At 50.7% G+C, this 57,671-nt stretch carries 43 protein-coding genes; 25 read left to right on the top strand and 18 right to left on the bottom strand.

Translation table 11 applies throughout. From position 1 onward, the window contains the following. Window positions 1–207 precede the first annotated feature (207 nt). Window positions 208–2,112: a 1-deoxy-D-xylulose-5-phosphate synthase gene (gene dxs / locus H6F86_RS22975; RefSeq protein WP_190451608.1), complete on the bottom strand. Its 1,905-nt coding sequence runs from the start codon at window positions 2,110–2,112 to the stop codon at window positions 208–210. 178 nt (window positions 2,113–2,290) lie between these two features. On the opposite strand from dxs, the gene H6F86_RS22970 reads away from it, so the two are divergent. Continuing rightward, on the top strand, window positions 2,291–2,956 hold the full coding sequence (locus tag H6F86_RS22970; RefSeq protein ID WP_190451606.1) for a hypothetical protein: 666 nt from the start codon (window positions 2,291–2,293) through the stop codon (window positions 2,954–2,956). 251 nt (window positions 2,957–3,207) lie between these two features. Here the strand turns inward: H6F86_RS22970 and H6F86_RS22965 are convergent, their stop codons facing one another. Then, window positions 3,208–4,689: a proton extrusion protein PcxA gene (locus H6F86_RS22965; protein WP_190451604.1), complete on the bottom strand. Its 1,482-nt coding sequence runs from the start codon at window positions 4,687–4,689 to the stop codon at window positions 3,208–3,210. A gap of 153 nt (window positions 4,690–4,842) precedes the next feature. On the opposite strand from H6F86_RS22965, the gene H6F86_RS22960 reads away from it, so the two are divergent. Next, window positions 4,843–7,092: a recombinase family protein gene (locus tag H6F86_RS22960; RefSeq protein WP_190451602.1), complete on the top strand. Its 2,250-nt coding sequence runs from the start codon at window positions 4,843–4,845 to the stop codon at window positions 7,090–7,092. A gap of 159 nt (window positions 7,093–7,251) precedes the next feature. On the opposite strand, the gene H6F86_RS22955 is transcribed toward H6F86_RS22960, so the two are convergent. The 5 genes from H6F86_RS22955 to gshA all read right to left on the bottom strand — a co-directional run bounded on the left by H6F86_RS22955 (window position 7,252) and on the right by gshA (window position 13,667). After that, entirely contained in the window at window positions 7,252–8,370 is a 1,119-nt protein-coding gene (locus tag H6F86_RS22955; RefSeq protein ID WP_190451600.1) for an ABC transporter ATP-binding protein, read from the bottom strand. A gap of 143 nt (window positions 8,371–8,513) precedes the next feature. Beyond that, window positions 8,514–10,595, bottom strand: a complete 2,082-nt coding sequence (locus H6F86_RS22950; protein ID WP_190451597.1) for a peptidoglycan DD-metalloendopeptidase family protein — start codon at window positions 10,593–10,595, stop codon at window positions 8,514–8,516. Between the two features lie 115 nt (window positions 10,596–10,710). Then, window positions 10,711–10,950: a hypothetical protein gene (locus H6F86_RS22945; protein WP_190451595.1), complete on the bottom strand. Its 240-nt coding sequence runs from the start codon at window positions 10,948–10,950 to the stop codon at window positions 10,711–10,713. A 752-nt stretch (window positions 10,951–11,702) separates the two neighbouring features. Beyond that, on the bottom strand, window positions 11,703–12,176 hold the full coding sequence (locus H6F86_RS22940; protein ID WP_190451593.1) for a tRNA (cytidine(34)-2'-O)-methyltransferase: 474 nt from the start codon (window positions 12,174–12,176) through the stop codon (window positions 11,703–11,705). A 339-nt stretch (window positions 12,177–12,515) separates the two neighbouring features. Beyond that, on the bottom strand, window positions 12,516–13,667 hold the full coding sequence (gene gshA, locus H6F86_RS22935; protein WP_190451696.1) for a glutamate--cysteine ligase: 1,152 nt from the start codon (window positions 13,665–13,667) through the stop codon (window positions 12,516–12,518). Window positions 13,668–14,211: 544 nt separating this feature from the next. Between gshA and H6F86_RS22930 the strand changes: the two genes are divergently transcribed. From H6F86_RS22930 to H6F86_RS22910, 5 genes are all read left to right on the top strand, one after another. After that, entirely contained in the window at window positions 14,212–15,780 is a 1,569-nt protein-coding gene (locus tag H6F86_RS22930; RefSeq protein ID WP_190451590.1) for an ammonium transporter, read from the top strand. 123 nt (window positions 15,781–15,903) lie between these two features. After that, entirely contained in the window at window positions 15,904–16,755 is an 852-nt protein-coding gene (locus H6F86_RS22925; protein WP_190451587.1) for a GDSL-type esterase/lipase family protein, read from the top strand. Window positions 16,756–16,832: 77 nt separating this feature from the next. Further along, window positions 16,833–18,377: a SagB/ThcOx family dehydrogenase gene (locus tag H6F86_RS22920; protein ID WP_190451586.1), complete on the top strand. Its 1,545-nt coding sequence runs from the start codon at window positions 16,833–16,835 to the stop codon at window positions 18,375–18,377. 110 nt (window positions 18,378–18,487) lie between these two features. Continuing rightward, entirely contained in the window at window positions 18,488–18,976 is a 489-nt protein-coding gene (locus H6F86_RS22915) for a P pilus assembly/Cpx signaling pathway, periplasmic inhibitor/zinc-resistance associated protein (protein ID WP_190451583.1), read from the top strand. A 1,010-nt stretch (window positions 18,977–19,986) separates the two neighbouring features. After that, window positions 19,987–20,376, top strand: coding sequence for an AbrB family transcriptional regulator (locus H6F86_RS22910; RefSeq protein WP_190451695.1), 390 nt, complete (start codon window positions 19,987–19,989; stop codon window positions 20,374–20,376). A 126-nt stretch (window positions 20,377–20,502) separates the two neighbouring features. Here the strand turns inward: H6F86_RS22910 and H6F86_RS22905 are convergent, their stop codons facing one another. Next, a complete protein-coding gene (locus H6F86_RS22905; RefSeq protein ID WP_190451581.1) occupies window positions 20,503–22,452 on the bottom strand; it encodes a chloride channel protein in 1,950 nt (649 codons plus the stop codon). 16 nt (window positions 22,453–22,468) lie between these two features. Between H6F86_RS22905 and H6F86_RS32935 the strand changes: the two genes are divergently transcribed. Both H6F86_RS32935 and H6F86_RS22900 read left to right on the top strand, forming a co-directional pair. Next, window positions 22,469–22,597, top strand: a complete 129-nt coding sequence (locus H6F86_RS32935) for a hypothetical protein (RefSeq protein ID WP_277881700.1) — start codon at window positions 22,469–22,471, stop codon at window positions 22,595–22,597. Window positions 22,598–23,363: 766 nt separating this feature from the next. Beyond that, window positions 23,364–23,759, top strand: a complete 396-nt coding sequence (locus H6F86_RS22900) for a hypothetical protein (protein WP_190451579.1) — start codon at window positions 23,364–23,366, stop codon at window positions 23,757–23,759. 45 nt (window positions 23,760–23,804) lie between these two features. Here the strand turns inward: H6F86_RS22900 and H6F86_RS22895 are convergent, their stop codons facing one another. Both H6F86_RS22895 and sufR read right to left on the bottom strand, forming a co-directional pair. After that, on the bottom strand, window positions 23,805–24,182 hold the full coding sequence (locus H6F86_RS22895; RefSeq protein ID WP_190451577.1) for a hypothetical protein: 378 nt from the start codon (window positions 24,180–24,182) through the stop codon (window positions 23,805–23,807). Window positions 24,183–24,267: 85 nt separating this feature from the next. Then, the gene (gene sufR / locus H6F86_RS22890; protein ID WP_190451574.1) at window positions 24,268–24,921 is read right to left on the bottom strand and encodes an iron-sulfur cluster biosynthesis transcriptional regulator SufR; all 654 of its coding nucleotides are present in this window, start codon (window positions 24,919–24,921) and stop codon (window positions 24,268–24,270) included. A 269-nt stretch (window positions 24,922–25,190) separates the two neighbouring features. Here sufR and H6F86_RS22885 point away from each other — a divergent pair, with 269 nt between their 5' ends. The 8 genes from H6F86_RS22885 (at window position 25,191) to H6F86_RS22850 (ending at window position 32,543) form a co-directional block, all read left to right on the top strand. After that, entirely contained in the window at window positions 25,191–25,583 is a 393-nt protein-coding gene (locus H6F86_RS22885) for a ferredoxin-thioredoxin reductase catalytic domain-containing protein (protein WP_190451573.1), read from the top strand. A 74-nt stretch (window positions 25,584–25,657) separates the two neighbouring features. Continuing rightward, entirely contained in the window at window positions 25,658–27,094 is a 1,437-nt protein-coding gene (gene sufB / locus H6F86_RS22880) for a Fe-S cluster assembly protein SufB (RefSeq protein WP_190451571.1), read from the top strand. 100 nt (window positions 27,095–27,194) lie between these two features. Beyond that, window positions 27,195–27,980, top strand: coding sequence for a Fe-S cluster assembly ATPase SufC (gene sufC, locus H6F86_RS22875; RefSeq protein ID WP_190451570.1), 786 nt, complete (start codon window positions 27,195–27,197; stop codon window positions 27,978–27,980). Further along, window positions 27,977–29,320, top strand: coding sequence for a Fe-S cluster assembly protein SufD (gene sufD / locus H6F86_RS22870; protein ID WP_190451566.1), 1,344 nt, complete (start codon window positions 27,977–27,979; stop codon window positions 29,318–29,320). Before sufC ends, sufD begins: the two co-directional genes overlap by 4 nt. Window positions 29,321–29,424: 104 nt before the next feature. Beyond that, window positions 29,425–30,687, top strand: coding sequence for a SufS family cysteine desulfurase (locus tag H6F86_RS22865; RefSeq protein WP_190451564.1), 1,263 nt, complete (start codon window positions 29,425–29,427; stop codon window positions 30,685–30,687). Between the two features lie 154 nt (window positions 30,688–30,841). Then, on the top strand, window positions 30,842–31,351 hold the full coding sequence (locus H6F86_RS22860) for a hypothetical protein (RefSeq protein ID WP_190451562.1): 510 nt from the start codon (window positions 30,842–30,844) through the stop codon (window positions 31,349–31,351). Between the two features lie 128 nt (window positions 31,352–31,479). Beyond that, window positions 31,480–31,953: a TspO/MBR family protein gene (locus H6F86_RS22855; protein ID WP_190451560.1), complete on the top strand. Its 474-nt coding sequence runs from the start codon at window positions 31,480–31,482 to the stop codon at window positions 31,951–31,953. 170 nt (window positions 31,954–32,123) lie between these two features. Further along, entirely contained in the window at window positions 32,124–32,543 is a 420-nt protein-coding gene (locus H6F86_RS22850; RefSeq protein WP_190451558.1) for a peptidylprolyl isomerase, read from the top strand. Between the two features lie 54 nt (window positions 32,544–32,597). On the opposite strand, the gene H6F86_RS22845 is transcribed toward H6F86_RS22850, so the two are convergent. Together H6F86_RS22845 and H6F86_RS22840 are read right to left on the bottom strand one after the other, a co-directional pair. Beyond that, complete coding sequence (locus tag H6F86_RS22845) at window positions 32,598–33,314, bottom strand: hypothetical protein (protein ID WP_190451557.1); 717 nt, start codon at window positions 33,312–33,314, stop codon at window positions 32,598–32,600. A 14-nt stretch (window positions 33,315–33,328) separates the two neighbouring features. Further along, window positions 33,329–34,003, bottom strand: coding sequence for a hypothetical protein (locus H6F86_RS22840; protein WP_190451555.1), 675 nt, complete (start codon window positions 34,001–34,003; stop codon window positions 33,329–33,331). A gap of 318 nt (window positions 34,004–34,321) precedes the next feature. Between H6F86_RS22840 and obgE the strand changes: the two genes are divergently transcribed. Beyond that, window positions 34,322–35,407: a GTPase ObgE gene (obgE, locus tag H6F86_RS22835; RefSeq protein ID WP_190451553.1), complete on the top strand. Its 1,086-nt coding sequence runs from the start codon at window positions 34,322–34,324 to the stop codon at window positions 35,405–35,407. 52 nt (window positions 35,408–35,459) lie between these two features. Here the strand turns inward: obgE and H6F86_RS31690 are convergent, their stop codons facing one another. Both H6F86_RS31690 and H6F86_RS22825 read right to left on the bottom strand, forming a co-directional pair. Further along, complete coding sequence (locus tag H6F86_RS31690) at window positions 35,460–37,382, bottom strand: serine hydrolase (protein ID WP_199305425.1); 1,923 nt, start codon at window positions 37,380–37,382, stop codon at window positions 35,460–35,462. Between the two features lie 237 nt (window positions 37,383–37,619). After that, window positions 37,620–38,447: an RNA methyltransferase gene (locus H6F86_RS22825; RefSeq protein ID WP_190451551.1), complete on the bottom strand. Its 828-nt coding sequence runs from the start codon at window positions 38,445–38,447 to the stop codon at window positions 37,620–37,622. Between the two features lie 116 nt (window positions 38,448–38,563). On the opposite strand from H6F86_RS22825, the gene H6F86_RS22820 reads away from it, so the two are divergent. From H6F86_RS22820 to H6F86_RS22800, 5 genes are all read left to right on the top strand, one after another. Beyond that, entirely contained in the window at window positions 38,564–38,716 is a 153-nt protein-coding gene (locus H6F86_RS22820; RefSeq protein ID WP_190451549.1) for a DUF2256 domain-containing protein, read from the top strand. A 120-nt stretch (window positions 38,717–38,836) separates the two neighbouring features. Further along, window positions 38,837–39,814 carry an isoaspartyl peptidase/L-asparaginase gene (locus H6F86_RS22815; protein WP_190451547.1) on the top strand — a complete coding sequence of 326 codons (978 nt, stop codon included), beginning with the start codon at window positions 38,837–38,839 and terminating at the stop codon, window positions 39,812–39,814. A gap of 220 nt (window positions 39,815–40,034) precedes the next feature. Then, window positions 40,035–43,397 carry a non-ribosomal peptide synthetase gene (locus H6F86_RS22810; protein ID WP_190451545.1) on the top strand — a complete coding sequence of 1,121 codons (3,363 nt, stop codon included), beginning with the start codon at window positions 40,035–40,037 and terminating at the stop codon, window positions 43,395–43,397. Then, complete coding sequence (locus tag H6F86_RS22805; protein WP_190451544.1) at window positions 43,394–49,243, top strand: non-ribosomal peptide synthetase; 5,850 nt, start codon at window positions 43,394–43,396, stop codon at window positions 49,241–49,243. Before H6F86_RS22810 ends, H6F86_RS22805 begins: the two co-directional genes overlap by 4 nt. Before the next feature lie 100 nt (window positions 49,244–49,343). Continuing rightward, window positions 49,344–50,453, top strand: a complete 1,110-nt coding sequence (locus H6F86_RS22800) for an alpha/beta hydrolase (RefSeq protein ID WP_190451542.1) — start codon at window positions 49,344–49,346, stop codon at window positions 50,451–50,453. Between the two features lie 113 nt (window positions 50,454–50,566). Here H6F86_RS22800 and H6F86_RS22795 read toward each other — a convergent pair whose 3' ends face one another. The 3 genes from H6F86_RS22795 to H6F86_RS22785 form a co-directional block, all read right to left on the bottom strand. After that, entirely contained in the window at window positions 50,567–51,970 is a 1,404-nt protein-coding gene (locus H6F86_RS22795) for a folylpolyglutamate synthase/dihydrofolate synthase family protein (RefSeq protein ID WP_190451541.1), read from the bottom strand. Window positions 51,971–52,095: 125 nt separating this feature from the next. Next, on the bottom strand, window positions 52,096–53,373 hold the full coding sequence (locus tag H6F86_RS22790) for a serpin family protein (protein WP_190451539.1): 1,278 nt from the start codon (window positions 53,371–53,373) through the stop codon (window positions 52,096–52,098). 341 nt (window positions 53,374–53,714) lie between these two features. After that, window positions 53,715–54,131 (bottom strand): surface-adhesin E family protein, encoded by a 417-nt coding sequence (locus tag H6F86_RS22785; RefSeq protein WP_190451537.1) that lies wholly within the window; start codon window positions 54,129–54,131, stop codon window positions 53,715–53,717. 442 nt (window positions 54,132–54,573) lie between these two features. Here H6F86_RS22785 and yiaA point away from each other — a divergent pair, with 442 nt between their 5' ends. Both yiaA and H6F86_RS22775 read left to right on the top strand, forming a co-directional pair. Continuing rightward, window positions 54,574–54,981, top strand: a complete 408-nt coding sequence (gene yiaA / locus H6F86_RS22780; protein ID WP_190451535.1) for an inner membrane protein YiaA — start codon at window positions 54,574–54,576, stop codon at window positions 54,979–54,981. Between the two features lie 148 nt (window positions 54,982–55,129). Then, window positions 55,130–56,074 carry an alpha/beta fold hydrolase gene (locus tag H6F86_RS22775; protein WP_190451533.1) on the top strand — a complete coding sequence of 315 codons (945 nt, stop codon included), beginning with the start codon at window positions 55,130–55,132 and terminating at the stop codon, window positions 56,072–56,074. 91 nt (window positions 56,075–56,165) lie between these two features. On the opposite strand, the gene H6F86_RS22770 is transcribed toward H6F86_RS22775, so the two are convergent. Then, complete coding sequence (locus tag H6F86_RS22770) at window positions 56,166–57,494, bottom strand: DNA double-strand break repair nuclease NurA (RefSeq protein ID WP_190451532.1); 1,329 nt, start codon at window positions 57,492–57,494, stop codon at window positions 56,166–56,168. Between the last annotated feature and the right edge of the window lie 177 nt (window positions 57,495–57,671).

Raw genomic sequence — 57,671 nt, 5'->3', positions numbered from 1 at the left:
GATTGAACGGCTTGATGCATTAAGCATGGGCAAACCCTGCCCCTACAGATGACCAATCCCTTAACCTGTGTGCCATACCAGCCAAACCGCACAGTTTCCTAGCCAGTCCAAAGGGCATGAACCGTTTAAACGCCGCCAAAGCAAAGCGATCGCGACCTTAGTTTAGGCAGCGATTCAAGGAAGTTTTAGGCAGCAGTCGATCGTTGTTTACACACCAACCGTCAATGGTTGTTTGCTAAACAGCTTCAAAATGCGGTCTGCCATTTGGGGTGGCGTTAAGCCCAAGTCTGCTTTCGATTCCTCTGGCGTAGCGTGATCAACCAGTTTGTCAGGAATGCCAATGCGGGTGAGCGGTACAGCAATATCGGCATCCAACAGGGCTTCGGCGATCGCAGACCCAAAGCCTCCAGGCAAACAGCCCTCTTCAAGGGTCACAACACGACCAATGCTTTGTGCCAGGGGCAGAATCAGTTCAGTGTCCAACGGTTTGGCAAAGCGGGCGTTAATCACCGTCGCTTCAATGCCATGTTCGCTGAGAATTTCGGCAACCTGCATCGAAGGGTAAACCATCGAGCCATAGCCAACCAGCAGCACATCATCACCATTACGGATAATTTCGCCTTTGCCGATCGGCAGTGGTTCCCAGCCTTCTTCCATTAGTGGAGCGCCGTAGCCATTGCCACGTGGGTAGCGGAGGGCGATCGGTCCCGTATGGTCAATGCCTGTCACAATCATGCGCTGAAGTTCAGCTTCATCTTTAGGAGCCATCAGCACCATGTTGGGAATGCAGCGGAGATAGGCAATGTCGTACATACCTTGATGGGTAGGTCCATCCGCACCCACAATGCCTGCGCGATCAATGCAGAAAAAGACAGGCAAGTCTTGAATGCAGACATCATGAACAATCTGGTCAAACCCACGCTGCAAGAAGGTGGAGTAAATCGTCACAACAGGACGCATCCCTTCACACGCGAGTCCGGCTGCTAGCGTCACGGCGTGCTGTTCGGCAATGCCTACGTCGATGTATTGCTCAGGCAGTTGCTTCTGCAAAATATCGAGTCCCGTACCCGTTGCCATTGCAGCCGTAATGCCAATGATTTTGGGGTTGTTCTCAGCAAGTTTAGTGAGCGTGTCACCAAACACCTTTGAGTAACCAGGTGGCTTGGGCTTGCTAGAGGGAGCCGCTTTCCCAGTGGCGAGATTAAACGGCGATTGAGCATGATAGCCAACCTGATCTTTCTCGGCAATCTCGTAGCCTTTGCCCTTAGTGGTGACAACGTGGACGAGCACTGGACCCGTATGCTTATGCGCTTGCTGAAAGGTGGTAATCAGCTCTTGCAAATTGTGACCGTCGATCGGTCCCATATAGGTGAAACCCAGTTCTTCAAACACAGCACCGACTTTGGGCACTGCCAGCCGCTTCATGCTTTCTTTGACACGCTCCAGTTCCGGTGCCAGAGATTCGCCGACAAACGGTAATTGCTTGAACTGCTCTTCCAGATTTTCTGAAATGAACTGCACGGGTGCACTGAGCCGCATTTTGTTGAGGTAGCGGGGAATCGCACCAACATTGGGCGAAATGGACATCTCGTTATCATTAAGTACCACCAACAGGTTCGTCTTAGGCAAATGTCCTGCGTGGTTGATTGCCTCTAGCGCCATGCCGCCTGTCAGCGCGCCATCGCCAATGACCGCAACGACTTTATGGGTTTCGCCTTTGCGATCGCGCGCCAACGCCATACCCAGCGCTGAAGAGATGCTGGTAGACGCATGACCTGCGCCAAAATGGTCAAATTTGCTTTCAGAGCGCTTGAGATAGCCCGCAACGCCATCTTTCTGCCGCAGCGTGTGAAAGCGGGCATAGCGCCCAGTCAGGAGTTTGTGAGGGTATGCCTGGTGCCCCACGTCCCAGGTCACTTTGTCGCGATCGAGATCCAGGGTTTGATAGAGTGCCAATGTTAACTCGACTACACCTAAACCAGGACCCAAATGCCCACCACTGGCAGCAATGGTTTGCAGATGCTTCTCACGAAGCTGGCGAGCAATTTGCTGAAGCTGATAAATCGACAAACCGTGCAACTGGTTGGGGTGAGTTAATTCACTCAGGTGCATACCGGGGTATCCTTTCGACTGCTAACGGGTTCGTATACCTTTATCACTGTAGTAGATTCGGGTTAGTGAAGTTGATAACAGAATTGTAATCTTCGGTTAGTTGGCTCTTAGACAGGGGTTTGAACCAGGGCTAGAAAGCTTGTTATGATGCAAACGATCACCTTTCACCCCTGAATCTGTGAACGCTCAAATCCATCAGCCCACGCCTCAGTCTGGTGTTTCATTCGTTAGCACCCTTGCCAGCCTTAGCGTTGCAGCAGGTCTGCTCGCGATCGTGCTGCCAGCACCGGCGATCGCCGCCAACGACTACGATCGCTGCACATCAGACCTCCTCGGTGCCAAGATTACGACCGAAGAAGCTGCGTCTGCTTGTTCTAGAGCTTTTGCCCCACGCGATTTAGCGAGCTGTGTCAGCCAACTGAGCGGAAACACCTTTGCTGCCGCTGATGCCCTCAATGCCTGCCGCCAAGTCCGGCGACCGAGAGAAATGGCGACTTGCGTGGTTGATATTCGGCGTGAAGTCACCGATAGCACTGCGGCTGAGGTACTCGATAGCTGCCGACGTAGTTTGCTGCCGAAGCGCTATTCTGATTGCGTGGTCGGGGTGAACAGAGCTGCCAAAGTTCCGCCAACACAAGCCCTAGACTCTTGTGTAGATGCCAGCTATTTCCCACGCGAGGTTGACCCAACATTCTTGCCGTTTACGCCGTCAGGTGGTGTGAGCGTTACCCCACTCCAAACTGAAACGCCACTACAGACAAGTCCAGCGCCGGAAGTGACTAGCCCAGCGCCTACGGCTCCTGCAACAACGACCCCAGCCCAGCCGATCCCTCAACTGTACTAAGTCAGCTTTAAGTGCCTAATAAGCAATGGGTTTGAGACTACCTCAGACCCATTTTTGTTTAGCAGAAACGTTCTCATTCCCCAGACTCTCGCCGTTACAGAAAGGAAACTAGAAAACAAGTCTGGGATAAAAACAGGTCTGGGATAAAAGTTACAGCGATCTTCAATTAAAGAAGCCATGCTCTTTCACCCCTTCAGTCAGTGAGAAGAAATTCTGGCTTACCCATTGGGTTTTTGCTGTAAGCGTAACTTTTACTCATTCATAGTTTTGTAGGTTGACACCGCCGATGGTGAAATACGATTGAGGTAGCGGAAAATCCAGTATTTGAAAATCGTGTCTAAGACCACTGGAAACGTCGCAATAAACAAAAAGATAAAACTTTGATTTGCAGGTAAGCCCCAATGTTTCGATAAACCTTCTAGCAAAACCTCCCATCCATGTGGCGAGTGAAAACCGACAAACATATCGGTAAACAGAATGATAATGAAGGCTTTGGCGCTATCACTTAAACCGTAAACAGTGTCGTCAATAAATGACTTGAGTATGGCTACTTCACGACGATTCATGATCAGCACGATTGCAAAAGCAATCAGTGAACATAAATCAGCAAAAATGTTTTTAATCGCCTCAGAACCGCTATGGCTGTATTCCAATCTAATCTCTTCGGCGCGCTCTTTTAGCTTGGCCTCAATGCGCTCTTCCTGCTCTGCTCTTGTTAATGGTTTATTGGTTTCACCTGTTGTGTGATGCTCTTCAGCTCCATCAAGTGCTGGGCCGCCTAGCACATCACTGTGAAGGCTCGGAGCCTTACCCAACAAGAAGTCGAATTCCATCCGTTCTCTAAACATGTGCAGCTCTTTCAGGGCTGTTTCTTGAAGCTCAAAATTCAAGAAGGGATCAGCGCTCTCGGACGATCGAAAGGAATCAACAATAGGACCAACAAGAACCGTTTTTGAAATTTGCTGCACGAGCAACGGCACAGTGATAAGAATCAGCAAAAAGCGAATGGAGGTACGTGTCTTTACCTTGTTAGACCGAAAGCTTTGCACTACTTTCTGTTCAGAATTTGGGTCTAAGTCGCGCTTGATACGACCGAGCGTGCTGGCGATCGTTCGGGGTAATACACCCGACTTATCAAAAATACCCGTATCGTCATCATCATCAAAGACTGGCTCTCCTTTTTCTCCTTTATAAAGTTGGTCAATCGTTTGACCATTACTCAAGCGTTGACTACCAGTATTGCTTTTGGCTCCGATCGCTAACTGCGGTTTCCCATTTTGTGCCACCGGAACGCTGCCTGTTTGATTAACAGGTATCAGCGCCACAGATTCTGTTTCCGGCTGATATTTTTCGAGAACGGTATCAATAAACTTCAGCTTTTCTAGAATGACCGCCGCTCGCTCGCTGTTGGCTAAAGAAGCGGCACCCTGGCGTGCATTTCCGGACGTATCGGCTGTGTTAAAAATAAACCGACTGGCTTTAAATTCTGAGAGCCGGAGGGTTGCAATCTTGAGGCATTTTCTTAGCTCTTCTTGAAAAACTGCCTTTGAATTAGCACCATATTTAGCGGTTTCTGCAGAAATTGGCTTGCCGTCAAAATGCTCATCTTCGATCGCTTGGATCATCAAAGCGGCAGCATAGGCTTGATCCAGGGCTCGCTCTGGAGTTTGTTCATACCACTGTCTAGCAGCGCCGAGTGACTGCTTCAGCCTTGTCCAAAGTGTTGTTTGCATAATACGAAGGGGTGCAGAGTGGCGCTGAATCCTTAGCGCTGATAGGTAAGCTTTGGTAGCCTGAGAAGAAAGCTAAAGGACTCTGTTGCAGAAACGGAAACGCTAAAGCTAAGAGCGCTCAGTCATGGTAGCAAAATCAGTCGAGGGCAATCAGTGAACAGTGAGCCAATTTGGGTTTCAGGCGCAACACGCAGCGGCAAAACTGCCTATCTGGTCAACCAGTTTCGTAGTTGGATACAGTCTGGTTTAACACAACATGGCACACCGGGAGAGCGAAGCACTAAGGTATTAAATGAAACACCAGAAAGGGCTTCGCCACCGCTTCCCCTTACATCACTTCACTCATCCGTGCCGCCGCTCGTTTCTTTCTCCACCACACCTGAGGGTGTACCCGGAGTCCTCGTCTTGGCAGCGATCGGTGATAACAGAATTGAGCTAGTCGATCGCTTGACGGCAGCGACTCAAGGCAAGGTATCACTACACTCCACTACACCGCTAGGTTTTTTTCAGTCAGAAGTGACGCTGTTCTGGTCGTTGCTCATTCAACAGCTTGACCTAAAAGCGCAGTTCCCTGTGCGCCTGGCACCCGAAAACGAGCAAGCACTGGCAACGCAACTCTGGCGCTCAGAACTCGACCAAGCGATCGGGCAACAGACGAGTTTGACCGAGGTACGCCTAGTTCGACGACTGCTGGATTTACTACAACTCGCAGCCCTAGCTGGCATTCCGATCGCAGATATCCCTGTAATACTTGAACAGGGGCTTGCAGGGCAAAATGAGGCGCTGCCGTTCCCAGAAGCTGAGGTGGGTAAGTTATTGCAACACTGGCAAAACTGGTGTCTGTCACAAGGGCTGTTAACCTATGGCATCATTGCGGGGCTGTACTGGCAACACTTATTACCTAACCCAACCTACCAACGCTACTTGGCACAACGATATCAGGTGGTCTTAGCGGATGATGTGGACGAGTACCCAGCGATCGCGCGATCGGTCTTCGAGACTTTGCTGGATGCTGGAGCAGCCGCTATTTTTACCTATAACCCAGATGGAGCGGTACGTTTGGGCTTGGGAGCTGATCCCGCTTATCTGGCAGGTTTAGCAGACCGCTGTCGCATTGAAACGCTGACCGATCGTCCTATCCACTGCCTGGGCGATGACTTGGGCGATGCAGTTGTGGCACTTGCCACAGACCCAATTTTCTTTGCTAGCCTGCCAGACACAATCCAGGCGATTCAAACGACCTCCCGTGCCCAACTGTTGCGCCGCACGGCGGAAGTCATCATTGAAGCGGTGCAGACTCAGCAAGTGCAGCCCCGCGATATTGTCGTCATTGCACCCGGCGTAGATGCGATCGCTCGCTACAGCCTGACCGAAATGCTCGGTAAGCATCAAATTCCCGTTGAATCCCTCAACGACCAACGCCCCTTAACCAGTTCGCCGATTATTCGTGCCCTGCTGACGTTATTAACCCTGGTTTACCCCAGTTTAGGGCGACTGGTTGATCGAGAAGCGGTAGCAGAAATGCTAGTAGTGTTGAGTCAGCAGCCAGCAAACGGTCAGCAGTCAGAAGCTCCTCACCCCTCACTCCTTACCCCTCATCCCTCGTTGATCGACCCCGTTCGTGCTGGGTTACTTGCCGATTACTGCTTTGCCCCTCATCCCGATCGCCCCCGTTTGCTGCCAGTCACCACCTTTCCTCGCTGGGATCGGTTGGGCTACCAGGCAAGCAACGCCTATCAGGCGATCGTGCAGTGGATTGCCACGCAGCAGAGTCAGCTTGAACAGCGGTTAATCCCCAATGCGGTCTCGTTGCTCGATCGTGCCATTCAGCACTTCCTGTTTGGCGGCGGCGCGTTACCGTTTGAGCAACTATCGGCGTTACGCCAACTGATTGAAACGGCTCAACACTACTGGGAAGTAGATGGTAGACTCCGACGCAGCCAACGGTTTGATGCACCGGCTTATATGACCGTGAGCCGCTTTGTTCAACTTTTACAAAGTGACACTGTGACTGCGAACCCTTATCCCGTACGCCCCATCGGACCAGATAGTAATGCAGTGCTATTAGCTAATGTGTTTCAGTACCGTTCTAGTCGTCGGGTTCACCGCTGGCAATTTTGGCTGGATGCTGGTTCGCCACGCTGGTTAAGTGGGGTCGACTCACTATTTGGTGCACCGCTGTTTCTGCAAGGTTGGTCGGGGCGCGCCTGGACATCTGCGGATGCGATGGATGCAAATGAACGCCGTCTCCGTCGCATTTTGCTAGATCTGCTCGGTCGTACTGAGGAGCGAGTCTACCTTTGCCATAGTGATTTGGCAACAAACGGACAGGAGCAAACAGGCGTGCTGTTGTCGTTAGTGAATGCAGCAGTACCGCTAGATACAGGGTTGTTAATAGGCTGAAGGGCGATCGTTACTGTCAATCATCACTTTGATCATCGTGCTGCTGCCCGCCCTCTCAAGGCTGTAAAGCATTGAGAAGCTGTCAATTCCCTGGCTAAATTCTCTTAAAGCACAATTAAGATAATAAATGACGGCTAGAAACAATGTTACGGCGTGTTTCTAGAGCTGATTTAAGGGATACAGCGTTTTGCCAGTAGTGGCATCAAAGACAAAGAGCTGATTAAAATCTAGCGTTAGTGAACAGCGATCGCCTACACAGAGGCGCTGATCAGGGCGACACTGAAAAGCGAGTTCTGACGATCGAGACGATGACTCTGTCAGTAACCTAGCACGTACCAACACTTCTCGACCCAGCGGCTCTACCACACTAATTTCGACCTTGAGATCACCTGCATCAGCACAAAGCTGAAGATGCTCTGGACGAATGCCGAGATCGTAGGTTTGTCCAGTGATCGGCTGAAGTTTGGCTTGCAGTGCCTCTGGGCAAGGAAGCGCTTGTCCATTAATCTGAAATGCGGTGCCATCGTACGTAGCAGTCAGGATATTCATCGGTGGACTGCCCAAAAACGTGGCAATCATCCGGTTCGCTGGATGTGCATAAATGGTTTGAGGGTCGCCAATCTGCTGAATGCGCCCCTGGTTTAGAACAACAATCTGGTCTGCTAGAGTCATAGCTTCAACCTGATCGTGAGTGACGTAGATCGTCGTAATGCCTACTTGTTGATGAAGCCGCTTCAGTTCGGCACGAGTTTCGTCCCGCAGTTGGGCATCTAAGTTGGACAGCGGTTCGTCGAGCAAAAAGACCTGGGGCTGACGAGCGATCGCCCGACCCAACGCCACACGCTGCTGTTGCCCGCCCGATAGTTGCCCAGGCTTACGATCAAGTAAACGGTCGATCGCAAGCAGTTTTGCCACTTCTACAATCCGTTCTTGCCTTTGCTGAGCATTAACCCGACGCATCTGGAGTCCAAAAGCAAGGTTTTCTGCCACGCTCATGTGGGGATACAGCGCGTAGTTTTGAAACACCATTGCCACGTCTCGTTGGCGCGCTGGCATCTGAGTGACACGGCGATCGCCAATATAAAGCTCGCCAGCCGTTGCCACCTCTAACCCAGCGATCGTGCGAAGAACCGTAGATTTTCCACAGCCAGAAGGACCAACCAGCACCCAAAACTGACCATCAGGAACCTCAAACGTAATGTCTGCAATGCCTGTTGCTGCGGTAGCTACCGCACTGCCAAACTGTCGTGTAATGCCTTCTAACCGAACCGTTGCCATGTGCTGCTAAGTTTTTTCTGATAAGCACCCCTTACTAACAAGCGCCACTTAGTCGATGCAGGATAGATGCATCAAAAGCTGCGATCGAAAAAGGGGAGCTTAAATGCTCCCCTAATGTAGTCGTGCTTTGACTTGAAAGAGGGTTACGCCTGTCCTCTTGGCAAGTAAGCCGTTGGGTTGACAGCTCCCTGACCAGGGCGATGAACCTCGAAATGGGAGTGAGGACCAGTGCTGTAGCCCGTGCTGCCCATATCGGCGATCTGTTGACCCTGAGCAACTGTTTGCCCTTCTCGGACTATGATGCGGTTGTTGTGCGCGTATAGTGTGACACTACCATCGGGATGCTGGATCTTAACCAGATAGCCATAGCCACCAGAGTTCCAGCCAGCACTAATGACTACACCAGCCGCCGCTGCAAAGATTGGAGTCCCTACAGGAGCAGCAATGTCAATGCCTTTGTGCATACGACCCCAACGGTAGCCATACCCCGAGGTCAAAACACCTTTAGCAGGCCAGATGTAGCCATTAAACTTATCTGACTTCCCAGGTAAATACGCATCAACCGAGCCAAGAGGGGGAAGGTCTGGAGAAACCATCTGCCCAGTAGCTGATCGCACTAGCGGCTCATAGTTTTCGGCACCAATTGATGCCGTTGCTATCAACTGAGGCTTCGACGGTGCAACAGGCGTTGCAGCAGCAGGCTTCACAACAGCACGGTTACCTTGCTGGTGGCTATCTTGTAGCTGGCGAATCTGTGCCTGCAGGGCTTTAGTATAGCGGGAAGGTTGCAGCTCGGTACTGCTTGAGGCTGTAGCTTCAGCATTTGCAGGTGCCGCAACATTCAGAGATGATGCCGCCACCTTTGTACTGGGTGCAGCAGGATCAATTTGGCTCACTGAACCCTGATATTTTTCGCGCAGCTTCACAATCTCCAGTCTGAGATTCTCCACGTAGCTCTGCTGGGCGCTGGAACCAGTCTGAGCAGCCTGAGCACCCTGGTTGCCAACAAAAGACGAAGTGGCAACTTCATTGGCCCCACCAATCGCCACTGGAGCAATAGGCGAGTGGTTCAAAGACACTGCTGGAATCGTTTGATCAACAGCAGTTAACTGGCTGGACTGGCTAGGTAGAACGGCGATACCGCGCAATCGATCGCTCCCAACCTGGGCAGACGATGCAGGCTGGAATTTGCCTTGCGTGGATGGTGCAGTCTTAGCCTGGGAGAAAACTTGAGGTCGGCTAATGGAAGCTGGCAGCGTCATTTGCTCTGGACTTGCCGAAGCAATCATTACAGGAGCAGTGGCAGACGCAACGGGAGATGCACTCTCACTCGTTTGAGGAACAACCAGTACTTGACCAACGTTCAAAACATCGGGATTAACCAGGCGGTTTGCTTCGGACAACTGCTTCAAAGAAACGCCGTGTACCTTTGCGATCGCTTCTAGTGTGTCTCCCAGGACAACTTTGTAGGACGCTTCGGAGTAAGACGCTTCAGAGGATGGTGCCGCAACCTCAGCCACAGACTCTGGAGCTGTAACCGGAGCAGAAGTTTTACGTGAAGACTCGAGCTGTGCAAGGCTCAGTCGCAAACGCTCTTGCTTTTGATGCAAGGTATCAAGGGCTTCCTTGTCACTCGCTTGTGTAGCAGCAGGACGATCGCTATCCTCTGTTGCAGCACTATTAACCGAACCGTAGCCTCCAGACACACTAGCGACATCGACAGTCGGTGTTATGGGAGCGACTTGACCACTACCCTGAATTTTTAATACCTGACCAACATGCAGTACGGAGTTAACCGAAATGCCGTTTTCTAGTGCCAGCGCGGCAGCATCAACTTGGTACAGTTGAGCTAGCTGCCAAAGCGTTTGACCTTCTTGCACAGCGTGCTCAATGGCTCCCGAAGGCGAGAGATTTTGAGCTTGATCGGTTGCTTCTGTCGGAGTGGAAATTGCCGCGACATCAAACTTTGGAGGCAAGGCACTGGCGTTCGGTTCGCCTACAGCCGCTTCACCAATAACGGGTTCCGCAGCAACCGCCTCATCACTTTGACCTGGTAAGGGCAAACTACACGTCCCTACCGAGATTGCCAAGCCGATCATGGCGGCAGAAGTCCGTACCAAACGATTGACCTCCGATGGAGCCTGCCTGATTTGACTCACATTCACACCATCTTCAACTTCACAGGAAGGAACAGGCTTAACCTTCTGCGGAAATGTTCGTTCCAAAAAAACGACCTCCTAAAAATGTCCAGCGTTTAACTGTCCTTGAGTCACTCAGCTTGCCATCAGCCAATGATAGAAATCACTTAGGTAAGCGATCTGGATCACTAGCGACAAACACTTAGGCAAGATTACCCTGCTTTCTCAATTTAGACAAGTTAACATAACCCCAAAAATCTACAACTTGTGTTGAAAGAACCTTTAATTGAGCGCTATCAGTGATCGCTTGCCCCTCAAAAAGCTGATGCTCACGTGCTTGTAAAAGGCTTAGGCGTAAGCATCTTAAAGAGGCGATTGTTCGCTCAATCAAATCATGCTGACTCAGCCTATAAGCACTCAGTTTTCCCTTGAAGAAAAACATAGAAACAGCGTCCTGGAAAGGATTACAGCTAATCTTGGGCAACGGTTGAAGTTGCAATCATAACGCTCACTTGCATGACGGTAGACGGAAGGCAGGTGACTCAACAACCGTAGAATTGTGTACATTATCACAATTAATAACTGAAGGCTTTGAGTGTTAGTGAGTCTGCCTGTAGCACCTGGAACTTTTGTGAGCCGCTGCCACTACCCTGTAAAGCGCTTGAGCACAGCAACCTACAAAACCGGATCACACTCAATAGTTCAGTACTACTGTTATAGAAATTTCTTATTACACAAAAGTAGCCTGCGATCATAGCAATTAGCTGTGTTTGAAAGCTTAGTGACCGCAGGAAAAGCATGGTTCCAAGGACACAGCTAACCTTGCTTCAGTCCTATTTCTAGATAGCTATAGAGCGATTAAGCATTGTCATGAACGCAGTTCTGGCTGGCGAAGAGCGATCGCGTAAAGCTGCGATTCAAACAACGAATCAATCTCTGACCTGATTTCTAGCTCAGAAAATGAATCCATCACATGTCGTTGCTCAGTCAATCCATAAACGTTGCGATTGCCTGGAGAGTACTTGAGTAACGACGAACCATGTTTTAGAACTCGTCAATGAGGAGTTCTAAAACATGGTTCTGCATCTTTTAAGAAGGACAGGCAGGTGTTTACGTCGATCGTCTGTGTCACAGCTTTCAGCAGTACATATACAGTTGTCTAGGCAAACATACATGGTTGGTGTAGTAATCGTGCTATTCCAAGCAGCTCAGTTGTCGCTGCGCTTCAAAAAGACCAACAGCAGCGCTCACAGAGAGATTGAGGCTGCGGACATATTGGCTTGCCATCGGTATATAAACCGTCTCATCGCAGGCAGAAAGCACGTGGGCAGGAAGCCCAGTGGTTTCGCTGCCAAAGAGCAACCAGTCATGAGGTTGAAAAGCAAATTTAGTATAACTACAGCGTCCACCAGTGCTGAAACCAATGCAACGCCCTTCTTGTGACTGCTGCATAGTATGAAACGCTTCGATCGAACTGTGATAGTGCAGCTTGACATGAGGCCAGTAGTCTAAGCCTGCACGTTTGAGGTAACGATCGCTGATCTCGAAGCCGAGCGGCGCTACTAAATGAAGCTCAGTTTCAGTAGCAGCGCATGTACGAGCGATGTTGCCTGTGTTTGGCGGAATCTGCGGATGGACTAAAACAACTCTAAGTCTGTAGCTGATCATCAGCGCTTGGTGCCTTAATGCCGTAATTATGATCTTAAAAAAAGAGCGATTGATAACTTTTTTTAATCTTTATTGAGGAAAGGTTGCCTGTTCAAGTCTCTTGGTCAAAAACTGTCTTCCTCCGAAGGGATGATTAAGCAGTAAGGCGATCGCTAGCACTTTCAAGTGACTAGAGGACAATAGCGCTTGCTTTGATCTAGCCGTTCTTAAGCCATCGCGATACAGCCTTTAAAGTTGAAAACCAGGTATTGGGTACCCTTTATTTCAGTAAAAACCGTTATGAAGCGGTTTAAGCTGAAGTGAAAAGCCCCTTCTGGGAAAAGACTACAAAACTAAAGGCTACGCAACCAGCGGTTGGCAAAGGTCATCTTGCAGTGTGAGTTCGTAGTCAGCAGCGGCTTGAATTGCCTGTTGCATGATGGGTTGAACGGCAAGACCTTGCTCATATAGTTTCAACCAGCGTTGTGCTTCGTTGCCCTCTCGCAAAATTTTCTTCAAGGGCAATAGAAAACAACTAAAGCCTTCCTGCTTGGCGATCGGCCAAACCTCCTGATAAAGCTGCTCAATCCAATCTTTTGCCAGGATGGGGCTACCGTCCTTCCAGTGCCTTAGCTCAGCATCCAGACTGAGGCGAGCGGCGGCGCTCTCATTTGCGTCAGCTAAGTCAGCTAAAGCGTGCGATCGACTGGCGGCGGACAGTTGGCTGCTTTCCAGCGGATCGAGGGATGGATCAGCTAGAAGCTGTAATAAGCGAGCTTCTAACAACGCTGTGATGGCAAGTAAGGCAACCGGATCGATCACCAGATCGCAAATCCTCAGTTCTAACCGATTGAGGTTATAGGGACGGCGATCGCCATTAGGGCGTACAGACGACCAGAGGTGACGCACGTTTTGCATTGTCCCTGCTGCAAGCTGTTGCTCTGTCCACCGGATAAAATGAGCATGGCTCTCGAACAGGGGCACCTCGGCAGGCGTTTTGGGAAACAAGCCCCAACGGGTCGAGTGGTAGCCCGTTACTTCTCCACCTAGAAACGGTGACGACGCACTCAATGCTAGATAAAGCGGTGCTTCTAGCCGGATTAAACGACACGCCCGCATCAGCAAGTCTGGGTCACTAATGCCAACGTTAATGTGAATGCTGGCAGTAACGACGCTGGTGCCGTAGGTTTGCTCGATATAGGTGTGGTAAGGGTTACCTGGATCAGACCGCCAAAAGCGATCGACTGCGCCCAGAGACAGCGTACTGCCAGGAATCAGCGTGTAGTCTCCTAGGTGATGCAGATAATCACGCAGTTGCAGACGTGGGCGTACCAAATCGCACAAGAGCCGTTCGTAGCGGTAGCAGGGCGGCGTTGTATATTCCACATTGCGGCTATCTGGTTCACGTACAAAACCATCTAACGCTGCCACAATCTTGTCAGACAGCCCAACGATATCACCGTCTGGGGTGCTGGTGTAAATCTCAACTTCAAACCCTTTTGACAGCATGATACATTTTCCCTCAGTTGAGCAGTCTTCTTTCAGTATCTGGGAAAAGGTCAACAATACATCGTCTGACAGGTTGATACTGCAAGGGACGACGAGAATGGCAGCCGAACCTTGTGCGATCGCCCTCCTATAACTTAAACAAACAAAGCTTAATCACGTAAAAAGGTTACTGGGGTCAAGCCTATTGTTGAATGATCTCCTAACCCTTTACTAGAAAGCTTTACAAGCCCCAAAGTGGTGATATTACACTGCAAGCCAGTAAGCTTTCAAAGTCAAACTGTAATCGATTATACAGAATTTACCTTCTCAGACTTGGTGCAATCACTCTTATTAGTTCATCGCTTGGAAAAGGTTGTTTACTGCCTGGCTGCTTTGCTCAACGCTTGTAGCGGCACCGACCCAAAATCTCTGATGCTTTGTGCTTTGAGGGGGTCGAGTAGAGTAAGCAACTTCCAAGCCTTTTACGTAATGTCGCTTTGACTTAGCCTACCCCGGCGAGTTGCCCACTGTATTGGCTGATATTTTCACAAGGATTCTTTGGTGTCTAATGTCTAAACTAACGATTCATCAGAAGCCGAAGCATAAGCGTCGGCGGTCTTCGCACTCCTTCTCTCGATCGGTATCCTCGCTTTGGCAGCACGTTGTAAATCTGGCTGTCGGTGAGCCGAGCGAGCAGAGCAAAAAAACTCTACGCAGGTTGGTTCTAGCCTTTGGTTTGCCTTTGGTAGCAATCACGCTATTCCACCTACTGACAGGGTTGCTGATTGATCCTGCTGTGGCTCAGGATGCTGCTGCCCCTGCTGCCGCAGAACCACCCAAAATGGATACGGGTGATACAGCGTGGGTGCTTACATCTGCCGCCCTGGTGCTATTTATGACACCCGGTCTGGCATTTTTCTACGGGGGGCTGGTGCGATCGCGCAATGTGCTTAACACCATGATGATGAGCTTGGTGGCAATGGCGATCGTCGGCGTTACTTGGGTTCTATGGGGCTACAGCTTAGCGTTTGATGTAACGCTTGCAGAGGGGCAAACGTTTGCTCAGGGGATTCAGCAGTTCGTCGGTGGACTCGGTTGGCTGGGTCTCAATGGCGTTGCGGCTGATGCGCCTGATCCAATTGGTTATGCGGCAACGATTCCACACCAGGTATTTATGGTGTACCAGATGATGTTTGCCATCATCACGGTCGCACTGGTGTCTGGGGCGATCGTTGAGCGCATCTCGTTCAAAGCGTTCTTTTGGTTTATCGTTCTATGGTCTACCTTCATTTATTCGCCCCTAGCCCACATGGTTTGGGGTAGAGGTTTATTAGGTGCTATGGGAGCGTTGGACTTTGCGGGTGGCACAGTCGTTCACATTAGTTCCGGTGTGTCGGCGTTAGTCGCTGCGTGGGTACTTGGACCTCGCAAAGATTGGATGTCGAAGCCAGTGATTCCTCATAACGTCCCATTTGTTTTGTTGGGCGTTGGCATCCTCTGGATGGGCTGGTTTGGCTTTAACGGTGGCAGTGCACTGAGCGCAGGCAGTTTGGCAACAGTTGCATTTGTAGCAACAACAGTTTCCGCTTCGGCGGCAGGTCTGGCATGGCTTGTAGCAGAGTGGTTGTTGAAGGGAAAGCCAACAGCAGTTGGCATGGGTAGCGGCTTCGTTGCTGGTCTAGTCGGCATTACACCCGCAGCAGGCTTTGTTACACCATTGTCTGCGATCGCCATTGGTGCTTTGACGGGTCTAGCATGTTTCTTTGCCGTTAACTTGAAAGCAAAGCTACAGTTTGATGATTCATTAGACACTTTCCCAGTACACGGCGTTGGCGGTACAGTTGGTGCGATTTTGACTGGAGTTTTTGCAACAAAAGCTGTTAATGCAGCTGGTAACAACGGTCTCCTTTATGGCAATGCTGGTCAGTTAGTCACTCAGATCATTGCTGTGTTGATTGCAGCGATCATTGCGGCAGTTGGCACATTCATCATCCTCAAAGTGCTGGGTCTCTTTATGGAACTGCGAGTCAAGCCTGAAGTCGAAGACGAAGGTTTGGATATTTACGAGCATGGCGAGGGTGCTTACGGTGAAGAGATTCGTGGTGAAATCGCTTTTGCCAAAACGATCGATCAGTAGTGCTGAAAAAGCCTGAAATTGCCATTACAATCTGACTCAAAGCAACTTAAATCTGAGCCAGTGTCTAGGCGATTCCTTTCTCTTCGTGGTTGGGCTATCCTGTCGTTCAGCTTAAGTGGACTGATGCTTCTGTCTGCTCTGCTGCTGCATCGGGGTAGCTTGACCGCTTTTTTTCAGGAGGTTAATGCTTCAACAGTTTCGACAACCGTTTCAACAGTGAAAGCAGACACCGCTACAGTGCCTCTGCCAATCTTAGGACCGCGCCATCAGCTTACGTATGAACGGTGGGTGGCGTTGCTTAGGCAAGAAGCAAAAGTAGCAGCCGAAAAGCAGCCACCGCGCTTAGTGGTGCTGGCAGGCGATTCTCTCAGCCTATGGTTTCCACCAGAACTACTTCCTTCAGAAGAGAATTGGTTAAACCAGGGCATTTCGGGTGAAACATCAACTGGCTTACTGCGTCGGCTCAGGTTGTTCGACCAAACGCGACCAGAAGTAGTGCTCGTCATGATTGGCATCAATGATTTGCTGCACGGTGTAGGCACTGAGACAATCCTGGCGAATCACCGCGAAATTGTACTCCACCTTAAAGCGGCTCATCCTCAAGCTCAGATTGTGGTGCAGTCGATTCTGCCTTATGTTGATCGCCGTCCGCTGCAATCGCTGCCCTCCTCCAAAGAAGACACAGCGCAGCCCAAGCCAGCATCTAGCTCTTTGTCAAGACGAGTGCCAGTGTCAAACGGTGACATCCGTGAGCTGAATCAAGCGCTGGCAGACATGGCAAAGGAAGAAGACGTTACTTATTTGGATCTACAACCCTACTTTACTGATGCAAACGGTAACCTGGCGGCTGACTTGAGTACCGACGGTTTGCATCTCAGCGCTAAAGGCTATCAGGTTTGGCAAGCGCGCCTCCAGGTTTTTGCACAGCAACAGTTTAAATGGCGATTAAATGGCGATCGCGCTGACAAGCCGTAGTTTGAGCCAAAAGCTATGGCACTTTTAGCTAAGAGAGTGTCAAGATTGGAGCGGAGCCGCATTCTTCCGCAACCGTTATGTCGGATCTCACCGCCTCGATCGCCCAGCACTATCATGAGCGGACAAAGTACCACCCAGAAACCATCCACGCGAACCAGCCAGCAATAGACTGGAACCAGCCACCGCTACCCTATAAAGAGTACAAAATCGGTTCTGTCACTGACCTGAAGCCCTATCTGGCTAATGAGCCAGACGCTTTTAGCAATCACCCGACTGGGCTGTGGTGGCGACGGTTGTCGCGACTGCTGCTGTGCAGCTATGGACTCACTGGAAAAATTCTCACCCCCAATGCCCCCCATTATTTGAGGGCTGCCCCTTCCGCTGGCGGTCTGTATCCTGCTGAACTGTACCTCATCTCACGCGGTACACCGCTGCTGCCAGCTGGACTTTACAACTACCAGGCGTACACTCACTCTTTGATGCATTTTTGGGAGAGTGATGTTTGGACAAAACTTCAAGCTGCCTGCTACTGGCATCCAGTGCTGGAAAATACACAGCTTGCTCTGGTGACAACAGCCGTCTTCTTTCGCTCGGCATGGCGATACCGCGATCGCGCCTACCGACGTATTTGTCTCGATACAGGGCACTTACTTGGCAACATTGAGATGGCATGTGCACTCAATGACTACCGCCCGCACCTAATTGGCGGCTTTATGGACGAAGCCATGCAACAACTGCTCTACCTTGATGCTGAGCAAGAAGGGGCGATCGCGGTGCTGCCCCTTGCTGATTTGCTCGAAGTCAAGCAAAATTTGTCTTTGGCACGGACTGCCCTGCCAAGCGCCACACAGCGCGAGTATCCGCCCCTCCCCGAGGGGCAAATCTTGAGCCACTTGCATCAAGCGACACAGCTACCGCTTGATGCGACAGCAAAAGTGAACTGGAAGCCTGCTGCAACCCAACCACAGCGGATCGACAAGTACAACTTTCCTTTTTGCCTGAAGGTTTCCACAGTGACTCCGCCGATTGATTGGGGCGCTCGTCTGGAACAGTTAGAAACAACCATGCTGCAACGCCGTTCTACCCGTGGCTACAGCGGAGAAGCTCTAACCCTCGAAGAACTCATTGCCCTGCTGGACTTTACCTACCAGCCTCAGCACTACAGTGATCAGGGCTTGGATGCCTCTCCCGACTATTTTGATCTCAGCCTGGTCGAAACGTTTATTGCTGTTTCCTCCGTAATGGGCTTAGAGGAAGGCTGCTACTACTACGCGCCTAAGGCTCAGGAACTCCGCCAGATTCGTTTCAAAAACTTCCGTCAAGAATTGCACTTTCTCTGCCTGGGGCAAGCGCTGGGTCGCGATGCTGGAGCCGTTCTGTTTCATACGGCAGACCTCAAGGCGGCGATCGCGGCGTATGGCGATCGCGTTTACCGCTACCTGCATCTGGATGCGGGACATTTAGGACAACGCCTCAACCTGGCAGCGATCCAGCTAGGTCTAGGTGTCAGTGGCATTGCTGGCTTTTTTGACGATCAAGTCAATGAAGTGCTGGGTATTCCCATTGATGAAGCTGTCCTTTACATCACCACCTTGGGACGTTCTGCCGCCTTGTCAACTTAATCTCAAGCCTGTGTTGAACCTTGCGAAACTGTGAGTGGTCTAAGGCTACACAACTGATGCATCAGTTGTACCTCCTTAATCTGAAACACTTCACAACATACAACTACGCTATGAACGTCAAACGCTTCCTTTTTTTACCCGGTGCCTTGGCGATCGCACTCTCCTATGCTGTACCCATGCTGCCTGTCGCAGCACAAACACCAACACCACCTGCTGGGCAATATCAAAAACGTGGCGTTAATCTCAACTTGACCGAAGCCCAAAAAGCGCAGCTCAAGCAAATCCGTGAATCGACCCGCAGCCAGATTGATGCCATCCTTACGCCAGAGCAAAAGGCACAGTTAGACGCCGCCAAACAACAAAGACAACAAAGACAGCTAGGAGAACAAGGGCAGTCAGGGGAGCAAAGACAGGCAGGACAAAAGCCACGCAGCAAGTGGGCAGCCCTTAATCTAACGGCAGACCAAAAAACGAGAATTCAAGCTGTCCGTCAGGATGCCAAGCAAAAGATGGATGCTGTGCTAACCGCTGAACAGCGCCAGCAACTAGAGCAACGTCGTCAACAACGATCGCAAAAACGTCAGCAACCCAGCCAATAAGTTAAGTGCTTGCTGCTGAGGTGATTTAGCGTACGTAGCGCTTGTCTGTACAATATCTTTTGCTAAAGCAGGAGCTTTTGCTAAATCAGGAGAAGGAGGGCACGTGGACTAACAAGTTCCGTACTCTCCTTTTTTTGTTGTGCCACAGCTCTCGTGGTCGTGTGTATTGGGTAGCAAGAACTCAGTGAGTAGCTCAGAAGCAGCCAGATGTCATGGTTGATGGCAGCATCTTTAGCACACGTCATCATACCCTTACAACAACATTCAGCATTGAGTAGTGAAAAGGCGATCGTCAATACTTTCAGACTAAGAGGTTGTTTGAAAAGTGTCTGGCGGTTAAAACTGCGACTACGAAAACAAAGTCCGCCTACGCGGACTACCGTAATGAACGAGTTTAACAACCTGCGTCGGCAGGTTTGATCTATGTAGCTGCGACTTCAGTCACCAAAGCGACGAGAAAGTGGACTTTTAAGACATCCTCTAAGACGCGTCTTTTATCCAAATTAAATTGAGTGCGCGAACATTCTTTAGAGGTAAACGTTGCCTTGCCTTAGCAGAGCGATGTCCTAACCTAGTAACCTTACTTAACGATGCTTGACTAACGCTTATGCTTTGAATCCGTAAGCTTGGTCTACAAATGGCTATAACGAATGTACTAATTATTGGCTGCTTTCAATTAGTGGCAGTGGTGCCAATTGAGTAGCGATCGTGTGAGTGTTGCAAGCAACAAATTTTAGTCAGTCATTGCAGCTAAGGTTGAAGGTCATTGTCTCTTCTCCAGCCACCAATACCAACAAACTAAATGCTTGTGGCAATTACTATCAGCGAGCAATCGGCTTAGTAAGGCCGAACAACTCCTTCGCTCTTAAGTAAATTAGCAGCCAGGGTATGAGACAAATGAGAGGGACGGTGTACTATGATTGCATAGGTAAGTAAACAGCTAAAGCATTTACCCTTTGCCAGATGTTAGTAAATTTGTGACCCAATCCACACAGTTCCCAGCTAAGTTAATGAGTAAAAAGAAAAAAATTGAGCCTCTTCTAGGCGAAGCGTTGCTCAAAAAAGTTAAAGAACTAGAGAACCATAGTAAAGAAGAGAAAGCGCGGGAGTGCGGTTACTACACGGTGACAAAGAACGGTGTAGAACGAGTCAATATGATGAAGTTCCTCAATGCGCTCATTGACGCAGAGGGTATTGAACTTGATGGTAAACAAAATATAAATGGACGCGGCGGTCGCAGTGCCAGCTATCGGATTAGCGTTCAGTCCAATGGTAATTTGCTTATCGGTTCTGCCTACACTAAGCAGATGGAACTTAAACCAGGCGATGAATTTGAAATTTCCCTGGGTCGTAAGCACATTCATCTAAAGCAAATTGACCAATTGGATGAAGAAGCTTAAATGGAAACGATCGATTGGATGACCGTACTGCCCGCAGGCTTGGCGATCGCGATTTTTGTCGGCGGGTTGCTAATGATGTTCAGCAATATTTGGACAAGTCGCAAGAAATAAGAGCAGAGCAAACCTTTAGGATTGTGGCAAGCTCATCAATTCTGCTGTAGGCATTTCGTTGCCGTCAGCAGAATCTTTTTCCATGCCCAAATAAGGATGAAGCGATTGTTGCATCAATGTCAGGCTGCATAGCAAGGTAATTTTTTCTTGCTCTAGCAATCCGATAATGTGACGAATATTGTGGCGATCGACAACAGGTAGTTGATTCAATCCTCTAGCTGACATCCGGGCAAGCGCGTCCTGAATTCGTTCATCCTCATGAGCGTAGAGCAGATCCTTCGTGCAAATGTCGTCCAACGTCTGAGTTGTTAAATCAATGACCGGGTGATCGCTAGCAGCATGAGTATGGCAATAAGTTTCCCAGCGGGAAATGGCACGATGAATATCCTGAAGCGTGACGAGACCAATCAGTTGCTCAGAGGCATCTACCACCAGCGCACTGCGAGATTGATGGGTCGTTAAAGCTAAACCAGCTTTGAGCACTGACATAGTACTGGGCAACGACAGAAACGTTTGATGCATCGCCTGAACAACTAGTAACTGATGCAGCACATCCGCATTGTGATCGGGTGAATTGGCTAAGCTCGTTGACTGAATAGTTGAGGGGTTGCGGTCAAGTGGCTTTAGGCGATCAACCAGCCAGACGCTCAAGCCCACAGCTGCCATCAGCGGCAGAATGATGCGGTAATCACGGGTCAACTCAAACAGCAGCAAAATCGCAGTCAATGGTGCGCGGGCGCTAGCTGCTAGCACTGCTGCCATACCCACCATGGCGTAGGCTGGCGGTGCCGCAATACTACCCAGTGAGAGCGGCAGCACAAGCGCCATCAACTTGCCATAAGCGGCACCGAGAGATGCACCCAAGAACATCGCAGGCGCGAATAACCCGCCCACTAGCCCACTGCCCAGACTGATAGCTGTTGCTGCCAACTTAAGTACCAGCAAACTCAACAGTAACGGCAACGAAAACTGTACATCCCGCAGCATCGCTTCTATAGTTTCATAGCCGATACCAAGAATTTGGGGAAATTGCAGTGCGATCGCGCCAACACAAAGACCACCGATCGCCGGACGCAGCAGCATGGGTACTCGACTCATCCAGCCCATACCTGGAATTCGCCCATCGAAAAACTGCTGGGCGCGTTGAATAGACTGGGTATAGGCGATCGACACCAAACTAGCAAACAGCCCTAACCCTAGATACAACGGTAGCTCTAAGGGACTCCGCACCTCATAACTTGGCAATGTAAATGGTGGCTGCCCACCTAGCCCAATTTGAGCAATCAACGCTGCCACGACTGCTGACAACAGCACGACGCTGACGGCAGAGGTTGCAAACGTCGTGCCCAACACTACTTCCAACGCAAAAAAGACACCTGCGATCGGCGCATTAAAGCCTGCTGCTAGACCAGCGGCAGCACCTGCCCCTAGCAAGAGACGCTGGCGCTCCTTCGACATTTGTAGTGCTTGCCCAACAATCACGCCAATGTTGGCACCGATTTCAACGCTTGGACCCTCAGGACCCAGAGATGCGCCTGTTCCTAACGACACTGATGCTGCAACAGCTTTCCCACTGGCTCGTAATGACGAAACGCTATCCAGTCCTTGAGAGGCTGAAATCAACGCGGACAAATTCGGTCCAAAATCCTGGAGCCACCAGCGCATAATCCCTACAAGTAGCCCACCGAGCACCGGAATGCAGGCAAGTGTCCAAAAACCCAGCGGCACAATCAATCCCATCACATCCTCTAGCATCAGACTGTGAATGTACTGAATGAGGTAGTGAAAAAGCACCACAGCACAGCCTGTGCCACTACCAATAACAAGTGCTAACAGCAGCACGAGGGTTTCAGGCGCAGGTTGCAAGCGGTTCAGTGTGCTGGCAAGCATAGGCTTTGGTGGACTCAGCACAGTCGCTGGCGGTGTCTGAGGTGTCAGAACGTTGGGAGAAGGGCTGGCAGTCATCAGGCTAAGAGCGATTATGAGATCAGAGTTAACTTTTATTGCTAGTTTTATCTTCGCTTATTTCTACGATCGCTTCCGGGGAGAACGTCCTCATAAGGTGCTGAAAGAGCTGAACCCTAATGCCCTCGTTCAGTTCAACCGCTAAAGCGCTAATTTTGCAGGGCTGTGTAACCCAACAAGCTTCTAATCAGTCCTGTTAGTAACGCCATCCTTTAACGTCGCCAAAGACAGCTAAGTTGCTGCTGACTACAAGCCGAAGTTTGGAGAAAATCGTACTTGCTGCAAAGTCACTCTTGCTTCAAAATCACTCAGGGACGATCGTAAAATGAGCTTGCATAACCCCAACAAAGATCGCTGCTGTTTAGATGAAGAAACTTAAATGGGTACTCTGACAGTACTGCCAACTCTAGGTAACGCAAGCTACACTAAGCGAGGCAATCGTTCTAGCCAATTAAAAGCTCTACCCAGGCATAGTTAATACCTTTAGTCGATGCTCTCAATCGGCATGATACAGCGCCTTATAGCCAGCACTACCTGCCTCAACTATGAAGCTTCAAGCGAGAAACCTGGATGGAAGCAAAACCTGAAAACACTTTTTATGCCTGGTCAAAGCATTTTTGTGTCAACGACGCAACCATTAGGCTACAACTCGAAGCATAAATTTAAGGAAAATTTGGGCTAGATGATTCAAGTGTACATCCCGCAAGGGTCTGTATACTGGTACTTAGAGCTTATATCGAGAAAATTTATACGCTTGAACGTTACGAGCTTAACGGATACGAAATAGTCTTTTGAGAGCTGAGGCTATAGTCATCCGTTAAGGCAAGAAAGTGCTCCCTCTGACCAACTGTTTGCAAAATAACGCCTGTCGATTTGATCTAAGTAAGCCTCTGTAGTGATAGACGATTTAGATGAACGCTCATACCTTTGACACGCCTTCTCCAATCTGTCCAATCTGTCACCGTGCTGGTGTTATTAAGCCCCATAAACTTTTGCGCGGGCTGCTAACGTGTCAAAACTGTCGCGAACGCTTGGTAGTGAGTTGGAGCGGTCATTATGTGCGTGACCCCTTTACTCTCAGCAGTCTACCAACTGGACATCGGCTACGCCGCGAAAGCCGTCCTCTTGCCCGCGTTCGACGTGACTTTAAGTTGAGTGGGCTTTCGGCTGTTTGGACTGTTTTAGGAAGCGCTATTTTTATGGGCACTGCCTTGTTCCTAATCCAAAATGCGCCGATTAAGCAAGAGCCTGCGGCTCGACCTGCACTACCGCTTGTAGACGTTGAACGACCACCGAAGCAACCTTGATCAAAAAGACTCTGAGTACAAGCCACGGTGCGTTAATACAGGAACTTAACGGTTGCCTAAATTTAGCTTTGCTTGTTGTTCAAACCAGTCAATAACCTGAGCCAATCCGATCGCCTCGATCGGTACACCTGCCGCCGCCGCCATTTGTCTCAACGGTTTCATCGACGCAATGACCAACTGCGAGAAAAACTGCCGAAACTCGCGATCAACCCCTGCTTGTAAGCTCTCATCCTGGTAAACCCAAGCTTCAATCTGCTGCGGGTATAACTGCACAATATTGACCCCATTTGCTTGAGCGATTTGCTTGAGCGATCGCAGCGCATAAATTGCCACTCGCGCCGAAAACTTTTCCCGCGAAGTTAGCAGTGCCTTATCTACCTCCGCACATTCTTCTGGTGTTAGAAATTCATTGGATGGTTGCATAGAAGCCCTTAGCACTCAGCAATTAACCTAATCGGACAACGTATATATCTGGCTCATCTTGAATAAGAACCCGCACATTCTAAAGCTACTTAGGTTGGATCAAATAACCACAGCGGTGTTCGCCGTTGACGAGCCAGTGAGTGCGTTCAACCTTGCAATCGAGGGCGGCGGCGAACATCTCCAGTTCGTGACCACAAACGCTAGGGAAGGACTCGGCAATGTGAGAGATAGCGCAGTTATACTCCGTCAGGATAAAGCGATCGCCCTGTTCTACAGTAGCGCCATTCACATCAACGGGATGACACTCTGCCATATAGCCTTCAGCAAGGCGAAGTGCGACTAGCTGATCCACTCGTTCTTTAAGAGAACCGTTGCCGAGGCGATCGCGGTACTCCAGCGCTTTACGTTCCCACTGTTTCCGCAGAATGGAACCCATCTGGTCTGCGCCCACCGTTGCCGCCAATGTGTCTAAGAGCGAAACAGCAAAATCATCGTAGCGATCGGGAAAGCGATCGCGCCCTGCTTGGCTAAGTGTGTAGCTGTAGTTGGGGCGACCCATGCCCGTTTGAATCACCTGATGGACAATCAAGCCATCCGCTTCTAAATCCTTTAAGTGTCGTCGAATGCCTTGCGGACTGACGTGTAGCTGTTCAGCCAACTCCTGTACTGTTGACTGTCCTTGCTTGAGCAAGTGGTGCAAAATGTCTTGTTTTGTGGAGGGTTGTTGGACAGTTGTCATTCTTTTCCCAGCGGTAAAGCTGACAGCTAAGTTCACATGGCTTTACTAAAACAGCGATCGACTACGGGAGCACGGCTACGACAACCTGATATTACAACGACTTAAACACACAATCGTCTTGCCCTAAGCCATAGTCCTCAATGCCTTATTTAAGGTTCTGCTTTCGACTTTGGCAACAACATTGTTGCTAAAGTGCTTTACAATATGATTAAGCAACATCTATGTTGTTTTAATTATAGAATCGATCCGTTGTCTTGTCGCGCTGCCTCATGAACTCAGACACTCAACCTAATCAATCTGCCTCCCCTAAAGCGGCTCAGTCCACTGATAAAAGCCTCGAAGCGATGAGGCACTTCTCTATTACCTATGCCAAGCGAACCGGCACCTATTTCTGCGTTGACCCTGGCGTGACGGCAGTTGTGATTGAAGGCTTGGCAAAGCATAAGGATGATTTGGGTTCGCCCCTTTGCCCCTGCCGTCATTACGAGGACAAAGCGGCTGAAGTTGAAGCTGCTTACTGGAACTGCCCATGTGTACCGATGCGTGAGCGTAAAGAATGCCACTGCCTACTGTTTCTTACGCCCGACCATGATTTTGCAGGCGACCAGCAAGACATAACGTTTGATGAAATCAGAACGGTTACTAATCAGCAACACAGCTAGCAGTTCTGTAAGTTACGCTCCGCAAATTACTTTCTCCCGACCCGATCCCCAACCTAGACCAGAGAACACTACCGATGAGTCCAACTGTTCAAAACTTGGTTAACCAGCCTTACAAATACGGCTTCATTACTAACATTGAATCCGATACGATACCGCGCGGGTTGAGTGAAGACGTTGTACGGCTGATTTCGGCGAAGAAAGAAGAGCCGCCATTCATGCTGGAGTTTCGCCTGAAGGCGTATCGTCAGTGGCTCAAGATGACGGAGCCGAACTGGCAGAATGCAACCTATCCAGCGATCGACTATCAGAACATCGTCTACTACTCCGCACCGAAGGTGAAGGAGAAAAAGAAGAGCTTGGAAGAAGTTGATCCTGAACTGCTGGATACCTTTGAGAAGCTAGGCATTCCGCTTTCGGAGCAAAAACGCTTGAGCAATGTGGCAGTGGATGCCATTTTTGATAGCGTTTCGATCGCCACGACCTTCAAAGCAAAGCTAGCCGAAGAAGGGGTAATCTTCTGCTCCTTTGCAGAAGCGGTGCAAGAGCATCCTGAACTGATCCAAAAGTACCTCGGTAGTGTGGTTCCTGCTGGCGACAACTACTTCGCGGCACTCAATTCTGCGGTCTTCAGTGATGGTTCTTTCGTCTACATTCCCAAAGGCACAAAGTGCCCAATGGAGCTTTCGACCTACTTCCGCATTAACAATGGCGATTCGGGCCAGTTTGAGCGGACGCTGATTGTGGCAGAAGAAGGTAGTTCAGTCAGCTATCTTGAAGGTTGCACTGCGCCAATGTTTGATACCAACCAGCTTCATGCTGCTGTGGTGGAATTGGTGGCGCTCGATAACGCTGACATTAAGTACTCTACGGTGCAGAACTGGTATGCAGGCGATGCCAACGGCAAGGGCGGCATCTACAACTTTGTAACTAAGCGTGGCTTGTGTCAGGGCGTAAACTCCAAAATTTCCTGGACGCAGGTAGAAACAGGTTCCGCCATTACCTGGAAATACCCAAGCTGTGTGTTGGTGGGCGATAACTCTGTGGGTGAGTTTTACTCGGTCGCGCTGACGAATCACCATCAGCAGGCAGATACGGGCACCAAGATGGTTCACATTGGCAAGAATACGCGCAGCACCATTATTTCTAAAGGCATTTCGGCTGGACAGTCCAAAAACAGCTATCGCGGGTTGGTCAAGATTGGTCCTAAGGCAACAGGCGCACGGAACTATTCGCAGTGCGACTCTATGCTGATTGGCGACAAAGCTCAAGCCAATACCTTTCCCTACATCCAGGTGCAAAACAACAAAGGCAAAGTGGAACACGAAGCGTCAACGTCCAAGATTGGCGAAGACCAGTTGTTCTACTTCTCCCAGCGCGGTATCTCATCCGAAGACGCGATTTCGATGATGATTAGCGGTTTCTGTAAGGATGTGTTTAACCAGTTGCCAATGGAGTTTGCAGTGGAAGCCGATCGCCTCCTCAGCCTCAAGCTCGAAGGTAGCGTTGGGTAAAGGCAGTGTTTAGTAGTTAGTTATTGGCTATTAGTGCTGAAGGCGTGCTCTTGGTGGCTGATTGCCAAGCACTAATGGCTAATTTTTTTAGAGGTTAAGGATGATTAGCGAAAACAGCGAAGTGATTTTGTCCGTGCGGAATTTGACCGCCGACGTAGATGGAATTCAGATTCTAAAAGGGTTGAATCTGGAAGTAAAAGCGGGTGAAGTTCATGCCATTATGGGTCCCAATGGGTCTGGCAAAAGCACCTTTTCTAAAGTCCTAGCCGGTCATCCTGACTATACAGTGACGGGTGGCGAAATCCACTTTCAGGGCAAAAACCTGCTGGAGCTAGAGGCAGAAGAGCGCGCACGATCGGGCATTTTCCTTGCCTTCCAATACCCCATTGAAATTCCTGGCGTCAGCAATCTCGACTTTCTGCGCGTTGCCTACAATTCCAAACGCAAGCACCAAGGTTTAGAAGAACTGGATGCGTTCGATTTTGATGATCTGGTGCGGCAAAAGCTGGATATTGTCAAAATGGACCCTGCGTTTCTTAGCCGCAGCCTAAATGAGGGCTTTTCGGGCGGTGAGAAGAAGCGCAATGAGATTCTTCAAATGGCGATGTTGGAACCAACGCTAGGCATTCTGGACGAAACGGATTCGGGATTGGATATCGATGCACTCAAGATTGTGTCGAATGGCGTGAATCAACTGGCAAACGCAGACAATGCGATCGTCCTGATTACTCACTATCAGCGCTTGCTCGACTACATTACGCCTGATTATGTCCATGTCATGGAAGGCGGACGCATTCTCACTACAGGTGGCAAGGAACTGGCGCTAGAGTTAGAAGCCCGTGGCTACGACTGGGTGCGTGAAGAGGAGGCAGTAGCAGCACAATGACAACTCAGTCTACTGTTTCTGATGTCGCACCAACAAACGGGAAGTTGAAGGTCGATCGAGCTACCTACCTTCAAAAGCTAGTGAGTTTGCGTCCAGAACTGGATGCATCAGCGGGTTGGTTAAACGTCATTCGCGATCGTGCCACTGCTAGGGTTCAAGAGTTGGCAATTCCGTCTACTCGAGACGAAGAATGGCGCTTCACTGATCTATCAGCCTTACTGCAAGTTACCTTCCAAGCAGTTAATGAGCTAGCGCCTACACTAGGGTTTGCTGCGATTCAGCCATTTATTCTGCCAGAAGCCGTGAGCAGCCGCCTGGTCTTTGTTGATGGACGCTACGACGCAGCGTTGTCGGCAGTCGATGATTTGCCCGATGGGATACTGGTTACTCATCTGGTTGCTGGCGCAGAACTCATTGAGCAACTGCCGCGTTATCTGGCACAGCAGCAGGGCGCAGAGGAAACATTCACAGCACTGAACACTGCTAACCTGAGCGATGGGGCCCTCGTTTGGGTAGAGAAAAATCAGGCGATCGCTCATCCCATTCAAATTCTGTATGTTTCCACTGCCACTCAGCCGACGATCGCCCATCCTCGCGCACTGGTTGTTGCGGAATCGGGTAGCAAACTGACGCTGGTTGAAGATTACGTCACACTGTATGACGGCATTTACTGCACCAATCCTGTAACGGAAATCTGGTTGAGTGATAATGCAGAAGTGAACCACACCCGTATTCAGCGCGATAGCATCGAGGCGTTCCATATTGGCAAGACGGCTGTTTCGCAAGCGCGGGATTCTCGCTACACCTGTAATGCAGTGAGTCTTGGTGCGAAACTCTCTCGTCATAATTTAGAGGTTTACCACACTGGTGAGCAGACCGAAACAACGTTAAATGGACTGACCATCATTAGTGGTGAACAGGTGGCGGATACACATAGCACGATCGCCTACACCCATCCCCACGGCAGTAGCAATCAGATTCACAAATGCATTGTGGACGATCGTGCCCATGCAGTCTTTAACGGCAAAGTCTTCGTACCCAGAGCCGCTCAACTTACGGATGCCAAACAACTAAGCAGCAACCTACTGCTGTCACCTAAAGCCCGGATCGATACTAAACCTCAGCTTGAAATTACCGCTGATAACGTGAAATGTACTCACGGTGCCACGGTTAGTCAACTCGATAGCGATGAAGTCTTCTACCTGCAAAGCCGTGGCATCAATGAGGACAGTGCCCGTAAGCTGCTGACCTATGCCTTTGCCTATGAAGTGATTCGTGAAATTCCCGTTGCGTCGCTGAGAGAGAAGTTAGCGGCGATCGTTCGTACTCAGCAAACCTAATACCCTTTGTCTGTAGGGACGTTACATATAACGCCCCTACAGACGGTTAATCTAAGCCTTATCCCTTCCGCTCCCCTTGCCCCTCATCCTCTCCCCCTTCTGCCATGACCCTCATTCAAGAAAAGCCTATTGCTGCTAAGGTTCGTGCTGATTTCCCCATCTTGCATCAGCAGATTCATGGCAAGCCGTTAGTGTATTTGGACAATGCGGCGACATCGCAGAAGCCGATCGCGGTGCTGGATGCCCTTCGCCATTATTACGAGCACGACAATGCTAATGTGCATCGAGGTGTGCATACCCTCAGTTCGCGGGCAACGGATGCGTACGAAGGAGCACGGGATAAGGTAGCAGCCTTTGTGAACGCAGCGTCGCGACAAGAAATTGTCTACACCCGCAATGCTAGTGAGGCGATCAACCTGGTTGCTTATGCGTGGGGTAACGCCAATGTGAAGCAGGGCGATGAGATCATCCTCTCCGTGATGGAGCACCACAGCAACCTGATTCCCTGGCAACTGCTGGCACAGCGGACTGGTGCGGTGCTGAAGTTTGTCGAGTTAACCGAAACCGAAGAGTTTGATCTGGAGCATTTTAAGTCGCTGCTGTCAGACAGAACAAAATTGGTTTCGGTGGTGCATGTGTCCAACACCTTGGGCTGCATTAACCCAGTGAAGGAGATTTGTGCGATCGCCCACCAGTATGGCGCGAAAGTCTTGATCGATGCTTGCCAAAGCGTTCCTCATATGGCGATCGATGTACAGGCAATCGATTGTGATTGGCTCGTTGCCTCTGGACATAAAATGTGCGCGGCTACAGGAATTGGCTTCCTCTATGGCAAGTTAGCGTTGCTGCGATCGATGCCTCCTTTCCTGGGTGGTGGCGAGATGATTGCAGACGTTTTTCTGGATCACTCAACCTACGCGGATTTACCCCATAAGTTTGAGGCGGGCACGCCAGCAATTGCAGAGGCGATTGCTTTGGGGACAGCCGTTGATTATTTAAGTGCGATCGGCATGGATACTATTCATGCGTATGAAGAGGAACTCACTAGCTACCTCTTTCAGCAGCTTCAGCAAATGCCAGAACTAAGGCTGTATGGTCCTAAGCCCAATGCGGATGGCAGTGGACGTGCAGCATTAGCTGCCTTTACTGCTGGGGATGTGCACCCTCACGACCTCTCTACCATCTTGGATCAGTCAGGCGTAGCAATTCGAGCGGGACATCACTGCACCCAACCGTTGCATCGGCATCTTGGCGCTCAATCGACTGCACGCGCTAGCCTCTATTTTTACAACACTCAGGAAGAGATTGATGTCTTCATTGCGTCGTTGAAGGAAGCCGTTGAGTTCTTCGGCAGTATTTTTGGCTAACGTTAGTCAAACCTTGCTGAATCTTCGCGGTTTTTACGGATCTTCACTTGCTCGACAGTATTGTGTTGTGTAACACTTGGCTTGTATTCGCTTATGCCCCCGTGTGAATACGGCTTTTCGCGTCCAGTTGAAGCACACTTTCTGGAAGAAATCAGTGAAAACCGTAACTCGCGATCGCTTTAACGTTAAGGCAACGAGAAAGGCAACTTTTTTAACCCGTAGATATGCTGTCTTGTTTGTAGGAGCGTGCCTCCTGACTACCGCGATCGCGCATCACAGCAAAAGCAAAGTCTCTCAGTGTAATCAATTGGTAGCGATCGTTAATAAAGTTGCCGAAGCTCGACCAGAAAGAACAGGCATGACGATCGCAGAAGACAACCGCCTGTTGCTGAGAGCAGCCATCGAACTAGATGAGTATGCCGATAACTTGGCTGGAATGGAGTTTTCTAACAAACAAATCCAGATTTTGCAGGCACAATTTATTAAACTCTATCGAGACACAAGTAGAGCAAGCGATGCCGTCGTTAGTGCACCCGTAACTAACCTGCAAAGTGTGCAAAAGGCAAATAGGACCTTTATTGCAATTCAAGAGCAAGAAGGTCCGTTAGTGCAAGAAACAAACCAATACTGTCAGAGCGATGCATGGAGTTTCCCCAGCATCTAGGGTTCTTCCTTTCGAGAGGCTTGGTATCACTGCACTAAGGACAGATTAAGATCTACTGCTGCCCTGACATAATCAGGAAATCCAAACCTTTAAAGGGTGGATTAAGCAACAGTGGAGATTAGAGAAGCATGATTAAGTCCTGGATGGTCATTGGTGCTGTGACTTTCTTAGTGGCGCTTGCTAGCAACATCCTGCGACCGAAAGATGTGAAATGGTTTGCACGCTTGCGTCGTCCTCGATGGTTAACGTTTGAACCCTTAATTCCCCTGATCTGGATCGTCATTTTAATTGCTGGAGCCTGGTCTGCCTATATTGTTTGGGAACGTGATCCTGGCAGCAGCAAAGCCTGGTCGCTCATGATTGCATATCTGTTGCTGGAGCTGGCGATCGTCCTCTACTCTCCAGTCACTCTATGGCTGCGAAGCCTGAAAGCAGGTACATTGATCGGTGGTATTGGGGTCGTTATTGGGCTAGTTCTGACCTTTACTGTCTGGCAGGTCTCAAGGTGGGCAGCGTTGCTGCTGGTGCCGTACTTACTCTGGAGTCCGATCGGCACCTATACAACTTGGGTAATGGGCAAACTCAACCCAGAGTCGGCATAAGGATGGCTCTAGAGTGTGGTTAAAGAAAGCTGGCAAAACAGGTTCAGCCTTTCACTATAGCCGCCTATAAAACGAGATTTTTTTGTCTAGGAGACTGTAAAGCCTCCCTGAGCGTTAGGATCGAAAAGGTTTTCTAAACCAATGACCGCACCCTGGAGTAAGTAGACATCATGACACGCGCCATCATCGAAACCGATAAGGGCACCATTAACATTGATTTTTTTGATGCTGATGCACCTAATACGGTAAAAAACTTTGTCGATCTCTCTGAGAAAGGCTTCTATAACGGGCTAGCCTTCCATCGAGTAATTCCTAACTTTATGGTTCAAGGCGGTTGCCCCTTAGGGACGGGCACTGGTGGACCTGGCTACAAAATTAAGGACGAACTTAACCACAACAAACATTTGGCTGGTACGCTATCGATGGCTCATGCTGGACCAAATACAGGTGGTAGCCAGTTCTTTATTTGCCACTCGCCCCAGCCCCATCTGGATGGAGTGCATACAACCTTTGGTCAAACGAAAGATATGGATGTAGTCAATGCAATTCGCAAAGGCGACAAAATTCTCTCAGTGACGATCGAAAAATAGCGGTTTTACCCGTTTTAGCTTCACTCAAACTATGTGCAGCAGTTTTTTCAACATCTACCGTTGAGAGAATTGCTGCACTTCTTGATGGACGCTGATGCCAATTTGCAAGGCTTCATTCAATAACTCGACATATTCACTTGCCTGACTAGTTACTTCCATTGTCTTTAAAGTAGTCAAGTTGGTTTCAATGTTCATCAGAAGATCAACACGCCGAGCCAAAAGTCCACGATTTTGCCGTAAGATTTTCTCGGTCATTAAGCCACAAACTAGGCTATTTCTGGCGATCATTAGCGCTTCGATCACCTGCTGACGATCCATCCTGTGAGTCTGTGAACTGCCGAGCGCTTCCAGTCGTTCAACGATAGCTACTGCTTGCACAATCTCGTTATATTTATCAACTTCGTCCAGTAAGTGGGCAAGCGGTTTGAGCGTTTTACTTTTAAGTGCCATCGTTACGTTCCAGCCCACGATCACCACTGTACTGACGCTAAAGCTGACTTGCAAAAACCAAGTGATGGTTGACACATCATTCACAGAATTAGCGTGATTCCGTACTAGAAGAAGACCGATCGGCAGCGTAAAAATAAAGATTAAAACGAAGATAAAGAGTTGTGTCAGGCAAAAGGAAAGGAAGCGTTGCCGAGTTTTGAAAAGGTTAGGGCGATAAGCACCGCCGACCATTCCCCCAATAAAGAGATCGGTTACTTCCAAGCCAGTAAGCTGCTCTAGCTCTTTCGCTGCGATCGTCAGTTGCTTTAATTCAGGGTTCATGTTAGCCACTTACGTTAGGAGAAAAGGCTAACGAGCGCATTCCAAACACCTGAAAAGAAGCTACCTTCTCTAGGACGAAACAGCTCAAACTGACCTTGTGAACCGAGGAAAGGACGCAACGTCCAGCCGAGCTGACTGCCAACAAAGCCATAAAGTACTAGCCAAAAGCGGAGAATGTTTTTGCGAACTTTAGCGCCTTGATCGCCATCATTGTCAGAAATAGGCTTCATTATCTGATAGAGGAATGTAACGCCAATAATACCTGTAAGGGCAAAGATTGCCACATTAAGCAATAAGAAAAAAGAGTAGTCATTAACAGTAATCAAGAAAAACAAGGTGACGGGAGCGAAGCCGCACAGCAAGATTGCAATCACTGAAACGGCTGTGAGTAGATACGTGAAATGTTGCCCGATCGTCTGTTTAGAGCCAAAGAGCGCATTAAAGATATAGAGCGTTGGCAAACAGATGACTAAGGTAATCAGGTATAAGGCAGGTAACTTAATAGCAGAAGAAGCAACTTGGGGCAGGCTATGATAGGAGCCAATAATTGCTCCATAAATGGCGAAGAAGCACGAACTAGAAATAAGGAGCGCCGCCATTTTGGTTTTAAGCCCCACACCGTCATAAATTTCCGCTAAGAACTCTTTGCGGTCGCGCAATAATGAGATAACAGTAGAAAAATAGTTCATTGATGAATCTCCTGTAAGCGATGAGACTGAGTGGAGTCGATCATGTGGGGGCGCAACGTTACATTCAAAGTAATTCTCAAGATTTCGGATGCTTCATCAAAAGTTTACGCTCGCCAGGAAGTCGAAACGGGAAGCTCCTTGAAGCGCTTTCTGATAGAGCAGTTCTGCCTGCTGACTGCTCCTGCTTAAGAAGGCATAACATCTGTATGTGGCAATCAACGTAGGTGTTAGAGCTTAAAGCCTAAAGCTGAACGCTAAAAACTGAACGCTAAAAGCTGAACCGCCTATGATGAAGAATGAATGCTCTAGTTTCGCACCATGCAATTTATCGATCAGGCAGAAGTACAGGTACAGGCAGGTAATGGAGGTGATGGGCTAGTTGCCTTCCGCCGAGAGAAGTACGTGCCTGCTGGAGGACCGTCGGGCGGTAATGGTGGTCGAGGTGGTTCCGTAATTTTTCGCGCAGTGGAGAACCTGCAAACATTGCTGGATTTTCGCTACAACCATCTGTTTAAAGCAGACGATGGGCAACGGGGTGGACCAAACAACCGTACAGGAGCCGCAGGGCACGATCGCATCATTGATGTTCCGTGCGGCACGATGATTTACGACGCAGAAACGGGTGAACTGTTGGGCGATCTGGTTGAACCGAACCAAACGTTCTGTGTGGCAAAGGGGGGCAAAGGCGGGTTAGGCAATCAGCACTTTCTTAGTAATCGCAACCGTGCCCCCGAGCGAGCCTTACCCGGACTGCCCGGAGAAGCTCGCTTTCTACGCATGGAACTGAAACTGCTAGCTGAAGTAGGCATCATTGGTCTGCCGAATGCGGGTAAATCAACACTGATTGCAGCACTGTCTGCGGCTCGACCCAAAATTGCTGATTATCCCTTTACAACGCTAGTGCCCAATTTGGGTGTGGTGCGTAAGCCGACGGGAGACGGTACTGTCTTTGCCGATATTCCGGGTCTGATTGAAGGCGCACATATGGGAACAGGCTTGGGGCACGACTTTCTACGCCACGTGGAGCGGACGCGGTTGCTCTTGCATCTCATTGATGTGACAAGCCCTGATCCGATCGCCGATTACCATACCATCCAGCAGGAACTCCATGCTTATGGACGTGGGCTGACCGATCGTCCCCAACTCTTAGCGCTTAGTAAACTGGATGCGATGAGCCAGGAAACTGAAGCGATCGATGACCTTGCAGCCCAACTGCACGCATTAAGTCACGTACCTGTTTTTCAAATTTCAGCCGTCGCACGCATTGGGTTAGAGCCATTGCTTAACCAAATCTGGCAATCTTTGGATGAGCTACAAGCCGAGGAATTGGAAGCCGAAACGCTTAACAACAGCCTAGAACCGCTCGACCTTAATGCCATTGCTCCGGCCCCATTGAATATCTAAAGGCAGGATTTACCTGACTGGCAATCGCTCGGCTAACAGTCGTAGCCTCCCATTAGGGAGTCTGAGTCATTGCAGTATTGGCGGGAAGGCTAAGGGCACGATCAGAATCAACAGGCATACTGTTCTCAGCCCTAGGCAGTGGTTGCTCTGGTGCCGTCGCAGGATTTACAGCCGGACGAGGTTGGGCTGCCGGAACACGGTTGAAATACTGATAAACAGCGCGGGACGTATTTGCCACCAGGTCATAGGCGCTATCGTCATTGAACGAGCGCTTCACCAGCACCGTCAGCGAGTAACGCTTGCCATTGGGCATATCAATCAAGCCAACATCGCCAATCAGCCCGCCAATATCCCCAGTTTTGTGAGCGATCGTTGCGCCCTTACCCAAACCCTGAGGCAGTTGGCTGCGGTTGACCGTGCGCTGCATGATGTCCAACACGCGATCACGCGATCGCATCGAAACCAGTTCCCCCTGACTAATACGCGTCATCAGAAATGCCAGCTCTTTAGGGCTAGTCATATTCGTTCCGCTTAAGTCGGGCAACAGATTGTTGAGTGTTGTAGAAACCAACCCCCAAGACTGAAACCGCTGGTTTAAGGCTGCGATACCGCCCAAGCGAGCGATGATCATATTCGTAGCTGTGTTGTCGCTAATGGTAATCATTTTGGTTGCGGTTTCCAGCGCTGTGAGCTGTGTGCCCACAGGCAACCCTTGCAATTCGCCTGATCCGCCTGCCACTAATTCTTTTTGCATTGTGAGCCGCTCGTCCAGACGAATTTTACCTTCGTCAATATCCTGGAAAAAAGCAACTAAAATCGGCACCTTAATGGTGCTAGCGGCGGCGAAAGAGGCACCACCGTTGAGATCCATATAGGCATTAGTATCCAGATCAAACAGGAACATTCCTGGTGTGAGTTTAGGATGCTGCAATGCCAGCGTTTGCAATGCCGCTTTGAGAGCTGTCAGTTCTTGCCCGATTTGGGGTTGTTGTGCTGCTGAAGGATTTTCTGTTGTCGTGCCCTGTGACACTACGACTGACTGAGCGATCGGTGTGCTTCCAGCAGCGCCACTTTTTGAGGTTGCTTGCTGCGATGCGCCTGCAGATAAGCGAGCAGCCGGATCAAACATCGACATCACTGTGCCAACCAAAACGCCGATGCCAACGCTCAAAATCAGCATCCGCGCTGCATAAAGCCCTGCGGAAAAACCGCGCGATCGCGAACGAGCTGGAGTATCGCGCTTCTGGTTAGAGGCGGACGATCGCGCGTTCCAGTCAGTGCCCTGCGAACTCTCAGCGATCCCCAAACCGTTGCGACGTTTGGTAGACAGTCCACGACGAGCTGAAGACCGTCCTACCTGTTGCTGTGAAGAAGCACTTGCTTGATCTCGCTCTCCCGTTTGGGCTGACAACTGAAACGCTGGAATAGCCCGTGAGCCAGAGTTTTTAAAGGCACCACGACCCTCTCTGGTAGCGGGTAACCTTCCGCGCGATGACACAGTGCTAAGGGTAGAGGAAGAGCCGCCAAATTGCCGCGATCGCCCAAAGACCGCCTGCCGCACTTGTTCATCAGCTAATTTCGCAGCAGCCTGATCCTTAGTAAGGCGTAATCGTTCGTTAGGCTTCGACCGCTGAAAAAAGTTGCGCGGTGAATCAACGTTAGCCCCCTTAACGTCTTTTCGCGTTGCTGGCTGTTGCTTTGATCGACGCGACAGCCGCTTACTTCCCTGCCCGAACAAAATTTGCCAAAGGTTTCCCCGCTGCCGTTTATTAGTACGAGCACTGATGCCCGCTCGTTGTAAACCAGGATCTCTTGTGCCAGAAGGCTGATGAGCACTTGATCGAGGGTGCTCTAGTGGCGATTGCCGATGAGCGTTTGGGTAATCACGCAACGATCGCCCTGATCCAGACATTTGAGTGGAAGAGAAGGAATTATCACTGCGTGATCTGCGCGACAAATCGCCCGGCTCTGGCATAACACACTCCAACAAAAAGCTGAGAGAAACGATTAAAGCTGATACAAACGTGAGATGCAATCCCCGCTTTACAGTAGCAGAGCAATACTGCCAGCGCCGACGACATTTTGCTACTCGCTTGCCTTGCCGCCCAAGCTATCAGAATTGTAGACTAACCTCTCCTCAAAAAAACGTGATTTCTTGACGACCGACATCAATCCCTGGGCAGGATGTCTATGTCCTTGTAGCCCTTGCCATTTAATCCTCAGTGGGTGTGAGATCGCTCTTTGTCTGCTTGTCAAGCGTCCCAGCTTTTTGAGTTGCCCATTCAACCTGGCTCAAAATGCCCCGCAACATTGCCACCTCGTCGCTAGAGGGCAGTGCCCGGTTAAACAAGCGCCGAAACTTGTGCATACGGCTGGCGGCTGTGTGTGGATGCAGATAGCCGATCGCTAGCAAAACCGTCTCCAACTGTTGGTAATAACCCTCTAAAATATCGAAAGCAGCGGGGGCAAAGGGAAGAGGAGAGAAGGAAGCGGGAAGAGGAGAAGGGGCGACGGGGAGAGGGGCAGCAGGAGAAGAAAGAAATTGGTACAACTCATAGCAGCAAATCGCTACTGCTTGCGCCAGGTTCAGCGCCGCATACTCAGGGTGAGACGGAATCGCCACAAAACGCTGAGCATGATTGAGTTCTTCATTGCTCAACCCTCGGTCTTCGGGGCCAAAGATCAGCGCCCCCATTGCTTGTCCGTTTTCTAGCTGGAGCGGTTCCAGTAGCCAGGGCAGGGCAGTTCTAGGAGGCTCTAAGATGGTGTCAACCCTAGGGCGGGCAGTGGTCGCGATCGCTCGTTGGCATCCGCGTAACGCCTCCGGCAGCGTTGCTACCACTGTCGCCGCTGCCAACACATCTGCCGCATGAACCGCCATCAGTAGTGCATCTGCACCGAGTTGATCGCACTGTGGATTTACAAGCACCAAATGCTGCAAGCCCATGTTTTTCATGACGCGGGCGATCGCACCTACATTCAGCGCACCAGCCGGTTCAACCAGGACAATGCGAATTGTTGCCAAAACCGACTCAGCCATGTGTTAGAAGGTGAAGAGTAAGAGCTTAAAAGACGGTACAGATTGTGTGGTGTTCTGCGCTAATTCTGCATTCTATCGCCTGACCCTTTACTATTATCTTCTCACTCCTCACCATCATGGGACGCGCCCGCTCAAAAGCTGACTTACCAACAAAAATCTGCCCCGTGTGCGATCGTCCCTTCACCTGGCGCAAAAAGTGGGAAGATTGCTGGGATGAAGTGAAATACTGCTCAGAGCGCTGCCGTCGCCGCCGTTCACAGAGCCAGTAGCTGTGGTTGTAAAGCTCTGTAGGCATAGAAGGAAGCGGTTAGTTGTTAGCTGTTAGCAGTTTTCTTTCCGCTACTGTTACTTAATGGTAGTAAAACGTTTACAGCACAGAGGTTTCAATCATGGCAGCAGAACGGGTGCAGCCCAAGCTGATTATTCACGGTGGAGCCGGAAGTTCCTTAAAAGGTAAGGGCGGCGCTGAGTCGGTACGTAAATCGCTGTATCGAGTGATTGATGAAGTCTACGAGTTGCTGCTGTCAGGCGCAGCGGCTTCAGCAGCGGTCATTCATGGCTGCCAGATGTTAGAAGATGATCCCCGCTTTAATGCTGGCACTGGCTCTGTTTTGCAGTCAGATGGACAAATTCGCATGAGCGCTGCCCTAATGGATGGAGCCAGCCAACGCTTTAGCGGTGTCATTAATGTTTCACGGGTGCAGAATCCCATTCACCTGGCAAAGGCGCTGCAAACCTCCCACGATCGCGTTCTGTCAGATGTGGGAGCCGCTGAGCTGTTGCGCGAACTCGAACTACCCGCCTACGATCCCCTGACGGAAATTCGGCTTCAAGAATGGATACAGGAACGCCAAGGCAATTTTTCGCGAGAGATGGCAGGCGTTGTAGCCGAGCGCGAACTGGTTGAAGATACGTCTAGGCGTGGCACGATCGGCGTTGTTGTTCTAGACAATCAAGGACGCATTGCAGTCGGCACGTCAACGGGTGGCAAAGGCTTTGAACGCATTGGGCGCGTTAGCGACTCTGCCATGCCTGCAGGCAACTATGCGACGGCTCACGCGGCAGTCAGTTGTACTGGTATTGGCGAAGATATTATCGACGAATGTTTGGCAGCCCGTATTGTCGTGCGGGTAGACGATGGACAACCGTTGGTGGGCGCTTTCGAGCGTTCGTTTCGAGAAGCACACAAGCATCAGCGCGATTTAGGCGCGATCGGTCTAGATGCGACTGGTGCGATCGCGTGGGGCAAAACGAGCGAAGTCCTTCTTGCTGCTTACCACAATGGTGAAAGAGTCGGTGACACACTGGACTGGAACGATGGCACGCTGGTGGGCGGTCTTTCAGAATGTAGTGCTAATCACCTGTAGCTCTTTGTCGCAAGGGGTGGAGTTTGTCCTCTCCACCCAAGAAACATCTTTGTGTCCTGTCGAGAATTAATGTAACGACAGGCTCAATCGAGCGTAAGCCCAAATCTTTGGAGCCTAATAGAGTCACAGATACTGTCAGATTCAAAATCTATCTTTATGCATAATCTTTGCATCACCTTTTCCCGTACAACAGAGTGAGGTTAAGGAGATGCAGGTGTGAATGTTTTCAGATAAACCCGATCGAGAGCTGGTTGAAGAGGATGTCTTTATCTTTCCGGCCTCGTTTGCTCAACAGCGCTTATGGTTTATCGAACAACTGCTTCCTGGAGACGCTCTCTACGTTATTCCGCTGGTTTTCCGGCTTACAGGTTCGCTCCAGCGATCGCTCCTCCATCAGAGTTTGCAGGCGATCGTGCAGCGTCATGAAAGCCTCCGCACCACCTTTGATGTCGTGGATGGACAACTGATGCAGGCGATCGCGCCTGAGTTGCCAGTGCCACTCAACTTCACAGATTTACGAGCCTTGCCCGCTAGCACCCGCGAAGATAGTGCGCTGGCTCAAATCTGGCAGACAATTCAACAGCCGTTTCATTTAAACCAGGGACCACTGTTTCGCGTCCAGTTGTGGCAATTGCAAGATACGGAACATCTGTTGCTGCTGGCACTGCATCACATTGTTTTTGATGAGTGGTCAAGCGGTGTGTTGATTCGCGAGTTGGGCGCACTTTACGCGGCGTTGGTGGAAAACAAACCGATCGCGTTGCCAGACTTACCCATTCAATATGCTGATTTTGCCCACTGGCAGCGGGAGTGGTTGCAAGGAGAGGTGCTAAACGCCCAATTACGCTACTGGAAGCAGCAGTTAGCAGATGTCCCAGTGCTTAGTTTACCTGGTGCGGCAGCTCGTCCGCTCTTGCCTTCGGTAGTGCAGGGGCATCAGGGTGCCAGCCAACTATTGGAATTACCACAGCCGTTGTTGGATGAGTTAGAGGCACTAAGCCAGCAGGCAGGCGTAACGCTGTTTATGACTCTGCTGGCAGCCTTTCAGACGTTGCTACATCGCTATACTGGGCAGACTGATCTGGCGATCGGCTCTCCCATTGCTAATCGTCATCGCAGCGAGTTGGAAGGGTTGATTGGGTTCTTGGTCAATAGTCTGGTGCTGCGAACCAATCTGGCAGGCGATCCCACCTTTCGTGAGTTGTTAGACCGGGTGCGGGATGTCACTTTGGCAGCGTATGCTCATCAGGACTTACCGTTTGAAAAGCTGGTAGAAGAACTGCAACCCGTTCGTAGCCTCGGTCAAAATCCGCTCTTTCAGGTGGTCTTTGCGCTGCAAAATACACCTATGGAGCAACTGACGTTGCCGGGCTTAATCCTTAGCCCTGTGGAGTTGGAGACGAAGACTTCACGCTTTGACCTGGAACTTTATGTTTGGAAAAGTGCAGACAACTTCAGAAATCTCTGGGGTAAGGGTTGGCAGCAAGCGGATGGGTTGCGCGGTGTCATCGTTTACAACACGGCTTTGTTTGATTCGACCACGATCGCAGCACTGCGGCAGCACTTTCAAACGTTATTGGAGGGGATCGTCGCAAAGCCAGAGACTCCTCTCTCGGCATTGCCATTGCTAACGGTTGCAGAACAACGATCGTTGTTACAGCAGCGGCAGGGCAAGCAATCCAGTTATCCCGCTCATGTTTGTATCCACCAACTGTTTGAAGCCCAGGTTAAGGAACGACCCACCGCGATTGCCATCCAATTCAACGATCAATCGTTTACCTATCAGGCATTAAATCAAGGTAGTAATCAACTGGCGCGGTATTTGCAACGGTTAGGAGTTGGTGCTGTGCCCGTTGGCATCTGTCTGGAACAAGGGGTGGAAGCGATCGCGGCAATGTTGGCAATTCTCAAAGTCGGTGGTGCTTACGTGCCGCTTGATCCCACCTATCCCCCAGAGCGGCTGCACTTCATGCTGGAGGATGCGGGCATTACCGTGGTGCTGACTCAGGCAGACTGGGCAGAGGTACTGCGAACTGACCACACAACGATCGTTTGTTTGGAGCAAGCCTGGGGCACCATCGCTAAGGAGTCGGATGAAAACCTGTCGGCTCCCTGCACTGCCGATCAACTTGCCTACGTCATCTATACTTCTGGCTCCACCGGAACGCCCAAAGGTGTGATGGTGCCGCATCGGGCAGTGAATCGGTTGGTGTGTAACACCAATTATGTGCAGATCGAACCAGGCGATCGTGTGGCACAAGTGGCAAACCTCGCCTTTGATGCCGCCACCTTTGAAGTTTGGGGTGCTTTATTAAACGGTGCCCAACTGATTGGTATAGAGCGGGAAACGACACTGACCCCCACGGCGTTTGTCGCTGCCTTGCAACAGCAGCGCATCAGCATTCTGTTTCTGACGACCGCGTTATTTAATCAAACGGTGAGCCAGATTCCTACTGCCTTTCGAGCGCTCAAATACCTGCTGTTTGGCGGTGAAATGGTGAATGTGGATTGCGTGCGATCGGTGGTGCAACAGGGCAAACCCCAGCATCTCATCCATGTCTATGGACCCACTGAAAACACGACCTTTTCCACCTGGTACGAGGTGCAAAACGTTTCAGAGAACGCCACGACCATTCCCATTGGTCAACCAATTGCTCAGACCCAGGTGTATTTATTAGATGCTAGGCAAAATCCAGTCCCAGCAGGTGTGGGCGGTGAACTTTATTTAGGTGGCGATGGGCTGTCACGGGGCTATTTGAAGCGTCCAGAGCTGGCAGCAGAACGGTTTATTGACAATCCCTTTAAAGAGTGGGGCATGGGGCATGAGGCAAAGCACTCAACTCCTGGCTCCCAACGCTCAACGCTCTACAAGACGGGCGATCGCGCCCTGTATCGTTCTGATGGCGCGCTTGAGTTTTTAGGACGCACAGACCATCAAATCAAACTGCGCGGTTTTCGGGTGGAACTGGGCGAGATTGAAACGGCGATCGCTCAACATCCAACCGTGCGAACGGCTGTAGTGGTGCTGCGAGAGATGGACAACGCGCCAACAGAGACGCTGCGCGAACGACAGTTGGTTGCCTATGTTGTACCCGACGGGGCAGTTGTACCGACAGAGCGGGAGCTGCGATCGTTTCTCAAAACAAAGCTACCGCTTTATATGCTGCCTGCAGCCGTTGTAGTGCTAGACGCATTGCCACTCACTGCCAATGGCAAGGTGAACCAGAAGGCATTGCCACCGCCTCACGTGGCTGTTGCGATGGAAGCCAGCCCAATCATTGCACCCACCACCTCCCTAGAGGCATCCCTGGTCGAAGTCTGGACGCAACTCCTGGGACGGACAGTGGGCATCCACGACAATTTCTTTGAGTTGGGTGGGCATTCCCTGCTGGCGACTCAGCTTGTCTCGCGTCTGCGCGATCGCTTGCAAGTGGAATTGCCGCTACGCAGTGTGTTTGAAGCGTCCACAATCGCAGCACTGGCAGAGAAGATTGAAGCGCTGGAGGCAGCGCAAACAGTCTCCAGCAGGGCACCTCGCCAGCAAGCAGCAACGGCACAACGACGTGAGGAAGTAGAACTATGACGCAGAAAACGATCGCTGAATTTGTTTCCCAGCTAAACAGCCTGGATGTAGAGGTTTTTGTGGAGGGCGATCGCGATTCATCCTTAGAGGCGATACGTTTGCGCTGTACTGCTCCCGAGGGAACGCTAACCACTGCATTGCGTCAGGAATTAGCCGATCGTAAAGCCGAACTTGTTTCGTACCTGTCTCAGGAGAAGGCAGAGGGCAGAGGGCAGAGGGCAGAGGGCAAGGACATACTATTTTCTCCAACCTCAACTCCTGCTGCTCGACTCCCGACTCGTACGCAAAGTCCCCTTTCCTTTGCTCAACAGCGCTTGTGGTTTCTCTATCAACTCACTCCAGGCAACCCTTTCTACAATGTGCCTGCTGCCATCCGCTTAACGGGGACGCTGGATCAAACGGCGCTGGAGCGATCGTTTCAGGCAGTGGTGCGTCGTCATGCTGCCCTTCGCACTACTTTTACAACCCATGAGGGACAGCCGGTTCAAGTCGTTGAACCCGATATCACGGTTGAGTTGGCGGTTGTAAATTTGCAGGCAGTGGCGGTGAGCGATCGCGAACGCATTAGCCAACAGCTAGCTACAGCTGAAGCCCAACACCCATTTAATCTCACCACCGATCCGCTGTTGCGAGTGACGTTGCTGCAATTTGACTCTAGTGAGTCAGTGCTGCTGCTGACGATGCATCATATCGTTGCCGATGGCTGGTCGTTGGGCGTGTTGATCAAAGAATTGGCGTATTGCTACACCGCCTTTGTAGAAGGGCGATCGCCCAGCTTGCCACCCTTACCCATCCAGTACACAGATTTTGCTGACTGGCAGCACCGTTGGTTGCAGGGAGAGGTTTTAGAGAAACAACTGGCTTACTGGCGAAAGCAATTACAGGCGTTGCCAGTACTACAATTGCCCAGCGATCGTCCTCGTCCTGCCGTTCAGACCTACCGGGGCGCAACCTATCCCCTGCAAATTTCCGCTACGCTGACACAAGCCTTAGAGACACTCAGCCAGCAGTCGGGCGCATCGCTCTTTATGACCTTGCTGGCAGCTTTTCAAACGCTGCTGTATCGCTATACCGAGCAGACTGATATTGCGATCGGCTGTCCCATTGCTAACCGCCATCGAAGTGAGTTGGAAGGGCTGATTGGCTTTTTTGTAAACAGTTTGGTGCTGCGATCAAATTTGTCTGGTCAGCCCACCTTCCGTACTTTATTGGAGCGGGTGCGCAATGTTGCCCTGGAAGCTTACAAATATCAGGACTTGCCGTTTGAGAAGCTGGTCGAAGCGTTAGATCCCGATCGCGATCTCAGCCGCAATCCCTTATTCCAGGTTGCCTTTGCGCTCCAAAATGCGCCCATGCAGCCCTTAGAATTGCCAGGTTTAACGCTGACACCTGCGCCGTTAGAGTCAGGCAGCACTCGGTTTGATCTGGAAGTTCACCTATGGGAACCTGCTCACGGGCTGCGAAGCTTATGGCAATCGCAGGAAGGTTTGAGCGGCTTTATCTCCTACAGCACTGACTTGTTCGATCGCGACAGAATTGGTCGCCTCATTGGTCATTTTCAAACGTTGCTGGAAGGCATTGTTGCCAACCCTGATGCGTCTCTAGCAGACTTGCCGCTGCTCACACCCGTAGAACAGCAGCAGCTTGTTGGATGGAACCGCTCCCCCCTAGCCCTTCTTGAAAAAGGGAGGAATCAGTCTGAAGTCCCCGTTTCTAAGGAAGATTTAGGAGGAGCACGCTGCTTCCATCACCTTTTTGAGGCGCAGGTGGCATTAGAGCCAGAGGCGACCGCCCTTGTGTCAGAAGAGGGATCGCTCACCTACCAAGAACTCAACCAGCAAGCGGATCAGTTGGCGCACACCTTGCACGAGATGGGCACTCAACCCGGTGATCTGGTGGGCTTGTGTGTCGATCGCTCTGCCGACATGGTGATTGGCATTCTCGGCATTCTTAAAGCTGGCGGAGCCTATGTGCCGCTCGACCCCAACTACCCAAGCGATCGACTTCACTTTATGTTGACCGATACGCAGGTGCCGCTTTTGCTGACGCAGTCCTGGTTGGTCGAACAGCTACCGCGATCGCAAGCAACGATCCTTTGTCTGGATCAACCCTTGCCCCCTGCGCCTTTGCCTCGGGGAGAGCAGATTGAGAGTGAGGGTTTCACCGTTACGCCTGATCAGCTTGCCTATGTGATTTATACGTCTGGTTCAACGGGCACACCAAAAGGCGTTCTCCTCTCTCATCATGGGTTGTGCAATGTCGTTGAAGCACAGCAGCAAGTCTTTCATCTTTCCCGCAGCAGTCGCATTCTGCAATTTAGTTCGCTGAGTTTTGATGCCTCCATTTTTGAGCTTGCCCTGGCATTTGGTTCGGGTGGCACCTTATATCTTCCACCCAAGTCTGCCCAGCTGCCGGGCATGGCATTGGTACAATTTCTAAACGACAACGCGATTACCCATGCCCTACTGACTCCAGCAGTGCTAGCTGTGCTGCCGCCTACGGTACTACCTGCCCTCCAGGTATTGATTACAGGTGGAGAAGCCTGCTCCAGTCAGGTGGTCGATCGCTGGGCAGTGGGGCGGCACTTCTTCAACGCGTATGGACCGACAGAAGTCACCATCTGGGCAACCGTTGCTGAACTTCATCCAGGCGACAACCCATTGACGATCGGTCGCCCCATTCTCAATACCCAGGTGTATATTCTGGATGCCAACCTAAATCCTGTGCCCGCAGGCATTCCAGGTGAGCTATACATTGGCGGTGCCGGACTCGCTCGTGGCTATCTCAATCGTCCAGAGCTGACAGCAGAACGGTTTGTTTCTAATCCATTTCCGGGGAAGGGCGACGCAACCCCAACTCCCTTGCTTTATAAAACGGGCGATCGTGCTTTCTTTCGCACTGACGGCACCATTGAGTTTCTCGGTCGGGTCGATTACCAAATTAAAATCCGAGGGTTTCGGGTTGAATTAGGCGAAATTGAAGCAACACTGCAACGCCATCCCGCGATTCAGGAAGCAATCGTCATCCCTTCCGGCGAACCATCAAACGAGATGCGCCTCATCACTTACTTCAGCCTCGATCGCCAACATTTTCAGCAAACCATTCTGCAATCGCTGCAAACTCAACATATTCAATACTGGCAAACCCTTTACAACCAAACCTACCAGGCTCCACAGCCTACAGCCATTACCCCACAACATCCAGTTGAGCGCTCACGCCGAAACTCTACCCCCCCATTCAACATCACCGGTTGGAACAGCAGCTACACCGGAGAGCCCATTCCCCTTGAGCAAATGCAAGAGTGGGTGAGCGATCGCGTCCAGCAAATGCTTGCCCTTAAACCCAAGCGAATCTTGGAAATCGGTTGTGGTACTGGCTTGTTACTCTTTCAACTTGCACCGCATTGCCGAAAATATGTGGGAACGGACTTTTCAAAGGATGCGTTGGAGTCAATTCAAACTCAATTGAACCCCCTCAATCTTCCTCAAGTCGAACTACTGCACCGCATGGCAACTGATTTTGAGGGTATTGATGTAGCCTCGTTTGATGTGGTGCTTTTGAATTCGATCGTGCAATATTTTCCAAGCCAGGATTATCTAATGCAGGTGTTGGAGAAAGCCATGCAAGCAGTGGCACCCGGAGGTGTTTTGTTTCTGGGCGATGTGCGAAGCCTGCCGTTATTGACGGCGTTTCATACCTGGGTGCAATTTTGTCAGGCAGATGGAGGTATGGAGCGCACCCAATTACAGCAACAAGTGGAACGATCGCGGTTTGAAGAACCAGAACTAGCGATCGATCCAGCGTTTTTTCATGCCTTGCGCGATCGCTTCCCCCAAATTCAACAGGTGCAAATTCGTCTCTCGCGTGGTCGCAGCCAAAATGAAATGACGCAGTTTCGCTATAACGTTTTGCTGCACCTAGAACCGCTACGATCCCCAACCGCTCAAGCATTGCAGGGATCGTCGGCTCACGAGCAATCGCGCTCCATCCAACAACATGATTGGCAACGTCAGCCTATTACAGTGGAAGCGATGCAAACACAACTACGTGAGACTGAACCAGAGCTAGTCACGATCGCGAATGTTGCAAACAGCCGTGTGCAGGCTGCTGTTCAAGCGGCAAACTGGTTACGCAACAACGACACGCCCAAAACAGTTGGGCGGATGCGAGAAACATTGCAGGATGCTGTTGCCTTAGCGATCAATCCTGAAGATTGGTGGGCTTTAGAAACAGTGCTGCCCTACATCGTAGAAATCACCTGGTCAACGCAATCCCATACAGGTGCTTATGATGTGCTGCTGACTCGGCAGGATGTTGATGCAACGCTTGCTGTGCCCTGCTCTCAACCGCCCAGCCAATCTAGTCAGCCCTACACAAACGAGCCGCTTCAGTCGAACTTTGCCCGTCAGCTCATCCCTGAACTCCGTCACCATCTCAAACAAACCTTGCCAGATTACATGGTGCCGTCTGCCTTTGTGCCATTGGAAACGCTGCCGCTTACTGTCAATGGCAAAGTAAACCGTCGTGCCCTCCCAACGCTGAGTGATGCCCTCCCCTCCGCCAGCACGGCACTTTCCGCCAGCACTACCATTGCACCCTCAACCCAAACAGAATCAACCTTAATTGACATCTGGCAAGAACTCTTACGGCTCAAGCAAGTGACGGTTCACGACAACTTTTTTGAACTCGGTGGGCATTCCCTTCTGGCTACGCAAATGACTTCCCGTGTACGCGATGCTTTTGGGCTAGAGCTACCGTTGCAGAGCGTGTTTGAAACACCCACGATCGCTCAACTGGCTCCGATTCTGGAAACGTTGCGCGCAGTCCCTTCCGCCCCTAACGTGCCCCCGCTTGTCCGTTTGGATCGTGCGGCTTATCGTCGTCCACGATCGCAGCAATCCAGCGTTCCGGCGCAGGCTCTTCAAGACCAGGCTCTTCAAGACCAGGCTGCTCAAGACTTCGCTCCTCAAGATCTGTCCGTCCAGGCAACTCCACCATCCAACGATCAGGTTGCCTCTGAGCAAGCGATCGCCGCTCGATCGCCGCTAGTGCCCTTAACTCTGGGTGGAAGCAAGCAACCGTTCTTCTGTGTGCATCCCATGTTTGGAGTCGTGTTTCCCTACCTGGAACTAGCGCAGCAGCTAGGCAGCGATCGCAGTTTTTATGGACTTCAACCGCTGGGATTGGACGGCAAACATGCGCCCTTAACCAAGATTGAAGCGATCGCCGCTTACTACATTCAAGCCATGCAAACTCTTCAGCCACACGGTCCCTATTTTTTAGGTGGATGGTCGTTTGGTGGGTTGGTTGCCTTCGAGATGGCGCAACAGCTTACTCAGGCAGGGCAGCAAGTGGGCCTCCTGGCCATGCTTGATACGCCTGCACCGACTAGTCACCAACCGTCGTTGGGTCAAAGCCTCAAGTTTCTTCTGGGAACGGCTCTCTGGTCTACGCTACCGTTTTTGCTGGACTATGGTGCGATCGCGGCAAATCGATTGCGCTCCTTGACCTGGGTATCTCGCTGGCAGTGGTCTGCGCTGATCCGTCGGTTGCCTGAAGAATCCCGCTTACAGCTTTTGGATGAATCGGCGATCGCACCCCTGCTGCGTATTGTCTATGCCAACGCTCAAGCAGCGTACCGCTATGTGCCGCAGCCTTACCCTGATCGCATCACGCTCTTTAAAGCCACTGAGCAAGCCGATGTCATGGGGCAGGACTCAACGTTAGGTTGGAGCACTTTAACGACGGATGTGCAACTGCATCCAGTGCCGGGAAACCATCTCTCTTTGCTGAAACAACCGCATGTACAAACCCTAGCGCAGCAACTTCGACCTTATCTGGTTTAAACGCTACTTTTTCTAACTTCAGAGGGTTCTCCAGGTTCAAGCATCCCCTTAAACTCAATGCACCTTAATCCTTTGTACGGACGTTTGACTTGCCATGTTCATGCCCTTCGGTTTTCTGTTGCAATGGCTGACCAATTTATTGACCGTTGCTATTCTTGGCGGTGGCGCTTACGTTCTTTACGAATGGTATGAAGGCGACCTGGTGAGCGATCGCTGGTTATATCTAGGGGTGGGGCTGCTGCTGTGGTCATTTTTGGGCTTTCTGCCCATTTTGCTGCTGCGTCGTCCCGGCAGCGATGAACCGAGAGTAATCCGTAGCAACCGCACTGAACGTTTACCCCGACCCGATGGCAGCGAAATTCACGTCGAAATCTATGGACCCGATCGTGCTCCTACCCTGATCCTGACGCATGGCTGGGGACCTGATAGCACTGTCTGGTATTACCCTAAGCAGCAACTCACTGAGCACTTTCGCATCATTGTTTGGGATCTACCCGGTTTAGGTAAGTCCAAAAAGCCAAAAAATCGAGATTTCTCACTAGAAAAATTTGCGTGTGACCTAGAAGCAGTCTTAACGCTGGCAGGCGATCAACCCGTCATTTTGTTGGGGCATAGCATCGGCGCAATGATCCTACTGACCTTCTGCCGCTTGTTTCCACACCATCTGGGGCAACGGGTGGCTGGCTTGATTCTGGTCGATGGCACTTATATCAATCCACTAAAAACTACCATTCTCAGCAAGCTGTTGCTGACATTGCAGAAGCCGTTGCTAGAACCATTGCTTTACCTGACGATCGCATTTGCTCCCTTACTCTGGCTCATCAGTTGGCTCAGTTATTTCAATGGCACGACGCTGTTAACAACAGAAATTTCTGGCTTCACGGGCAGAGAAACACGGGGGCAGCTTAATTTCTCTAGTTTGATTGGCATTAAGGCATCACCGGGAATACTTGCGCGAGGTGTATTGGCAATGTTCAAGTTTGACGAAACAGCAACATTACCAAAAATCTCCGTTCCTACGCTGGTGGTCGTTGGTAAGTCTGACATTGCAACCCGACCCTTTGCTAGCAAACGCATCAGTACAGACATACCGCAAGCAGAACTAACGGTCCTAGCTCCGGGGGGACACATGGTACTAATGGAACGCCATCAACAATTTGCCGAAGTAGTCCAAACCTTTAGTAAGACCTGCTTGAGTTTAAAGAGTTGAGTCTATCAGGGGGAATTACAAGGGCTTTACACCTGTCTTCAATTACTCTCCAACTAAGAAGTCTCCCTCTTTTACAACTTCACTCTTCCACTCTTTCACCCCTTCACAAGAAACTACGGCTTCCCGATCGAAGCATCACTGTCCTGCTCCATCCCCTGCCGCTCAATTATGTGAAAGAAGTGCCCAATCAGGTAAAGTGACCCGCACAAAACGGTGAGAGGCGTGTCTGTTTGGGGCTGTGTTGTCCTCGCTCGGTCGAGCGAACTGTTGTAAGTTGCAGCTTCTAAAGCAGACAGTACATCAGTGTAGGTTTGGCACGCTGCCAAATCGGGGCAGATTTCGTGCGCTAAAGTAGCCAGTTCTTTGGGGTCGGCAGTGCTGTGGTCAGGAACGGGCACCAGGTAAAGTCGATCGCCCCCCCGCAAGAGCGCCTCAAAGACCTCGGCATGATCTTTGGTGGAGAGCATTCCCATCACCCAATGAATTGATGCGCTGCGATTCATGGCGATCGCGGGGCTATCCACAAATTGGCGCAAAACTTCAGCACTGGCGGGATTGTGAGCACCGTCGATGAGAATGCTGTGCCCCTGCCAAGTGAACCATTGCAACCGTCCCGCCCACTTCGTTTTGGCAATGCCGTTGACGATCGTTTCGTCTGAAAACTGCCATCCTTGCTGTCGAAGCATTTGCAGCGTAGCGATCGCGAGGGCTGCGTTATGGCGCTGGATATCACCCAGGAGGGGTGAGCGATACTTGAGCGTCTTGAGGATAATCACGCCCTCTGCCTCACTATCCGGCGACTCTGGCTGTATGTCGTACTCTTCGATGCCCTGATACTCTGCCCAGCCATCGCCTAAATCCTTTGCAGGCTGGGGATAAACCGTCAGACACTCTAGCTCGGCAGTGCGACGATGAACGACAGCAGCAGCTTCTGGCGGCAGTTGCCCAATCACTGCAACTCCACCCTGCTTAAGGATGCCTGCTTTTTCCCAAGCAATGTCTGCCAGCGTGGGACCCAGCCGTTGCCAGTGTTCGCGGCTAAGGGAGGTGATGACGCTGACGAGGGGTCGATCGCACACATTCGTTGCATCCAGTCGTCCGCCCAGCCCAACCTCCATCACCGCAATATCGACGTTCTGTTGCGCAAAGTAAAGCCATGCAGCGGCAGTAAAGACCTCAAACTGAGTGGGAGATGGCTCCAACGACTGAGCGGCTGCAATCACCTGCTGAAGGACGTGTTCTAGATCGCTGGTAGCGATCGGTTGTTCGTTGAGACAAATGCGTTCTTGCCATCTAATCAGATGGGGGGAGGTGTAGCGCCCCACACGATAGCCTGCTTCCGTTAACACAGCCGAGAGGTAGGCGCAAACGGAGCCTTTGCCGTTGCTCCCTGCTACATGGACGATCGGCACTTGCTTCTGAGGATTGCCAAGCGCTGCTAAAAGCGCTTGAATCGATTCAAGCCCTAACCTCACACCAAAACGGGCAAATTGTTGCAGTGTTGAGTCGATATCCAAAATCTCTGCGCTCTCTGTGTCTCTGCGGTTTCTTCAACTATCTTAGGCACCGAAGTCATACGTGAACGCAAGATCCCCGGCTTCTTCAAGAAATCGGGGATCTGAACAGCTAACTTTCAGAGCGATCATTTTGGATCGACGATCGCGCCCATAAACAACACCGTCCCAGTTTTGTTATCGCGGATGGCACAGAAGAAAGGGCGATCGACGTTCATTTGAAACGGCTGACTTGTGGGCATGGAGGTTGTGACGATGCCAATCGACGTCGCTGCTGCCGCTTCGGTGCCTTCTTCGTTTACCTCGACAAAGGTTTTGTGCTTTACCTGGTCGATTTTGGTGGACGCGCTACTTAGCTCATCAAAGGTGGCTTTGTTGGCATCAAAGGCGATCGACATTCCCAACGTAGACAGCGCTTTTTTCAATGCCACATCATATTCCAGCTTGAAGCGGGGCACTTGTACCGAGCCTGGTTGTGTACGAAAGCGCCCCATCCATTGCTGCCAGTTCTCAGCCGTCAGGGTTTTGGTGAAGCGAGACAGGTTGGATGTTTTCTTAGGCAGAAAGAGATACATACTGACGCGCTCGTTGCCGTAGGGGAGGCTCACTGCCTGAAACTGGTTCGTTTCGTAATACTTGTAGCTGCCAGTCTGCGCCATCGTGGGGTGACTTTTCGGGCGACCGTTCGACAGGTAAAAAGGCTTGTTAGCAGTTTCACTCGGGTCAAACGCTTTTGTCCAGTTGCCTTTGAAGTAGATGGCGTTAACCAAAAACATGACGTCATCGGGCTTCAGACCGTCCACAATTTGACTGATCTTGCCACGAGTGTATTCTTTCACCCAGTTGTTAATCGTTGCTGTAGACTCGGGGGCTGCAAAGTCTAGCTCTGTAATCTGTGCGCCGTAAAAGTCTCGATTGCGTTGGATAAAAGCTGGCTTGAAGGGGGTGCCCTGCCGTGCCCAGAGTGAGTTGGCTATCGTAAGCTGCACGCCACTATCAGGGCTTTCTAGCATTTTCTTTAGGTCAGCGTTGGCTCGGTTAAGCTGGCTCAAGCTCATGCCCTGAAGCTCCAGGGTTTTTGCCATTTGCTGTTGGGTCGCTCCGCTGGCACCGTTGTAGGTCATGGCAAGGGCGATCGCCACGCTCGACGGCGACACAAACACATTTTTCTTGTCGTCCTGCTTCAGCACCTCTGAAAACAGCTTGAACCCAAACTTGGTATTTGCAGTGACGAGCTTCGGATCAACGGCTGAGGGCTTTTGCATCGCTACCTGCTGCGGTGGTTGGGTCGGCTGCGGAGCAGTTGCCGAATTTACATTCGTCCCGTGCAAACACCCCATCAAGCCCAGCAGTAGGAAACTGCCGATCGTCACTACCCCTGTCCGCCGTAACTTACGATGACCCATCTTCCCACTCCTGACCAAACGCTGCATGCTGCTCTTTACCCCTCAACAATGCCACGTTCGGGATGGAAGGGCGCGATCGTTGCAGATTCGGTAACTGCAACAAAAAAAGTTGACAGCAAAATGCGCCTGGTTTCTTTGTATAAGCATCTCCAAGTAGCTTGTCAAAGCTAACTATGAATTAAGTGGCTCATAATTATTTGTAAGATGCATTGAGCGAAGTCGAAACGCCCTCAGTTCTGCGTGTCGGTGGGTTGAGCGCAGTCGAAACCCGAGCTCTCAGTAGTGCTTAATTTAGCCCTCCTACTTGTTTTTTACAAATTGGGTGTCGAGAATCTGTACAGCTAGGAGCCACAAGCTTTTTGCAAGATAGAAGCATCTATAGTATCAACTTTGACTGCTTCCCAAGCTGTAGTTTCTTTAAAGACTCTCATCGACTGATCATCAAAAAGAGCAATGAGCTGTTTCACTCTAGACTTCTTTTCTTTACAGGTATATTCCCGCGTCACAATAGTAGCAACAGTGCCATCTTCTTCCGGCTTTTGCCCGATTTCAAACGTTTTGATCTCGGAAACATTCCCTTTGCGTTTGATAGAGCTTCGATCAAGAAAAAACTTGTTGCCTGCATCACTCTCTGCGACAAAGAACCAGTCCTCAGCTTGAGCAGCAGTGGCGAGAACAACAACGGTTGCTGTTAGGAAAAGCGAACAATAAACTCTCGAAATTCTCATACTTTTCAGCTTTTTAGTAACGAACGACATACCAGAACAACTAACTCACTTAATCACCAATTTGCACCGTACCAGAAGTGCAACAGTTTAATGGCTGGATCACTAGCGGCAGGCATCGACCAACCGAAGCAGAAGCAGCTAAGCCACCTAGCACAGGCAAGAATTAGATGAAGAGGCTAGGTTTCCCTGCATTAACCTAACCGATAATATCGGCGATCGCGATGTTTTGCTTTTATTTGATCAAAGCCCTAGTTTGGATGGGTATATTGACATCAGATAGTTTTGTCCAGGACTAGAGAATAATTGCCACTTTTAGGAGTTCTGCCAGAGAAAGCCCTCCCAATCAAGCTTTTTCTCTGTCTTTTACAAAAGCGCTCCACATGGCAGCGTAGATAGTTGAATATTTTTTGTACTAGTCTGACTCTCACTCACTCTCTGACTCTCACTTACTCATACAATAGGAGCATTCTGCATGAACACAAAACCTACACCCGCATTCGTCGCGGCATCATATTTCGCTCTAGCAGTGGGGATGGTTGCCTTCCTCATGGGGCTTTGGAATTCTTCAATGCTTTTGGATGAAAGGGGGTTGTACTTTACGCTTTTAATGTACGCCCTCTTTTCTGCAGTCTCGCTACAAAAGAGTGTTCGCGATCGCAGTGAAGGCATTCCAGTTACCAGTTTTTACTACGGGATTTGTTGGTGCTCCATCATTCTCTGTGTCGGTTTACTCTCTGTTAGTTTATGGAATGCCAGTTGGGCATTGAGCGAAAAGGGCTTTTATGGCATGGCTTTTCTGCTCAGCTTGTTTGCAGCAATTGCCGTTCAGAAGAATACCCGAGACCTAAGCACAACTTTGGATAGGCTAAAGAGCCGCTAGCCAAACAGGACTACCGTAAGCAGCGAAAAAAGCGCGATCACCTCTCATCGTCGATCGTGTTGAGTATAGTTAAATCCTTGCCCTTATTGTCGATCGTGCTCAGCCACTAGAATGAAGAGAGGCTTTGTAAACGGTTGTGAACTGACGCATGACATCTCTGCATTGGCGACATCGGGTAGGCAATCAGCGCGATTGGGTTTGGCGCGGCTGGCAGACTCGCTACACCTACCTTCGAGCCGCGAAACCGGGGAGTACAACGCCGCTCATTTTGCTGCATGGGTTTGGCGCGTCGATCGGGCATTGGCGCAACAACCTGGATGCATTGGCAGAGCATCACACCGTTTATGCACTGGATATGTTGGGTTTTGGCGCCTCTGAGAAAGCCTGTGCATCCTATAAAACCGATCTGTGGGTCGAGCAGGTTTACGACTTTTGGCAAACTTTTATCCAAACTCCTGTAGTGCTGGTGGGAAACTCGATCGGCTCGCTGATCTGTATGGCTGCTGCTGCTGCTCATCCCGATATGGTTGCAGGCGTGGTGATGATCAGCCTGCCCGATCTGTCGATGGAAGAAGAAGCACTGCCGAAACCATTGCGTCCTTTGGTTGCCAGTGTCAAACGCTTGATCCTTTCGCCACTTTTGCTTAGAGCGTTGTTCCCCCTAGTGCGACGACCAAAGTTTGTGCGTACTTGGGCATCGATCGCCTACGCTCAGCCAACCGCCATCACTGACGAACTGATCGACATCCTTGCAGGACCGCCCCAAGACCGGGGTTCGGCTCAAGCCTTTGCCGCCATTTTTAGAGCCGTTACCGATGCGCGCTATAGTCCTCACATTAGAACCGTCTTACCGACGCTGACAGTGCCAATGCTGTTGCTCTGGGGACAGCAAGACCGCATGATTCCCAAACAGTTTGCCCGTCCAAGTCAGTACGGTGAGTACAATCCCAACCTCAAACTGATTGAACTTGAGAATGCGGGACATTGCCCCCACGATGAATGTCCAGAGCAGGTGAACGAAGCGATTTTAGACTGGCTGGTTTCGTGGAAACTTGAGAGGGGTGAGGAGAGAATAGCAAAGGTAGAAGAGTAGAGCGAGAGCAGAGAGGATAGCTGATAACGCCCTGGCAAGAAGGTGTGAAGCCTACCTAGAACTTCCCCTGCCTCCTCTGCTCCTCATCCTCCTACGCAATGCTGCCGCGTTTTCTGGCTTCCTTGTAGGAGGTGCCAACGTTTTTCAAGCCAGCGCGAATCATTTGTTGTTCTAGAAGGGCAAAGAAACGGCTGCGATCGCCCCCCCTTACAACTGCCTGATTGTGTGCCTCTGCCAATGCCACTGGATAGCCATACCCTTTCTGCACCTGTGCCAACGTTAGACTAAGCGCTGTATCTAGCAAATTAGCATCTTCTGCAACCCAGGCAGGGAACTCAATGCGGGCGATCTCTGTACCGACATGGACATAGCAGAAGTAGATGTGATGGTTTCCGTAAAGCTCTAGAATGCGGGCAGAACTCCGCCAGAGAGGGCTGCGCTGTCCAGGTTTTAGCTCCATTGCCCACAGGGCTGCATCCTTCAGTGGCTCTAATACCTGACAGGGCGCATGAGCCAGTGGAAAGCCTTCACGATCGCCCAACCCACTACAGTGCGTGGGGCAATCAGGCGTATCGTAGGGGCAGGCTTGCAACCGCAGAAAGTTGAGCGCTTCCCCACTCCGCGAGGCGCTGATGTAGCCAACGAGTGGAATCCCCAGAGTGCGAAGTTTCTCCCAGGCATCCAGAATAGACGGCAAGATGCGATCGCGTGCCTCCCCTGGCAACGAGTCGAGAAACCAGTAAATGAGAGAGCCATCGACCATTGCGAGGGAGTCGGGAGTCGGGAGTTGAGAGGTTTTGAGTTTTGAGTTTTGAAATGTTTTTGCCTCCGTGTCTCCACATTTCCACGTTTCCGTATCCTCTCTTGCCTCCCCTGCTGCTTCTGCCTCCTGCCTTCTGCCTTCTGCCTCCTGGCTTCTAATCTCTTCTCCTAACTCCGCCAGCACGATCGCCTCCGACACTGTGCGCCGATAACCCATCCATTCTTCGGTGCGGATGCCCCACTGGCGTGAGACGTAAAGATCTTCAGGACGGTAAAACACTTCGGGCAAGCTATCGAGCAGGGGAAGACGGTTTTGACCGTAATGCAGCACAATCCGCCCAACGTTGATGAGGTAGCAATAGGCAATTTCGTGGTGGCTGGGGGCGATTTGAGACCCATCAGTTGCCAAAACAGTGTGAGCCGCCGGTGGAACAGGAATACTGCCGCGCAGGTTGAGCGACTCGACTGGTGCGGCAGCAGTAAAGCTAAGGCGATCGCGCCAGGTCTGTTGCTGCTCAACTAATACATCCTGGTGGCGATGTGCCAGTCCTAACAGCGTTTGCGCTCGTTCTAGCCGCTGTTTAGTTGCCGTTGCTTCAAGCGTTAGCTGCTGACTGATGCCCTGCATTTGTTGGGCAAGCTTTGTGAGGTCAAGCATAGGAGGAAGGCGTAGGGGGGCGTAGAGAATGGGCTTTGACGTGAGCTTTCGACCTGCGCTCAAGCCGAAGGGCGCTCAACCGAACGGGCGTTTGGAGAAGTTTTGAGTTGTAAGTGAGGTGTCGCTTATTTTCGCTTTGTGGCGGAGTGAGAGGAGTCGGCAACAGGTCGAAGAGTG

Source organism: Phormidium sp. FACHB-592 (assembly GCF_014695795.1).
In the GTDB taxonomy this organism is placed as follows: Bacteria; Cyanobacteriota; Cyanobacteriia; order Leptolyngbyales; family Leptolyngbyaceae; genus Stenomitos.
This window is presented reverse-complemented; position numbering and strand designations above follow the sequence as displayed.

What these genes read in the sequence shown, in the direction of transcription:
- H6F86_RS22810 (WP_190451545.1), top strand. Translation starts at nt 40,035, where the DNA reads ATGTTTTCAGATAAACCCGATCGAGAGCTGGTTGAAGAGGATGTCTTT.
- H6F86_RS22825 (WP_190451551.1), bottom strand. Translation starts at nt 38,447, where the DNA reads ATGGCTGAGTCGGTTTTGGCAACAATTCGCATTGTCCTGGTTGAACCG.
- H6F86_RS22845 (WP_190451557.1), bottom strand. Translation starts at nt 33,314, where the DNA reads ATGAACCCTGAATTAAAGCAACTGACGATCGCAGCGAAAGAGCTAGAG.
- sufC (WP_190451570.1), top strand. Translation starts at nt 27,195, where the DNA reads ATGATTAGCGAAAACAGCGAAGTGATTTTGTCCGTGCGGAATTTGACC.
- H6F86_RS22820 (WP_190451549.1), top strand. Translation starts at nt 38,564, where the DNA reads ATGGGACGCGCCCGCTCAAAAGCTGACTTACCAACAAAAATCTGCCCC.
- H6F86_RS22945 (WP_190451595.1), bottom strand. Translation starts at nt 10,950, where the DNA reads ATGTTTTTCTTCAAGGGAAAACTGAGTGCTTATAGGCTGAGTCAGCAT.
- H6F86_RS22850 (WP_190451558.1), top strand. Translation starts at nt 32,124, where the DNA reads ATGACACGCGCCATCATCGAAACCGATAAGGGCACCATTAACATTGAT.
- H6F86_RS22900 (WP_190451579.1), top strand. Translation starts at nt 23,364, where the DNA reads ATGAACGCTCATACCTTTGACACGCCTTCTCCAATCTGTCCAATCTGT.
- H6F86_RS22770 (WP_190451532.1), bottom strand. Translation starts at nt 57,494, where the DNA reads ATGCTTGACCTCACAAAGCTTGCCCAACAAATGCAGGGCATCAGTCAG.
- H6F86_RS22815 (WP_190451547.1), top strand. Translation starts at nt 38,837, where the DNA reads ATGGCAGCAGAACGGGTGCAGCCCAAGCTGATTATTCACGGTGGAGCC.
- H6F86_RS22940 (WP_190451593.1), bottom strand. Translation starts at nt 12,176, where the DNA reads ATGATCAGCTACAGACTTAGAGTTGTTTTAGTCCATCCGCAGATTCCG.
- H6F86_RS22840 (WP_190451555.1), bottom strand. Translation starts at nt 34,003, where the DNA reads ATGAACTATTTTTCTACTGTTATCTCATTATTGCGCGACCGCAAAGAG.
- H6F86_RS22805 (WP_190451544.1), top strand. Translation starts at nt 43,394, where the DNA reads ATGACGCAGAAAACGATCGCTGAATTTGTTTCCCAGCTAAACAGCCTG.
- H6F86_RS32935 (WP_277881700.1), top strand. Translation starts at nt 22,469, where the DNA reads ATGAGATCAGAGTTAACTTTTATTGCTAGTTTTATCTTCGCTTATTTC.
- H6F86_RS22910 (WP_190451695.1), top strand. Translation starts at nt 19,987, where the DNA reads ATGAGTAAAAAGAAAAAAATTGAGCCTCTTCTAGGCGAAGCGTTGCTC.
- H6F86_RS22800 (WP_190451542.1), top strand. Translation starts at nt 49,344, where the DNA reads ATGCCCTTCGGTTTTCTGTTGCAATGGCTGACCAATTTATTGACCGTT.
- H6F86_RS22885 (WP_190451573.1), top strand. Translation starts at nt 25,191, where the DNA reads ATGAACTCAGACACTCAACCTAATCAATCTGCCTCCCCTAAAGCGGCT.
- sufD (WP_190451566.1), top strand. Translation starts at nt 27,977, where the DNA reads ATGACAACTCAGTCTACTGTTTCTGATGTCGCACCAACAAACGGGAAG.
- obgE (WP_190451553.1), top strand. Translation starts at nt 34,322, where the DNA reads ATGCAATTTATCGATCAGGCAGAAGTACAGGTACAGGCAGGTAATGGA.
- H6F86_RS22965 (WP_190451604.1), bottom strand. Translation starts at nt 4,689, where the DNA reads ATGCAAACAACACTTTGGACAAGGCTGAAGCAGTCACTCGGCGCTGCT.
- sufB (WP_190451571.1), top strand. Translation starts at nt 25,658, where the DNA reads ATGAGTCCAACTGTTCAAAACTTGGTTAACCAGCCTTACAAATACGGC.
- H6F86_RS22895 (WP_190451577.1), bottom strand. Translation starts at nt 24,182, where the DNA reads ATGCAACCATCCAATGAATTTCTAACACCAGAAGAATGTGCGGAGGTA.
- H6F86_RS22865 (WP_190451564.1), top strand. Translation starts at nt 29,425, where the DNA reads ATGACCCTCATTCAAGAAAAGCCTATTGCTGCTAAGGTTCGTGCTGAT.
- H6F86_RS22920 (WP_190451586.1), top strand. Translation starts at nt 16,833, where the DNA reads ATGTCGGATCTCACCGCCTCGATCGCCCAGCACTATCATGAGCGGACA.
- H6F86_RS22790 (WP_190451539.1), bottom strand. Translation starts at nt 53,373, where the DNA reads ATGGGTCATCGTAAGTTACGGCGGACAGGGGTAGTGACGATCGGCAGT.
- H6F86_RS22915 (WP_190451583.1), top strand. Translation starts at nt 18,488, where the DNA reads ATGAACGTCAAACGCTTCCTTTTTTTACCCGGTGCCTTGGCGATCGCA.
- dxs (WP_190451608.1), bottom strand. Translation starts at nt 2,112, where the DNA reads ATGCACCTGAGTGAATTAACTCACCCCAACCAGTTGCACGGTTTGTCG.
- H6F86_RS22925 (WP_190451587.1), top strand. Translation starts at nt 15,904, where the DNA reads ATGCTTCTGTCTGCTCTGCTGCTGCATCGGGGTAGCTTGACCGCTTTT.
- H6F86_RS22955 (WP_190451600.1), bottom strand. Translation starts at nt 8,370, where the DNA reads ATGGCAACGGTTCGGTTAGAAGGCATTACACGACAGTTTGGCAGTGCG.
- H6F86_RS22855 (WP_190451560.1), top strand. Translation starts at nt 31,480, where the DNA reads ATGATTAAGTCCTGGATGGTCATTGGTGCTGTGACTTTCTTAGTGGCG.
- H6F86_RS31690 (WP_199305425.1), bottom strand. Translation starts at nt 37,382, where the DNA reads ATGCCAGAGCCGGGCGATTTGTCGCGCAGATCACGCAGTGATAATTCC.
- yiaA (WP_190451535.1), top strand. Translation starts at nt 54,574, where the DNA reads ATGAACACAAAACCTACACCCGCATTCGTCGCGGCATCATATTTCGCT.
- H6F86_RS22905 (WP_190451581.1), bottom strand. Translation starts at nt 22,452, where the DNA reads ATGACTGCCAGCCCTTCTCCCAACGTTCTGACACCTCAGACACCGCCA.
- H6F86_RS22930 (WP_190451590.1), top strand. Translation starts at nt 14,212, where the DNA reads ATGTCTAAACTAACGATTCATCAGAAGCCGAAGCATAAGCGTCGGCGG.
- H6F86_RS22775 (WP_190451533.1), top strand. Translation starts at nt 55,130, where the DNA reads ATGACATCTCTGCATTGGCGACATCGGGTAGGCAATCAGCGCGATTGG.
- sufR (WP_190451574.1), bottom strand. Translation starts at nt 24,921, where the DNA reads ATGACAACTGTCCAACAACCCTCCACAAAACAAGACATTTTGCACCAC.
- H6F86_RS22785 (WP_190451537.1), bottom strand. Translation starts at nt 54,131, where the DNA reads ATGTCGTTCGTTACTAAAAAGCTGAAAAGTATGAGAATTTCGAGAGTT.